The 49,097-nt window shown below is 54.0% G+C and carries 51 protein-coding genes; 22 read left to right on the plus strand and 29 right to left on the minus strand.

Features of this window, described 5'->3' with window-relative positions; genetic code table 11:
• Nucleotides 1–149: 149 nt before the first annotated feature.
• The 4 genes from cgtA to rplU all read right to left on the minus strand — a co-directional run bounded on the left by cgtA (nucleotide 150) and on the right by rplU (nucleotide 3,021).
• Complete coding sequence (gene cgtA, locus J4650_RS21560; RefSeq protein WP_000673556.1) at nucleotides 150–1,322, minus strand: Obg family GTPase CgtA; 1,173 nt, start codon at nucleotides 1,320–1,322, stop codon at nucleotides 150–152.
• Between the two features lie 15 nt (nucleotides 1,323–1,337).
• Nucleotides 1,338–2,303, minus strand: a complete 966-nt coding sequence (locus J4650_RS21565; RefSeq protein WP_000813052.1) for a DMT family transporter — start codon at nucleotides 2,301–2,303, stop codon at nucleotides 1,338–1,340.
• A 129-nt stretch (nucleotides 2,304–2,432) separates the two neighbouring features.
• On the minus strand, nucleotides 2,433–2,690 hold the full coding sequence (rpmA, locus tag J4650_RS21570; protein WP_000940593.1) for a 50S ribosomal protein L27: 258 nt from the start codon (nucleotides 2,688–2,690) through the stop codon (nucleotides 2,433–2,435).
• 19 nt (nucleotides 2,691–2,709) lie between these two features.
• A complete protein-coding gene (gene rplU, locus J4650_RS21575; protein ID WP_000271396.1) occupies nucleotides 2,710–3,021 on the minus strand; it encodes a 50S ribosomal protein L21 in 312 nt (103 codons plus the stop codon).
• Nucleotides 3,022–3,278: 257 nt separating this feature from the next.
• On the opposite strand from rplU, the gene ispB reads away from it, so the two are divergent.
• Both ispB and sfsB read left to right on the plus strand, forming a co-directional pair.
• A complete protein-coding gene (ispB, locus tag J4650_RS21580; protein ID WP_023994013.1) occupies nucleotides 3,279–4,250 on the plus strand; it encodes an octaprenyl diphosphate synthase in 972 nt (323 codons plus the stop codon).
• A 231-nt stretch (nucleotides 4,251–4,481) separates the two neighbouring features.
• Nucleotides 4,482–4,769 (plus strand): DNA-binding transcriptional regulator SfsB, encoded by a 288-nt coding sequence (sfsB, locus tag J4650_RS21585; RefSeq protein WP_000444167.1) that lies wholly within the window; start codon nucleotides 4,482–4,484, stop codon nucleotides 4,767–4,769.
• Nucleotides 4,770–4,827: 58 nt separating this feature from the next.
• Here the strand turns inward: sfsB and murA are convergent, their stop codons facing one another.
• The 7 genes from murA to mlaF form a co-directional block, all read right to left on the minus strand.
• Entirely contained in the window at nucleotides 4,828–6,087 is a 1,260-nt protein-coding gene (murA, locus tag J4650_RS21590; protein WP_000357286.1) for a UDP-N-acetylglucosamine 1-carboxyvinyltransferase, read from the minus strand.
• 53 nt (nucleotides 6,088–6,140) lie between these two features.
• Nucleotides 6,141–6,395, minus strand: coding sequence for a BolA family iron metabolism protein IbaG (ibaG, locus tag J4650_RS21595; protein WP_001518349.1), 255 nt, complete (start codon nucleotides 6,393–6,395; stop codon nucleotides 6,141–6,143).
• Between the two features lie 187 nt (nucleotides 6,396–6,582).
• Nucleotides 6,583–6,879 (minus strand): lipid asymmetry maintenance protein MlaB, encoded by a 297-nt coding sequence (mlaB, locus tag J4650_RS21600; protein WP_000188843.1) that lies wholly within the window; start codon nucleotides 6,877–6,879, stop codon nucleotides 6,583–6,585.
• On the minus strand, nucleotides 6,879–7,514 hold the full coding sequence (mlaC, locus tag J4650_RS21605) for a phospholipid-binding protein MlaC (RefSeq protein ID WP_000476475.1): 636 nt from the start codon (nucleotides 7,512–7,514) through the stop codon (nucleotides 6,879–6,881). The genes mlaB and mlaC overlap by 1 nt, the downstream gene beginning before the upstream one ends.
• 18 nt (nucleotides 7,515–7,532) lie before the next feature.
• The gene (gene mlaD, locus J4650_RS21610) at nucleotides 7,533–8,084 is read right to left on the minus strand and encodes an outer membrane lipid asymmetry maintenance protein MlaD (protein WP_001193591.1); all 552 of its coding nucleotides are present in this window, start codon (nucleotides 8,082–8,084) and stop codon (nucleotides 7,533–7,535) included.
• Nucleotides 8,085–8,088: 4 nt separating this feature from the next.
• Nucleotides 8,089–8,871: a lipid asymmetry maintenance ABC transporter permease subunit MlaE gene (mlaE, locus tag J4650_RS21615; protein WP_000925786.1), complete on the minus strand. Its 783-nt coding sequence runs from the start codon at nucleotides 8,869–8,871 to the stop codon at nucleotides 8,089–8,091.
• A 7-nt stretch (nucleotides 8,872–8,878) separates the two neighbouring features.
• Nucleotides 8,879–9,691 carry a phospholipid ABC transporter ATP-binding protein MlaF gene (gene mlaF / locus J4650_RS21620; RefSeq protein ID WP_000531566.1) on the minus strand — a complete coding sequence of 271 codons (813 nt, stop codon included), beginning with the start codon at nucleotides 9,689–9,691 and terminating at the stop codon, nucleotides 8,879–8,881.
• 212 nt (nucleotides 9,692–9,903) lie between these two features.
• On the opposite strand from mlaF, the gene J4650_RS21625 reads away from it, so the two are divergent.
• The 12 genes from J4650_RS21625 (at nucleotide 9,904) to yrbL (ending at nucleotide 18,746) form a co-directional block, all read left to right on the plus strand.
• Nucleotides 9,904–10,881 carry a calcium/sodium antiporter gene (locus J4650_RS21625; protein WP_000922736.1) on the plus strand — a complete coding sequence of 326 codons (978 nt, stop codon included), beginning with the start codon at nucleotides 9,904–9,906 and terminating at the stop codon, nucleotides 10,879–10,881.
• A 13-nt stretch (nucleotides 10,882–10,894) separates the two neighbouring features.
• Nucleotides 10,895–11,881: an arabinose-5-phosphate isomerase KdsD gene (kdsD, locus tag J4650_RS21630; RefSeq protein ID WP_000018617.1), complete on the plus strand. Its 987-nt coding sequence runs from the start codon at nucleotides 10,895–10,897 to the stop codon at nucleotides 11,879–11,881.
• A 20-nt stretch (nucleotides 11,882–11,901) separates the two neighbouring features.
• The gene (gene kdsC / locus J4650_RS21635) at nucleotides 11,902–12,468 is read left to right on the plus strand and encodes a 3-deoxy-manno-octulosonate-8-phosphatase KdsC (RefSeq protein ID WP_023994012.1); all 567 of its coding nucleotides are present in this window, start codon (nucleotides 11,902–11,904) and stop codon (nucleotides 12,466–12,468) included.
• On the plus strand, nucleotides 12,465–13,040 hold the full coding sequence (gene lptC / locus J4650_RS21640) for an LPS export ABC transporter periplasmic protein LptC (RefSeq protein WP_000047845.1): 576 nt from the start codon (nucleotides 12,465–12,467) through the stop codon (nucleotides 13,038–13,040). Before kdsC ends, lptC begins: the two co-directional genes overlap by 4 nt.
• Nucleotides 13,009–13,563, plus strand: coding sequence for a lipopolysaccharide ABC transporter substrate-binding protein LptA (gene lptA, locus J4650_RS21645; protein ID WP_000669770.1), 555 nt, complete (start codon nucleotides 13,009–13,011; stop codon nucleotides 13,561–13,563). Before lptC ends, lptA begins: the two co-directional genes overlap by 32 nt.
• Nucleotides 13,564–13,569: 6 nt before the next feature.
• Nucleotides 13,570–14,295, plus strand: coding sequence for an LPS export ABC transporter ATP-binding protein (lptB, locus tag J4650_RS21650; RefSeq protein ID WP_000224104.1), 726 nt, complete (start codon nucleotides 13,570–13,572; stop codon nucleotides 14,293–14,295).
• Between the two features lie 47 nt (nucleotides 14,296–14,342).
• Entirely contained in the window at nucleotides 14,343–15,776 is a 1,434-nt protein-coding gene (gene rpoN / locus J4650_RS21655) for an RNA polymerase factor sigma-54 (protein ID WP_000809020.1), read from the plus strand.
• Nucleotides 15,777–15,798: 22 nt separating this feature from the next.
• Nucleotides 15,799–16,086 carry a ribosome hibernation promoting factor gene (gene hpf / locus J4650_RS21660; protein ID WP_001176589.1) on the plus strand — a complete coding sequence of 96 codons (288 nt, stop codon included), beginning with the start codon at nucleotides 15,799–15,801 and terminating at the stop codon, nucleotides 16,084–16,086.
• A gap of 117 nt (nucleotides 16,087–16,203) precedes the next feature.
• A complete protein-coding gene (ptsN, locus tag J4650_RS21665; protein ID WP_000609332.1) occupies nucleotides 16,204–16,695 on the plus strand; it encodes a PTS IIA-like nitrogen regulatory protein PtsN in 492 nt (163 codons plus the stop codon).
• Nucleotides 16,696–16,740: 45 nt separating this feature from the next.
• Entirely contained in the window at nucleotides 16,741–17,595 is an 855-nt protein-coding gene (gene rapZ, locus J4650_RS21670) for an RNase adapter RapZ (protein WP_000243749.1), read from the plus strand.
• Nucleotides 17,592–17,864 (plus strand): PTS phosphocarrier protein NPr, encoded by a 273-nt coding sequence (gene npr, locus J4650_RS21675; protein WP_000216797.1) that lies wholly within the window; start codon nucleotides 17,592–17,594, stop codon nucleotides 17,862–17,864. The genes rapZ and npr overlap by 4 nt, the downstream gene beginning before the upstream one ends.
• Before the next feature lie 249 nt (nucleotides 17,865–18,113).
• Nucleotides 18,114–18,746, plus strand: a complete 633-nt coding sequence (yrbL, locus tag J4650_RS21680) for a PhoP regulatory network protein YrbL (protein WP_000602200.1) — start codon at nucleotides 18,114–18,116, stop codon at nucleotides 18,744–18,746.
• Between the two features lie 74 nt (nucleotides 18,747–18,820).
• On the opposite strand, the gene mtgA is transcribed toward yrbL, so the two are convergent.
• From mtgA to J4650_RS21700, 4 genes are all read right to left on the minus strand, one after another.
• Nucleotides 18,821–19,549 (minus strand): monofunctional biosynthetic peptidoglycan transglycosylase, encoded by a 729-nt coding sequence (gene mtgA, locus J4650_RS21685; protein WP_000044646.1) that lies wholly within the window; start codon nucleotides 19,547–19,549, stop codon nucleotides 18,821–18,823.
• On the minus strand, nucleotides 19,546–20,199 hold the full coding sequence (gene elbB, locus J4650_RS21690) for an isoprenoid biosynthesis glyoxalase ElbB (protein WP_000719822.1): 654 nt from the start codon (nucleotides 20,197–20,199) through the stop codon (nucleotides 19,546–19,548). The genes mtgA and elbB overlap by 4 nt, the downstream gene beginning before the upstream one ends.
• Before the next feature lie 226 nt (nucleotides 20,200–20,425).
• Nucleotides 20,426–22,762 carry an aerobic respiration two-component sensor histidine kinase ArcB gene (gene arcB / locus J4650_RS21695; RefSeq protein WP_000809813.1) on the minus strand — a complete coding sequence of 779 codons (2,337 nt, stop codon included), beginning with the start codon at nucleotides 22,760–22,762 and terminating at the stop codon, nucleotides 20,426–20,428.
• Between the two features lie 93 nt (nucleotides 22,763–22,855).
• A complete protein-coding gene (locus J4650_RS21700; RefSeq protein WP_023994011.1) occupies nucleotides 22,856–23,785 on the minus strand; it encodes a TIGR01212 family radical SAM protein in 930 nt (309 codons plus the stop codon).
• Nucleotides 23,786–24,456: 671 nt separating this feature from the next.
• On the opposite strand from J4650_RS21700, the gene gltB reads away from it, so the two are divergent.
• The 5 genes from gltB to J4650_RS21725 all read left to right on the plus strand — a co-directional run bounded on the left by gltB (nucleotide 24,457) and on the right by J4650_RS21725 (nucleotide 34,292).
• A complete protein-coding gene (gltB, locus tag J4650_RS21705; RefSeq protein ID WP_023165834.1) occupies nucleotides 24,457–28,917 on the plus strand; it encodes a glutamate synthase large subunit in 4,461 nt (1,486 codons plus the stop codon).
• 9 nt (nucleotides 28,918–28,926) lie between these two features.
• Nucleotides 28,927–30,345: a glutamate synthase subunit GltD gene (gene gltD / locus J4650_RS21710; RefSeq protein WP_000081637.1), complete on the plus strand. Its 1,419-nt coding sequence runs from the start codon at nucleotides 28,927–28,929 to the stop codon at nucleotides 30,343–30,345.
• 207 nt (nucleotides 30,346–30,552) lie between these two features.
• Nucleotides 30,553–31,656, plus strand: a complete 1,104-nt coding sequence (locus tag J4650_RS21715) for a PDDEXK nuclease domain-containing protein (protein WP_023994010.1) — start codon at nucleotides 30,553–30,555, stop codon at nucleotides 31,654–31,656.
• A 115-nt stretch (nucleotides 31,657–31,771) separates the two neighbouring features.
• Complete coding sequence (codB, locus tag J4650_RS21720) at nucleotides 31,772–33,025, plus strand: cytosine permease (protein WP_000076257.1); 1,254 nt, start codon at nucleotides 31,772–31,774, stop codon at nucleotides 33,023–33,025.
• A complete protein-coding gene (locus J4650_RS21725; RefSeq protein ID WP_020899291.1) occupies nucleotides 33,012–34,292 on the plus strand; it encodes a cytosine deaminase in 1,281 nt (426 codons plus the stop codon). The genes codB and J4650_RS21725 overlap by 14 nt, the downstream gene beginning before the upstream one ends.
• An 82-nt stretch (nucleotides 34,293–34,374) precedes the next feature.
• Here J4650_RS21725 and nanQ read toward each other — a convergent pair whose 3' ends face one another.
• From nanQ to zapE, 12 genes are all read right to left on the minus strand, one after another.
• Complete coding sequence (nanQ, locus tag J4650_RS21730; RefSeq protein WP_023994009.1) at nucleotides 34,375–34,842, minus strand: N-acetylneuraminate anomerase; 468 nt, start codon at nucleotides 34,840–34,842, stop codon at nucleotides 34,375–34,377.
• Nucleotides 34,839–35,714 carry an N-acetylmannosamine kinase gene (nanK, locus tag J4650_RS21735; RefSeq protein ID WP_000208970.1) on the minus strand — a complete coding sequence of 292 codons (876 nt, stop codon included), beginning with the start codon at nucleotides 35,712–35,714 and terminating at the stop codon, nucleotides 34,839–34,841. Before nanK ends, nanQ begins: the two co-directional genes overlap by 4 nt.
• On the minus strand, nucleotides 35,711–36,400 hold the full coding sequence (locus J4650_RS21740; RefSeq protein WP_000054439.1) for an N-acetylmannosamine-6-phosphate 2-epimerase: 690 nt from the start codon (nucleotides 36,398–36,400) through the stop codon (nucleotides 35,711–35,713). The genes nanK and J4650_RS21740 overlap by 4 nt, the downstream gene beginning before the upstream one ends.
• A 46-nt stretch (nucleotides 36,401–36,446) precedes the next feature.
• Nucleotides 36,447–37,937: a sialic acid transporter NanT gene (nanT, locus tag J4650_RS21745; RefSeq protein ID WP_000108071.1), complete on the minus strand. Its 1,491-nt coding sequence runs from the start codon at nucleotides 37,935–37,937 to the stop codon at nucleotides 36,447–36,449.
• 115 nt (nucleotides 37,938–38,052) lie between these two features.
• Nucleotides 38,053–38,946 carry an N-acetylneuraminate lyase gene (nanA, locus tag J4650_RS21750; protein ID WP_001029667.1) on the minus strand — a complete coding sequence of 298 codons (894 nt, stop codon included), beginning with the start codon at nucleotides 38,944–38,946 and terminating at the stop codon, nucleotides 38,053–38,055.
• Between the two features lie 134 nt (nucleotides 38,947–39,080).
• Nucleotides 39,081–39,872, minus strand: a complete 792-nt coding sequence (nanR, locus tag J4650_RS21755) for a transcriptional regulator NanR (RefSeq protein WP_000382926.1) — start codon at nucleotides 39,870–39,872, stop codon at nucleotides 39,081–39,083.
• Between the two features lie 108 nt (nucleotides 39,873–39,980).
• On the minus strand, nucleotides 39,981–40,481 hold the full coding sequence (gene sspB / locus J4650_RS21760; RefSeq protein ID WP_000366112.1) for a ClpXP protease specificity-enhancing factor: 501 nt from the start codon (nucleotides 40,479–40,481) through the stop codon (nucleotides 39,981–39,983).
• A gap of 5 nt (nucleotides 40,482–40,486) precedes the next feature.
• Nucleotides 40,487–41,125, minus strand: coding sequence for a stringent starvation protein SspA (gene sspA, locus J4650_RS21765; RefSeq protein ID WP_000257298.1), 639 nt, complete (start codon nucleotides 41,123–41,125; stop codon nucleotides 40,487–40,489).
• Nucleotides 41,126–41,387: 262 nt separating this feature from the next.
• Complete coding sequence (locus tag J4650_RS21770; protein ID WP_000950539.1) at nucleotides 41,388–42,140, minus strand: DUF695 domain-containing protein; 753 nt, start codon at nucleotides 42,138–42,140, stop codon at nucleotides 41,388–41,390.
• A 199-nt stretch (nucleotides 42,141–42,339) separates the two neighbouring features.
• Nucleotides 42,340–42,732: a 30S ribosomal protein S9 gene (gene rpsI, locus J4650_RS21775; RefSeq protein ID WP_000829815.1), complete on the minus strand. Its 393-nt coding sequence runs from the start codon at nucleotides 42,730–42,732 to the stop codon at nucleotides 42,340–42,342.
• 15 nt (nucleotides 42,733–42,747) lie between these two features.
• Nucleotides 42,748–43,176, minus strand: coding sequence for a 50S ribosomal protein L13 (gene rplM, locus J4650_RS21780; RefSeq protein ID WP_124234977.1), 429 nt, complete (start codon nucleotides 43,174–43,176; stop codon nucleotides 42,748–42,750).
• 300 nt (nucleotides 43,177–43,476) lie between these two features.
• Nucleotides 43,477–44,601: a cell division protein ZapE gene (gene zapE, locus J4650_RS21785; protein ID WP_001191223.1), complete on the minus strand. Its 1,125-nt coding sequence runs from the start codon at nucleotides 44,599–44,601 to the stop codon at nucleotides 43,477–43,479.
• Nucleotides 44,602–44,793: 192 nt separating this feature from the next.
• On the opposite strand from zapE, the gene zapG reads away from it, so the two are divergent.
• The 3 genes from zapG (at nucleotide 44,794) to degS (ending at nucleotide 47,879) form a co-directional block, all read left to right on the plus strand.
• A complete protein-coding gene (zapG, locus tag J4650_RS21790) occupies nucleotides 44,794–45,192 on the plus strand; it encodes a Z-ring associated protein ZapG (protein WP_001519074.1) in 399 nt (132 codons plus the stop codon).
• 156 nt (nucleotides 45,193–45,348) lie between these two features.
• Entirely contained in the window at nucleotides 45,349–46,716 is a 1,368-nt protein-coding gene (gene degQ / locus J4650_RS21795; RefSeq protein WP_000716690.1) for a serine endoprotease DegQ, read from the plus strand.
• A 92-nt stretch (nucleotides 46,717–46,808) separates the two neighbouring features.
• On the plus strand, nucleotides 46,809–47,879 hold the full coding sequence (gene degS / locus J4650_RS21800; RefSeq protein ID WP_000497705.1) for an outer membrane-stress sensor serine endopeptidase DegS: 1,071 nt from the start codon (nucleotides 46,809–46,811) through the stop codon (nucleotides 47,877–47,879).
• A gap of 33 nt (nucleotides 47,880–47,912) precedes the next feature.
• On the opposite strand, the gene J4650_RS21805 is transcribed toward degS, so the two are convergent.
• Together J4650_RS21805 and J4650_RS21810 are read right to left on the minus strand one after the other, a co-directional pair.
• Entirely contained in the window at nucleotides 47,913–48,644 is a 732-nt protein-coding gene (locus J4650_RS21805) for a triphosphoribosyl-dephospho-CoA synthase (protein ID WP_023994008.1), read from the minus strand.
• Nucleotides 48,645–48,663: 19 nt separating this feature from the next.
• Nucleotides 48,664–49,097 (minus strand): sodium ion-translocating decarboxylase subunit beta (locus J4650_RS21810; RefSeq protein WP_139070941.1); only part of this gene is annotated, 434 nt, incomplete at its 5' end.

The following is a 49,097-nucleotide window of genomic DNA, read 5'->3' on the forward strand; positions in this document are numbered from 1 at the left end:
AAAGGTGAAACGGGAGGCTTAAGCTACATCGGAAGCTCAGAGTCTTCAGGCCGGATACAAGCTTCTCCCGTTTCAGATAGCTGACAGCTAATCAGCTATCTGTTCAGGATACAAGGCCGGATAAGCGTAAGCGCCATCCGGCTACGAGATTAACGTTTGTAGATGAACTCGACGCCTTCTTCGTCGTCTTCATCCCAGTCGTCATCCCAGTCATCGTCTGCGTCTTCTTCCACTTCAGCCAGCTGCTGGCGATGATAATCGTCCCACATGAACTCGACTTTTTCCGGCTGTTTTGCTTCTTCAGCCTGCGCGATCGGATTCTCGATGATAAAGGTCATCACATCCCAGCAGAGATCTTTCACCCCCAGCTGACTGGCAGCGGAAATCAGATAGTATTTCCCTTCCCAGCCCAACGCTTCGGCGATCGCTTTCGCTTTCTCTTCCGCTTCGGTTTTATCCATCAGATCGATCTTGTTGAACACTAACCAGCGCGGTTTAGCCGCCAGATCCTGGCTGTATTTTTCCAGTTCGCCAATAATGATACGGGCGTTTTCCACCGGATCGGAACCGTCGATCGGATCGATATCAATGAGGTGCAGCAGTACGCGGCAACGTTCGAGGTGCTTCAGGAAGCGAATCCCCAGGCCTGCGCCTTCCGCCGCGCCTTCGATCAACCCCGGAATGTCGGCCACCACAAAACTCTTTTCGCTGTCCATACGTACCACGCCCAGGCTCGGCACCAGCGTGGTAAACGGATAGTCCGCGACTTTCGGTTTTGCTGCCGATACCGCACGAATGAACGTTGATTTACCAGCGTTTGGCATCCCCAGCATCCCGACATCCGCCAGCAGCATCAGTTCCAGCAGCAGGTCGCGCTTATCGCCCGGCGTACCATTGGTTTTCTGGCGCGGCGTACGGTTAACCGAGGATTTAAAACGGGTATTGCCTAACCCATGCCAGCCGCCCTTCGCGACCAACAGACGCTGACCGTGTTTGGTCATGTCGCCCATCGTTTCACCGGTTCCCTGGTCGATAACGCGCGTACCGACCGGCACTTTGATGGTCACGTCTTTACCGCGTTTACCGGTACAGTCGCGGCTCGCGCCATTCTGACCACGTTCAGCGCGGAACGATTTTTCAAAGCGGTAATCGATCAGCGTATTCAGGTTTTCATCGGCTTCCATCCAGACGTCGCCGCCGTCGCCGCCATCACCGCCGTCCGGGCCGCCTTTCGGGATATATTTTTCGCGGCGGAAGCTCACACAGCCATTACCGCCATCGCCTGCAACGACCAGAATCGATGCTTCATCAACAAACTTCATTTTATTCTCCGTAAATCATTCGCCTGAGCGGGGTTGCGAAACCACCGTTTCATGCTTGCGTAAACCGCCCCAAATACGATGACCAATGGCGGAATACATCGCGCCCGCAACCACGACAAACGCACCGAGATAACCTAAAAGGTTTAACATCGGTCTGGCGAAGAAATCGGGCCAGGCCATAGATAAAAGATCTGAAAACAGCAGGGTAAATAGCGGTGTAAGCGTGATTATCGCGCTCACCTGCGCCGCCTGCCAACGCGCCATCGCTTCCGCCAGGGCGCCATATCCTACCAGCGTATTTAGCCCGCAGAAAATCAAACAGGCGAGCTGCCAGTCGCTCAGTTGCGCTATCACCATCGGTTTTGCCAGCGGCAAGAGCGCTATCGTACATAAAGTGTACAGTAAAAACAGGATCTGCTGCGAGGCCAGACGTCGCAATAATACTTTTTGCGCCACGCCATAGCTCACCCACACCATCGCCGCGCCTACGCCAAAAATAACGCCCCAAGTGTAGTCGGTCAGTCGGGTAAAAATCTCGATCAGACTGGTGTTAAAAAACATCACCAGCCCGCTCAATAACATCAGCGCGCCAATCACCTGCGTACCGCGCATCTTTTCTTTCAGAATAAAGACGCTGGCGACCATCATGCCAACCGGCGAGAGCTGGCCGATAACCTGCGACGCGGTTGGGCTTAAATATTGCAGGGAAGAACTGAACAAAATGAAATTACCGAACAGTCCGCAGGTCGCTATCGCCAATAAAACTAGCCAGCGCGGCTTACGAAAAATGCGCAGCGGCGGCAGCTTTCTTTTTACTGCCAGTATCGCCCCGAGGCCAATACTGGCCATTAAGAAGCGGTAGAAGACAATGGTTGAAGGCTCCATCACCTCCAGCACTTGCTTCATTGCTATTGGCAACGCTCCCCAGCACATCGCGGTAGTGAGCGCTAAAAGAATGCCAATGCCTGCCTGCTGCTTCATGCCGTGTTCCCTGCAAAGACCCGTTAACGGCATTCGCACAGCCACACGGGTATATTTTAGTCGGCCATCGAATGTAAAAAGCCCCGCAACAGGTGCGGGGCTTTCATCCGTTACCGGACCACAAAAAACTTACTCAGCAACGATGCTGATGTATTTACGGTTTTTCGGGCCTTTAACTTCGAATTTCACTTTACCGTCTGCTTTAGCAAACAGAGTGTGGTCACGACCGCAACCAACGTTGGTGCCAGCGTGGAATTTAGTACCACGTTGACGAACGATGATGCTGCCTGCCAGAACTGCTTCACCGCCAAAGCGTTTTACGCCCAGACGTTTAGCTTCAGAATCGCGACCGTTACGAGTCGAGCCGCCAGCCTTTTTATGTGCCATTTAATCTGCTCCCCTAATCTTAAGCGCTGATGCCGGTAATTTTCACATCAGTGAACCACTGACGATGGCCCTGCTGCTTACGGTAGTGTTTACGGCGACGAAACTTAACGATTTTAACTTTCTCGCCACGACCGTGGGCAACAACTTCAGCTTTGATTACGCCGCCATCAACGAAAGGAACGCCGATTTTGACTTCTTCACCGTTTGCGATCATCAGAACTTCAGCGAACTCGATAGTTTCGCCAGTTGCGATGTCCAGCTTTTCCAGGCGAACGGTCTGACCTTCGCTTACTCGGTGTTGTTTACCACCACTTTGGAAAACCGCGTACATAAAAAACTCCGCTTCCGCGCACACCTTTCAATGATTCAGAGCGCGCTATAAATATTCACAATAGGGCGCGAATATTACGCAAATTGCACGGCTTTGACAAGTGCTACCATCAATACATGAAGAAAAAAAACACAACGCATACGGTAACGTTTATCTGCGGCGTTTTTTCAGTACAATCAGGGTATATTTCTAACCATAAACCCTACGTTACCTCATTCAGACATGGGATAATCGGGGCGATAAGCCCGGCTTTTGCGATGAATTTAGAAAAAATCAACGAGTTAACCGCGCAAGATATGGCGGGTGTCAATGCGACAATCCTTGAACAGCTTAATTCCGACGTTCAACTGATTAATCAGCTAGGATATTACATTATTAGCGGCGGCGGAAAACGCATTCGTCCGATGATTGCCGTTCTTGCCGCGCGTGCGGTGGGTTATCAGGGTAACGCGCACGTGACTATCGCCGCTCTGATCGAGTTTATCCACACGGCGACGCTGCTACATGATGATGTGGTGGATGAATCTGATATGCGTCGCGGCAAAGCGACGGCAAATGCCGCTTTCGGTAATGCCGCCAGCGTGTTGGTCGGCGACTTTATCTATACCCGCGCCTTCCAGATGATGACCAGCCTCGGCTCGTTAAAAGTGCTGGAAGTGATGTCGGAAGCGGTCAACGTGATTGCAGAAGGCGAAGTGCTGCAATTGATGAACGTGAATGACCCGGACATTACCGAAGAAAATTACATGCGGGTGATTTACAGTAAAACGGCCCGTCTGTTCGAAGCCGCCGCCCAGTGCTCCGGTATTCTTGCCGGTTGTACGCCTGAGCAAGAGAAAGGGTTGCAGGACTATGGCCGCTACCTTGGTACGGCTTTCCAGCTCATTGACGATCTGCTGGATTACAGTGCCGACGGCGAGCATCTCGGTAAAAATGTGGGTGATGACCTCAATGAGGGCAAACCCACCTTACCGTTGCTTCACGCCATGCGCCACGGTACGCCAGAACAGTCAGCGATGATCCGTACCGCTATTGAAAAAGGTAATGGCCGTCATCTTCTGGAACCGGTTCTGGAAGCGATGACCACCTGCGGCTCGCTGGAATGGACGCGTCAGCGAGCGGAAGAAGAAGCCGACAAAGCGATATCCGCGTTGCAGATATTGCCGAATACCCCATGGCGTGAGGCGCTAATCGGTCTCGCACACATCGCGGTGCAGCGCGATCGTTAATGCCGTTCTCTTATCCCGCGTACTGCGCGGGATATCCCATTAAGTTCTAATAAACTCCAGATACCCTACCGCCTGTTTTTCACATACTCATCCAGGATTTACCCTGGCATATTCTGAATATTGCCGCCACTTACATGAACTTTTTAGAACATTCCTTCACGAAGCGTTATAGTATCGAACGTCGTCGGGTTGTTAAAACCGTAAGTGATTAATCTAAGGAGTGATGGATGTATGGAAAGCAAGCTTATTGACTGGCATCCGGCCGATATCATTGCCGGACTACGTAAAAAAGGGACTTCAATGGCCGCTGAGTCACGTCGGAATGGATTGAGTTCATCCACGCTGGCCAATGCATTAACGCGCCCGTGGCCGAAAGGAGAGTTGATTATCGCGAAAGCATTGGGAACGGAACCCTGGGTTATTTGGCCATCGCGTTATCACGATCCGCGCACGCATGAGTTTATCGACAGAACGCGGCTTATGAGAGCGCGTAATAAAGACAAACAGAATGTAGAGTAAGTGCCTGTAAAACAACCCCCGCAATCGCGTTCGCGGGGGTTATTCAGCGTACAGAAGGTTATTCGCCTTTCACGCGTTCAATATTCGCGCCTAGCGCGCGCAGTTTGTCTTCGATGCGCTCATAACCGCGATCGATGTGATAAATGCGATCCACAATCGTCGTGCCTTCCGCAATACAGCCCGCCAGCACCAGGCTCGCAGATGCCCGCAGATCTGTCGCCATGACCTGGGCGCCAGAGAGCGTTTCTACGCCATGGCATATGACGGTATTGCTTTCAATTTCCGCACGCGCGCCCATGCGGCTGAGTTCAGGCACGTGCATAAAACGGTTTTCAAAGACGGTTTCAGTGATAAAGCCCGTCCCTTCCGCCACCAGGTTCAGCAACGTGAACTGCGCCTGCATATCGGTCGGGAATGCCGGGTGCGGCGCGGTACGGACATTGACCGCCTTCGGCCGTTTGCCGTGCATGTCCAGACTAATCCAGTCCTCGCCCACTTCGATATCCGCGCCAGCATCGCGCAGTTTCGCCAGTACTGCGTCCAGAGTGTCCGGTTGCGCGTTACGGCAGATGATTTTGCCGCGAGAGATCGCTGCCGCCACCAGGAAAGTCCCCGTTTCGATACGATCCGGCAGCACACGATAAACGCCGCCGCCCAGACGCTCTACGCCCTCGATCGTAATACGATCGGTGCCCTGCCCGGCGATCTTCGCCCCCAGCGTAACCAGGAAGTTAGCGGTGTCGACAATTTCCGGCTCGCGCGCGGCGTTTTCAATGATGGTCGTCCCTTCCGCCAGCGTGGCGGCGCACATAATGGTGACGGTCGCGCCGACGCTGACCTTATCCATCACGATATGCGCCCCTTTAAGACGTCCTTCGACGGAGGCCTTTACGTAGCCCTCTTCTAGCTTGATGGTCGCACCCAGTTGTTCCAGACCGGTAATATGTAGATCAACCGGACGCGCGCCGATAGTACAGCCCCCCGGCAGAGAGACTTGTCCCTGACCAAAACGGGCAACCAGCGGCCCCAGCGCCCATATCGAGGCGCGCATGGTCTTAACCAGATCATAAGGCGCGCAGAACACGTTCACCTGGCTGGCGTCAATGTGTACCGATCCATTGCGTTCCACTTTCGCGCCTAATTGGCTCAGGAGCTTCATCGACGTATCCACGTCTTTCAGTTTTGGAACATTTTGGATCTCTACCGGTTCTTCTGCCAGCAGAGCGGCGAACAGGATCGGCAGCGCGGCGTTTTTGGCGCCGGAAATTGTGACTTCGCCCTGGAGCGTCGTTGGCCCCTGTACACGAAATTTATCCATTATTGTATTCTCAGTTAAGCATTCATCTCCGCTACCGGCAGGTTACCCGTAGCTTAAAATCCGTTAAGTTTACGATCGCGCGCCCATTCCGCCGGGGTATATGCTTTGATCGATACGGCATGGATACGGTTGTCCGCAATGTACTCCATTAGCGGCCCATAGACCGTTTGCTGTTTCTTGACCCGGCTCATGCCGTCAAACATCTCGCCCACGGCAATAACCTGAAAGTGACTGCCATCGCCGGAGACGTGGACTTCCTGGAGGGAGAGGGCATTCATCAGCACACTCTGAATTTCATGATTTTCCATGGGTTCTTTATTCGTCAAATAGTGAAAACAGCCCAACATCTTAGAGCAAAGTCGCGCCGTCTTAAATAAGCAAAAGATTACGCTGATAAATCAGCGCGGTAAAAGTGCCGGATGGTGCTGCTAACGCAACTTATCCGGCCTACGGGGATCATGCGAAGTGTAGGCCGGATAAACCATCCGGCATTCATTACATACGGGGAAGTACGTCTTCGGGCAAGTTATATAATTGCGCCAGCGCGTAAACCTTGTCGTTAACGCCAGACAGCGACACGGCATTGCCCTGCTTTTTTGCCTGGTTCACAAGGTGCGCCAGCAGCGCCAGTCCCCCCGTATCCACCCTGGAGATCTGGCTCAGGTCGATACGGGTAACGCCATTCATCGCTTCTACGCGCGCGTCCCATAGCGGCGCCAACACGTCCTGATCCAGCTCTCCCGCCAGCACCAGAGTGTCCGCCTCACGCGTCCAGGTGAGTTGCGGCGTCATTACTGTTTCTCGTCCAAAGTAATTTTCTGTTGAGAGATAGATTTCAGTTGTGCGGTCAGGCCGTCGATGCCTTTAGTACGCAGCAGGTCGCTCCACTCATTTTGCTTGGTGGTGATCATGCTGACGCCTTCCGCAATCATGTCATACGCCTGCCAGTTGCCGGTCTGGGTGTTTTTGCGCCACTGGAAATCCAGGCGTACCGGCGGACGACCGTTGGGATCGATAATCGTTACACGGATAGGCACAATGGTCGCATCGCCCAGCGGTTGCTCAGGCGCTATCTGGTAAGTCTGGCCGTGGTACATCGCCAGCGCCTGACCGTAGGCCTGTTTCAGGTATTCGCGAAACGCGGCAAAATAGGCTTCACGCTGCGCCGGGGTCGCCTCTTTGTAGTAGCGGCCCAACACCAGCGCGCCGGCATATTTTACCTGCACGTACGGCAGAAGTTCCTGATCAACAACGTCTCGCAGGTAATCCGGATTGGCACGAATTTTCGGCTGTTCGTTTTTCAGGCGATCAAAAGTTTTCTGCGCCGCCTCGTTCATCAGTTTATAAGGATTGCTCTGATCCGCTGCCGTTGCTGCGCTTAATGGCGCAATGACCAGCAGGGCCACCATCATCAGTCGTTTAAACATGCCTCAATTCTCCTGAGATTATTTCGTTTCGCCCGCGGGCGTTGTGGCTTCAGTATGACCTTCCGTTGCGGCTGGCGCATCGCCAGAATTCTTATTGTCGTCGCCTTTGCTGTTATAAAGGAACTGGCCAATCATATCTTCCAGCACCATTGCAGACTTGGTGTCCTGAATCGTACTCCCATCTTTGAGGATAGACGTTCCCAGCTCAGGATCTTCAAAACCGACGTTTAATGCCAGATATTGCTCCCCCAGCAGTCCGGAAGTTCGAATACTCAACGAGCTGGTATCGGGAATATGGTTATAACGCTCTTCGATGTCGAGCGTTACGCGCGGCAGGTATGTTTTCGGATCAAGCGAGATATCTTCAACCCGCCCGACAACCACCCCGCCGATGCGTACCGGGGAACGCACTTTCAGACCGCCGATGTTATCGAAGGTCGCATAAACCTTATAGGTCGGCTCCGTGCGCATAGAGGTCACATTTGCCGCCTTCAGGCAAACAAACAGCGCCGCCAGCAACGCTACCAGCAAAAAAACGCCTACCCAAATTTCATTTTTTTTCGTTTGCATGAACTCAATTCCCAAACATCAGTGCGGTCAGCACAAAATCCAGCCCCAGAACGGCCAACGATGCGTGAACCACGGTACGCGTCGTTGCCCGGCTAATCCCGGCAGAAGTCGGTATTGCGTCATAACCGTTGAATAACGCAATCCATGTTACCGTAATGGCGAACACCACGCTCTTTATCAGACAGTTCACCAGGTCCATACGCCAGTCGACGGCATTCTGCATCGCGGACCAGAAGAACCCGGCGTCGATTCCCTTCCAGCTTACGCCGACCAGCGAGCCGCCCCAGATACCGACCGCCACAAAGATAATGGTCAGTAGCGGCAACGAAATCACGCCCGCCCAAAAGCGCGGCGAAATCACCCGGCGCAATGGATCGACCGCCATCATCTCCATACTGGAGAGCTGCTCCGTCGCCCGCATCAGGCCGATTTCCGCCGTCAACGCCGACCCGGCCCGCCCGGCAAACAGCAACGCCGCGACCACCGGCCCCAGCTCGCGCAGCAGCGAAAGCGCCACTAACATGCCAAGACTGGTCTCCGCGCTGTAAGTGGTCAGAACCAGATAGCCTTGCAGCCCCAGCACCATACCGATGAATACGCCGGAGACAATAATGATAAGCATCGACAAGACGCCCACATTATAAAGCTGGCGCACCAGCAGCGGCGCATGTTTGCGAAACTCCGGCTTACCGATAATCGCATTGAATAACATTAACCCGGCGCGCCCGAACGTCCTGACGGTTTTGATCCCGCTGTGTCCGAGTGCTGCCAGCGCATTTAACAGCATGAGTGGCTTAACTCCCTGTTTCGAGTAAATCAAGGTGATAGTCGCCCGCCGGATAGCGGAACGGAACCGGCCCGTCGGCAATACCGTCAAGGAACTGACGCACGCGCGGGTCCGTATTCTCCTGCAACGCCTGAGCGCTACCGTGAGCGACGATTTTTTTGTCCGCCATGATCCAGGCGTGATCCGCAATACTGAGCACCTCTGGCACATCATGCGAGACCACCACGCAGGTCACGCCCAGCGCGCTGTTCAATTCTGAAATCAGCTTCACCAGAACGCCCATGGTAATCGGATCCTGGCCGACAAACGGCTCATCGAACATGATGAGATCCGGTTCCAGAGCGATGGCGCGCGCCAACGCGGCGCGGCGCGCCATCCCACCGGAGAGCTCGGAAGGCATCAGTTTTGCCGCGCCGCGCAGCCCGACAGCTTCCAGTTTCATCATCACGACGCTTTTTAGCAGCGGCGCGGGTAAATTGGTGTGCTCCCGTAGCGGATAGGCCACATTGTCAAACACGTTCATGTCGGTAAACAGTGCTCCCGACTGAAACAGCATACTCATACGTTTGCGGACGGTGTAGAGCCGCGAACGGGACATGGCCGGCACATTCTCGCCATCAAATAAGATCTCGCCCTTATCCGGCGGGATCTGTCCGCCAATCAGGCGCAACAGCGTGGTTTTACCGATGCCCGACGGCCCCATGATCGCCGTGATCTTCCCGCGCGGCACCGTCAGGGAAATATTATCGAAAATGCAGCGTTCGCCACGGGAAAAGCTGACGTCGCGCATATCGACTAAATTGGCCGCAGACTGACCCATTGATTCATCCTTCGTATTGCCTTGTTGAGGTAACCATGGCGCTGAATTTAACCATGGGTTCGACATAATTACAGAATATTAACTGACAGGGTTAGCGAAAGCTGGCATTCGTTTTACTTTTTAGCCGCATAAAGTCAAAATTAGGACTTCGTTACGGCTTCCAGATATCCCTTCCAGGGGACCGGCGAGTATACCTGAAGAAAGGACTTTAGATGCTTTTAGCGATGGCGCTACTCATAATTGGTTTGCTTCTGGTGGCCTACGGCGCCGATCGTCTGGTGTTTGCGGCCTCTATTTTATGCCGTACATTCGGTATTCCCCCGCTGATCATCGGGATGACGGTCGTGAGTATCGGCACCTCGCTGCCGGAAATTATTGTGTCGGCCGCCGCATCGCTACACGGTCAGCTCGATTTGGCCGTCGGCGCGGCGCTCGGTTCTAACATCACCAATATTTTGCTGATCTTAGGGCTGGCGGCGCTGGTTCGTCCATTTACCGTGCATTCCGATGTTCTACGTCGCGAATTGCCATTAATGTTATTTGTTAGCGTGGTAGCCGGTTCCGTACTGCATGACGGACAGTTAAGTCGCAGTGATGGTATCTTTCTCCTGCTTCTGGCTGTGCTATGGCTGTTATTCATTGTTAAAATCGCGCGTCTGGCCGAACGCCAGGGGAATGACAGCCTCACCCGCGAACAACTGGCGGAGCTGCCGCGCGAAGGCGGGCTCCCCGTCGCGTTCTTATGGCTGGGCATTGCGCTGGTCATCATGCCGATGGCGACGCGCATGGTAATCGATAACGCTACGGTGCTGGCGAACTATTTCGCCATGAGTGAATTAACGCTCGGTCTGACAGTCATCGCCGTCGGCACCAGTCTGCCAGAACTGGCGACGGCGATTGCCGGCGTGCGAAAAGGCGAAAATGATATTGCCGTTGGTAATCTCATTGGCGCCAATATTTTTAATCTCGCCATCGTGCTGGGACTGCCTGCGCTGATCGCGCCGGGGGAGATCAACCCGCTGGCGTTTGGGCGTGATTATAGCGTGATGTTGCTGGTTAGCGTGGTTTTCGCTTTACTTTGCTGGCGGCATCCGCGCCAGATTGGCCGGGGCGCAGGTATACTGCTGACCGGCGGGTTTATCGTATGGCTGGCGATGCTCTATTGGCTATCGCCACTTCTTGTTGGATAACTGGAAACGGATTATGTCGCATTTAGCGTTGCAACCGGGGTTTGACTTTCAGCAGGCAGGCAAAGAGGTCCTGGAAATTGAACGTGAAGGCCTGGCGGAGCTTGATCAATATATCAACCAGCATTTCACGCTGGCCTGTGAAAAAATGTTCAACTGCACCGGAAAAGTGGTGGTCATGGGGATGGGGAAATCCGGCCATATCGGACGGAAAATGGCCGCCACGTTCGCCAGTACCGGCACCTCTTCCTTTTTTGTACATCCAGGCGAAGCCGCGCACGGCGATTTAGGGATGGTTACGCCGCAGGATGTGGTTATCGCTATCTCCAACTCCGGCGAATCCAGCGAGATCGCGGCGCTAATACCGGTGCTTAAACGGCTGCACGTACCGTTAATTTGCATTACCGGGCGACCGGAAAGCAGCATGGCGCGTGCGGCAGATGTGCATCTGTGTGTTAAAGTGCCCAAAGAAGCGTGTCCGTTAGGCCTGGCGCCTACCAGTAGTACCACCGCAACGCTGGTGATGGGCGACGCGCTCGCCGTGGCGTTGTTAAAAGCGCGCGGCTTTACCGCCGAGGATTTCGCTCTGTCGCATCCTGGCGGCGCGCTGGGACGTAAGCTACTGCTGCGCGTAAGCGATATTATGCATACTGGCGATGAGATCCCGCATGTTAATAAACATGCCACCCTGCGTGATGCGCTGTTAGAAATTACGCGTAAAAATCTCGGTATGACCGTCATTTGCGATGAATCCATGAAGATCGACGGTATCTTCACCGACGGCGATTTACGTCGCGTGTTCGATATGGGCGGCGATATGCGCCAGTTGGGGATCGCCGAGGTGATGACGCCAGGGGGCATTCGCGTGCGTCCCGGTATTCTCGCTGTCGATGCGCTGAATTTAATGCAGTCCCGCCATATCACCTCCGTACTGGTTGCTGATGGCGACCAGTTACTCGGTGTGTTACATATGCATGATCTCCTGCGTGCAGGCGTCGTGTAGAAACTCAAGGATAATTAACGATGAGTAAAGCAGGTGCGTCGCTTGCGACCTGTTATGGCCCCGTCAGCACCCATGTCATGACCAAAGCGGAGAATATCCGCCTGCTCATCCTGGACGTGGATGGCGTATTGTCTGACGGCCTGATTTATATGGGCAATAACGGCGAAGAGCTGAAGGCTTTCAACGTTCGTGACGGCTATGGTATTCGCTGTGCTTTGACCTCCAATATCGAGGTTGCCATTATTACCGGACGAAAGGCTAAACTTGTAGAAGATCGCTGCGCCACGCTGGGGATTGTCCATCTTTATCAGGGACAGTCGAATAAGCAGATCGCCTTTAGCGATCTGCTGGAAAAACTGGCCATTGCGCCGGAAAATGTTGCCTATGTCGGCGATGATCTGATTGACTGGCCAGTGATGGAAAAAGTGGGGTTAAGCGTTGCCGTTGCGGATGCGCATCCGCTGCTGATCCCCCGCGCTGACTATGTGACGCACATTGCCGGCGGGCGCGGCGCGGTACGTGAGGTGTGCGATTTGCTGCTGCTGGCGCAGGGCAAGCTGGATGAGGCCAAAGGGCAATCGATATGAGTAAAACCAGACGTTGGGTTATCATTCTACTGTCGCTGGCCATTCTGGTACTGATTGGTATCAATCTGGCGGATAAAGACGATCCTGCTGCCGTGATGGTCAACAGCAACGATCCCACGTATAAAAGCGAGCATACGGATACCGTCGTGTACAGTCCGGAAGGCGCGTTGAGCTATCGTCTGATCGCGCAGCACGTTGAATATTTTTCCGATCAGGCGGTCTCATGGTTTACGCAACCGGTATTAACCACCTTTGATAAGGATAAAGTGCCGACATGGTCGATCAAGGCCGATAAAGCCAAATTGACTAACGATCGGATGCTCTATCTGTATGGCCATGTTGAAGTCAACGCCCTGGTGCCTGACGCTCAATTACGCAGAATTACCACCGATAACGCGCAGATTAATCTGGTGACGCAGGATGTTACCTCGAACGATCTGGTGACGTTATACGGCACAACATTTAACTCCAGCGGACTGAAAATGCGCGGTAACTTACGCAGCAAGAACGCCGAGCTGATTGAAAAGGTTAGAACCTCTTATGAAATTCAAAACAAACAAACTCAGCCTTAATCTTATGCTTGCCGGCTCGCTGCTGGCCGCCAGCATTCCGGCTTTCGCCGTCACGGGCGATACCGAACAGCCTATTCATATTGACTCGGATCAACAGTCGCTGGATATGCAAGGCAACGTCGTGACCTTTACGGGCAACGTGGTAATGACCCAGGGCACGATTAAGATCAACGCCGATAAAGTCGTGGTTACCCGCCCTGGCGGCGAACAGGGGAAAGAGGTGATCGACGGTTACGGCAATCCGGCCACCTTCTACCAGATGCAGGACAACGGTAAGCCGGTGAAAGGCCACGCTTCCCATATGCATTACGAGCTGGCGAAAGATTTTGTGGTGCTAACCGGCAACGCTTATCTGGAGCAGCTTGACAGCAACATTACCGGCGACAAAATCACCTACCTGGTGAAAGAGCAGAAAATGCAGGCCTTCAGCGAGAAAGGCAAGCGCGTCACTACCGTTCTGGTGCCGTCGCAGTTGCAAGACAAAAACAAAGGCCAGACTCCGGCGCAAAAGAAGAGTAACTAATTCGTTATGGCAACATTAACTGCAAAGAATCTGGCGAAGGCCTATAAAGGCCGTCGCGTAGTGGAAGATGTCAGTCTGACCGTTAACTCCGGGGAGATTGTCGGGCTGCTCGGTCCAAACGGCGCGGGTAAAACCACCACCTTTTATATGGTCGTCGGTATCGTGCCGCGTGACGCGGGCAATATCATCATTGATGATGAAGATATCAGTCTGCTGCCGCTGCACGCGCGCGCGCGCCGCGGTATCGGCTATTTGCCGCAGGAAGCCTCTATTTTCCGCCGTCTCAGCGTATTTGATAACCTGATGGCGGTACTGCAAATTCGTGACGATTTGACCGCAGAACAGCGAGAAGACCGCGCCAACGAGCTGATGGAAGAGTTTCATATCGAGCATCTGCGCGACAGCATGGGACAGGCGCTGTCCGGTGGTGAACGCCGTCGTGTAGAAATAGCCCGCGCGTTGGCCGCTAATCCCAAATTTATCCTGCTGGATGAACCCTTTGCCGGCGTTGACCCTATTTCCGTTATCGACATCAAACGCATTATCGAGCATCTGCGCGATAGTGGGCTCGGCGTGCTGATCACCGACCATAACGTCCGTGAGACGCTGGCAGTCTGTGAACGTGCCTATATCGTGAGCCAGGGCCACCTTATTGCCCACGGTACGCCGACAGAAATCCTGCAAGACGAACACGTTAAGCGTGTATATCTTGGGGAAGACTTCAGACTCTGATAGGGTAGAGGGCTATGCTGCTCTAGCGGGAGAAAACGACTCTGAATATGAAGCAAGGTTTGCAACTCAGGCTTAGCCAACAACTGGCGATGACGCCTCAGCTACAACAGGCCATCCGTCTGTTGCAGTTGTCTACGCTGGAACTTCAGCAGGAACTCCAGCAAGCGCTGGAAAATAACCCGCTGCTTGAGCAAACCGATCTTCATGACGAAATCGACACTCAGCAACCTCAGGATAACGATCCTCTCGATACCGCCGACGCGCTCGAACAAAAAGAGATGCCGGAAGAGCTGCCGCTTGACGCCAGTTGGGATGAAATTTATACCGCCGGGACGCCGTCCGGCCCCAGCGGCGATTATATCGACGATGAGCTGCCCGTCTATCAGGGCGAAACGACGCAGTCGTTGCAGGATTATCTGATGTGGCAGGTTGAGCTAACGCCCTTCTCGGATACCGATCGCGCTATTGCGACATCCATTGTCGATGCGGTAGATGATACCGGTTATCTCACCGTATCCCTGGACGAAATTCGCGAAAGCATGGGCGATGTAGAGGTGGATCTCGATGAGGTCGAAGCCGTTCTGAAGCGCATTCAGCGTTTTGATCCGGTAGGCGTCGCGGCAAAAGATCTTCGCGACTGTCTGCTGATCCAGCTTTCACAATTCGACAAATCCACGCCGTGGCTGGAAGAGGCGCGGCTTATTATCTGCGATCACCTTGATCTGCTGGCCAACCACGATTTCCGCACGTTGATGCGCGTTACCCGACTAAAAGAAGAGGTGCTGAAAGAGGCGGTAAACCTGATTCAGTCGCTCGATCCCAGACCCGGTCAATCGATCCAGACCGGCGAGCCGGAGTACGTTATCCCGGATGTGCTGGTACGCAAGCATAACGGTCGCTGGACGGTGGAGCTTAATAGCGACAGTATTCCCCGTTTACAGATTAACCAGCACTATGCCGCCATGTGCAATAGCGCGCGCAACGATGCCGACAGCCAGTTCATCCGCAGTAATTTACAGGATGCGAAATGGCTGATAAAAAGCCTTGAAAGCCGTAACGACACGCTGCTGCGCGTCAGTCGCTGCATCGTCGAGCAACAGCAAGCCTTTTTTGAACAGGGCGAAGAATATATGAAACCGATGGTACTGGCGGATATCGCCCAGGCCGTCGAGATGCACGAATCCACTATATCCCGCGTGACCACGCAGAAGTATTTGCACAGCCCGCGCGGTATTTTTGAACTCAAATATTTCTTTTCCAGCCACGTCAATACCGAAGGCGGAGGCGAAGCCTCTTCCACCGCGATTCGCGCGCTGGTGAAGAAGTTAATTGCGGCGGAAAACCCCGCGAAACCACTGAGCGACAGCAAGTTAACCTCTCTGCTGTCAGAACAAGGTATCATGGTGGCGCGCCGCACTGTTGCGAAGTACCGAGAGTCTTTATCCATTCCGCCGTCAAACCAACGCAAACAGCTGGTTTGACCCAACCGATAAGGAAGACACTATGCAGCTCAATATCACCGGACATAATGTCGAAATTACTGAAGCCCTGCGTGAATTTGTGACGACAAAATTCGCCAAACTTGAACAGTATTTTGAGCGGATTAATCAGGTATACGTGGTGTTGAAAGTGGAGAAGGTCACGCACATCTCGGATGCGACGCTACACGTTAACGGCGGCGAAATTCACGCCAGCGCGGAAGGCCAGGATATGTATGCCGCCATTGACGGCTTGATTGATAAACTGGCAAGGCAGTTAACCAGGCATAAAGATAAACTGAAACAACACTAATTGTCCGGGCAGTTAGCCAGTGCAGGGCGGCCTGTTGTGTGACACAACGGGCCATTTGTACAGTTAGCGCTCCGAACCTGGCCATCAACCTGACAGGACAGGTTCTTAGGTGAAATTATGATAAATAACGATACGACTCTACAACTGAGCAGTGTACTTAACCAGGAGTGTACGCGTAGCGGCGTTCATTGTCAGAGTAAGAAACGCGCGCTGGAAATCATCAGCGAACTGGCGGCAAAACAGCTCAGTTTACCTCCTCAGGTCGTGTTTGAAGCCATTCTGACACGCGAAAAAATGGGCAGTACCGGTATTGGTAATGGTATCGCCATCCCGCACGGGAAACTGGAAGAAGATACCTTACGCGCCGTCGGTGTGTTCGTTCAGCTCGAAACGCCGATCGCGTTCGACGCCATCGATAACCAGCCGGTCGATCTCCTCTTCGCCCTGCTGGTGCCCGCCGATCAAACTAAAACGCATCTGCACACGCTGTCGCTGGTGGCGAAACGTCTGGCGGATAAAACGATCTGCCGCCGCCTGCGCGCGGCGCTGAATGATGAAGAGCTGTATCAAATCATTACTGACACCGAAGGTGAGCAGAATGAGGCATAACAACTCAATGGCATTTATTTCTGTCGTTGTGAGGAGAAACGGTACATGGTACTGATGATCGTCAGCGGGCGTTCCGGATCAGGTAAATCTGTCGCTCTGCGCGCGCTGGAAGATATGGGATTTTACTGCGTGGATAACCTCCCCGTCGTGCTGTTGCCCGATCTGGCGCGAACGCTGGCCGATCGCCAGATTTCCGCCGCCGTCAGCATTGATGTGCGCAATATGCCTGAATCACCTGAGATTTTTGAACAGGCGATGAATAATCTGCCTGGCGCTTTCTCGCCGCAATTGCTGTTTCTTGACGCCGACCGCAATACCTTGATTCGCCGCTACAGCGACACGCGCCGTTTGCATCCGCTTTCCAGCAAAAATCTTTCTTTAGAGAGTGCGATCGATAAAGAGAGTGACTTGCTGGAGCCGTTACGCTCACGTGCGGATCTGATCGTCGACACTTCAGAAATGTCCGTCCATGAGCTGGCGGAGATGCTGCGTACCCGGCTGTTGGGCAAACGCGAGCGTGAACTGACGATGGTATTTGAGTCCTTCGGCTTTAAACATGGTATCCCGATTGATGCGGACTATGTGTTTGATGTCCGCTTTCTGCCCAACCCGCACTGGGATCCAAAACTGCGCCCCATGACCGGGCTTGATAAGCCGGTAGCCGCGTTTCTTGACCGACACACAGAAGTTCACAATTTTATCTATCAGACTCGCAGCTATCTTGAGCTATGGTTACCGATGCTGGAGACCAACAACCGCAGCTACCTTACCGTCGCTATCGGTTGTACCGGCGGGAAACACCGTTCGGTGTATATTGCAGAACAGCTGGCAGACTACTTCCGCTCGCGCGGTAAAAATGTCCAGTCTCGCCATCGCACGCTGGAAAAACGCAAAACATGACCGTAAAGCAAACTGTTGAAGTCACCAATAAGCTGGGCATGCATGCCCGGCCTGCCATGAAGCTTTTCGAACTGATGCAGGGTTTTGACGCCGAGGTGCTATTACGCAATGACGAAGGCACCGAAGCGGAAGCAAATAGCGTCATCGCTCTGTTAATGCTCGACTCCGCCAAAGGGCGTCAGATCGAAATTGAAGCCACCGGCCCGCAAGAAGTTGAAGCGCTGGCGGCGGTTATCGCGCTGTTCAATTCCGGCTTTGACGAAGACTAAACCTCCCCCTCTATACCCTATTTTCCCCCAACGCCGTCCCGGTATTTGATGACAGTCACCCCAAAACCGGGCGTGTTACGCCTGCCTGCCACTTGTCCCGCAGCCCCACCCTTTCGTAAGATTTGTACATTTCGTGCGCTTTACCTATGCATAAAAACATTAAGAAAACCTTAAAAAATTTCGTTTAGGTTTTGTTTAAGTTCTTTGTCCATACTAAATTTATGTGAATAAATTTTTCCAGGACTTGCCATGATCCTCTTATCCAAACAGACTCCGCTGGGCGCTGGTCGACATCGTAAATGCTATACGCATCCGGATAATGCCCGGCGTTGCATAAAAGTTATTTACAACCGTGACCACGGCGGTGATAAAGAGATTCGGCGTGAACTGAGCTACTATGCGCATCTGTCCCGCTACCTGACGGACTGGAGCGCTATCCCCCGTTATTACGGCACGGTAGAAACCGATTGCGGCACCGGCTATGTCTACGACATGATTACCGATTTCAACGGCGCGCCCTCTATTACCCTGACCGAGTTCGCCGCGCAATGTCGTTATGAAGAGGATGTCGCTGTCCTGCGGCGGCTACTGAAAAAACTGAAACGTTACCTGCTGGATAACCATATTGTGACGATGTCGCTGAAGCCGCAAAATATCCTGTGCCAGCGTATCAGCGAGTCAGAAGTGGTTCCGGTGGTTTGCGACAATCTGGGGGAAAGTACCGTTATCCCGCTGGCAACCTGGTCAACATGGTGCTGTGAACGCAAACTGGAGAGAGTGTGGCAGCGGTTTATCGCCCAGCCTGCGCTGGCCGTTGCCCTGGAGAGGGACGCGCAGCCAAAAGACAAGAAACGGCTGGCGCTTACTTCTCACGAAGCTTAATGGCCTGTGCTTATCAGGCCCGGACGACACAGATCGCAGGCCGGATAAGGCGTTCGCGCCGCCATTCGACAAAATTAATTAAGCTGGTTGCGCGTCATAAAAGATTCCCCGCCCAGTTGGCGCATCTGGCGCATAATCCACGCCTGCCGGCTACGCACATAGCCGGAAGGCGCATTCGCCTTATAGCGTAACGGATTTGGCAATACCGCCGCCAGCAACGCGGCTTCAGACATACTCAAGCGACTGGCAGGTTTATGAAAATACCGTTGTGCCGCAGCCTCCACGCCAAAAATACCATCGCCAAACTCCGCGATATTCAGATAAACCGTGAGGATGCGCTTTTTGCTCCAGACAGTTTCAATGCCCAGCGTTAGCCCAGCCTCCAGACCTTTGCGCAGCCAACTGCGTCCATCCCATAAAAAGAGATTTTTCGCCGTTTGCTGCGAAAGCGTAGAGGCGCCGCGAATACGGCTCTCATTCCGCTCATTATGCGCCAGCGCTTTTTCAATCGCCGGAACATCAAAGCCCCAGTGCTCAGGGAACTTCTGGTCTTCCGCCGCAATTACCGCCAGCCCCATCCACGGCGAGATATCCGCCATACTGACCCAGTCAGAATGCGCCACATAACCGAACTCTCCGCCGAGCCAGGCGCTAATCTGCCGTTCCGCCATCACCGCCGAAAAAGGCACCGGAACCACGCTAAACAGCGCAATGCCGCCGCCCCAAAAGACGGCGAGCGCAGCAAGGATACGTAAAAGTAGACGGCGCAAAAACGTTAACGGCGCGATGCGTCGTTTGCTCATTCCGCCAGAACCAGCACGCGCGACACTAATTTATCAATGCCGCTTGCCGCCTGGGCGATATCCTGCGCCAGCATATAGGCAGGGGTGGTCACGACCTTGTTATCCTCGTCCACAACGATATCATCAACCGGGCAAGGTACGTGTTCGGCGCCCATCTCTTCAAGTACTTCAGCGGTATCAATATCCGTCCCTATTGTCAGACGTAGCGGGAAGTCAAAGATTTTCGGCAACATTGCGGGCGCGATACAGATGAATCCCAGCGGCTTGCCGGACTGGTGCATGGCCTTCGCCAGCGCGACGACATCGCTATCCACCCGGCATTCGCTCCCCTGGCTGGCGAAATTACTCAGGTTCTTCGCCGCGCCGAAACCACCAGGCACAATGAGCGCATCCAGTTCCTCTGGTTGAGCCTGGGACAGGGGACGAATATCGCCCCGCGTAATACGCGCCGCCTCAATCAGGACGTTACGCGTTTCCGCCATCGCTTCGCCGGTCAGGTGATTAATAACATCCGCTTGTGGTTTATCCGGCGCGAAGCAGACAGCCTGCGCGCCGCTGCGGGCAATGGCCAACAGCGTCAGAACGGCCTCATGAATTTCGGTGCCGTCATAGACGCCGCATCCGCTGAGCACTACGCCAATTTTTTTCATGGTGAACATCCTCCTGCAACCGACTCAAGCCCATTAATAATTTTGATTAAAATGCTACGCTTCACACATTTAAATGATTCATGTAACAAATCATTTAGGATTTGCTATCTTAACTGCGTGCGGCCTGAAAACAGGACTGCGCCTTTGACATCATCATAATAAGCACGGCGCAGCCACGATTTCCCTGGTGTTGGCGCAGTATTCGCGCACCCCGGTCAAACCGGGGTCATTTTTTTTCCGCGTTTGCCACCCAGGCTTTCAGCACCGCGACATCGTGCTGCCACTCCTGCTTCATCTCTTCAATCCATTCCGCGACGTTATCTTCCCAGGCGGGAAGATCCGGCGACTGGATTTGCTGGCCAAGCTGTTGCAGATGACGCAGCCCTACCGAACCGGCGGCGCCTTTAATCTTATGCCCTTCCTCAACGACGCCTTTTTTGTCACGCGCCGTCAGATTGGACTCCAGCACGCTTAAATAGCCAGGCATCATTTTTTCAAACACCGCGAGACCGTCGGTGATCAATTTAGGCCCAACCAACTCGATGTATTGTTCCAGCATCGGGATATCCAGCAGCGCTTGCGCTTTATCGCTCTCTTCAGGCGTCACGGTACTCTCCTCTTTATCGGTGGCATCCCAGAATTTTTTAATCATCGCGGTTAAGGCCGGCACCGACAGCGGCTTACTCAGCACATCGTCCATACCAGCGTCCAGATACTCTTTTTTATCTTTCAGAACGTTAGCCGTAAGCGCTACCAGCGGCGGTAAATCTTCCCGCGTGTGGCGACGGGTCAGTTCTCTGGCGATATCCAGACCCGTCATATCCGGTAGCTGAATATCCAGTAAGACCAGGTCGTATTCTCCCGGCGCGAACATCTCCAGCGCCGCCTTGCCGGTCATCGCGACATCCACGCTGTTCCCCAGTTTTTCCAGTACTGAACGCGCCACAATCACGTTCAGTTCAATATCTTCGACCAGCAGAACATGCAGCGCGGGCAGCGGCATGTCGTCTTCATCAAAGGCGTCCTCCACCTCTTCCGCCACCGCTGGCGCATGAACCGTTAGCGTAAAGGTCGATCCTTTGCCCGGCAGACTGGAAACGGTAATATCGCCGCCCATATTTTTCGCCAGCCGACGGGAGACCGCCAGCCCGATACCGGTACCCGTTGCCGGTTTGCCGCCGTTACTGTCTTTCACCTGATAATACATGGCGAAAATTTTATCCTGCTCATCCTGCGGAATGCCGATCCCGGAATCTTCCACTTCAAAGTGCAGCATGTCGCCTTCATCATAGCGCGCCCGCACCGTCACCTGGCCCTGCTGAGTAAACTTCACCGCATTGCTGATCAAATTCCATAAAATCTGGCGCAGACGCGTTCCGTCGGTAATGACTTTGTGCGGCAACGGCAGCGTCGGCTCAAGCACAAAACGTAGCCCTTTTTGCTGCGCCTGCAAACCGGAAAGGTTTTCCAGATCGGCCATAAAGCTGGTGAAATCAATGGGTTGGTTATCAAGCTGAACCTTACGCCGCTCCATCTTATCCATATCAATGATATCATTGAAAATATTGCCTAACGTCACGGCGGAGACATGGATTGTCTTAAGGTATTTTTCCTGTTCGGCGGTGAGATCGGTATCCAGCAGGATGCGGCTTAAACCGACGATGCCGTTAAGCGGGGTGCGCAGCTCATGACTGATGGTAGAGATAAACGTGGTCTTGTCGCGGCTGGCGCGCTCCAGCGCGTCCTGATAACGCTTACGTTCGGTAATATCACGACCAAATCCCATCAGGCCATGACGTTTACCGACACGGTCGTAATAAGGCACTTTACGAATTTCAAAGCAGGCCTTTCGTCCGTCCGGGTAATCCAGCCACTGTTCGTAGGTCAGGGAGACGTTATGGCGGAATACTTTTTCGTCGGTTTCAATGACTTTCTCCGCCGCTTCGGGAGAGTACACATCTTCCGGCTTCAAATGCACCAGCTGTTTTTCGCTCTTGCCGGTTAGCAATTCCATTGCGCGGTTACAGCCGGAAAATTCTTTATCCTCATTACGATAAAAAACCAAATCCGGCGAGGCGTCCAGAAAGGAGCGCAGAAAAGAGGATTGCTGTTCTAGCTGGATTTGCGCTTCTTCACGCTCTTTAATTTCTACTTTTAGCTGTTCAAATGTCTCTTGCAGCTCCGCTTCCGCTTTTTCGCGATCGGCAATTTCCTGATTAAGCTGGGCAATATTGTCCTTCAACTGTACGTTAAGCTTGAGATCGCGCTCGCGCATCTCCTCCAGCTTTTGCACCAGACGCGACAGTCGCTGCCTTGACTCTTCCAGTTGTTCAACAACAACGGATAAGAAATAGACCGCCCAGGGCGTAATTAACAGGCCAAAAAAGATGGAACGAATAACGTCGATACTTTCAACCTGACCATGCAGCACCATGGTCACCGCCATCTGCACGACAATCGCCAGCACCACCAATGCCAACGCTAGGAGCATGGAAAAGCGCACCAGACCCAATTTCATCATCAGGTCGACATAGTATTGCGCCAGCATACGAATTTGCTTCATAGAGGATTCCTTCACCACAACTTCGCACATAATACCCAATTATGGGAACCGCGTTGAATATTGTGCGAAATATGCGTAGCGCCCCTCATCACGCTACGCTACAGGTGGTATCCAGGGACGGGCCAGCGCAGAGCCCTGTACGCCATGCTCATTCAGGTATTTGTCCAGCTCAACCATCCCCGTCCAGCGATTCTCGCACCACAGCGGGGCAAGCAGCGTCGGACGGCGAGCGCTGGCTGAAATTCGGTGATAAATCACCTCCGGCGGCGTATGACGAATCATCTCACCTGCCGTTAGCGTGTAGTCGTCCAGTTCGATGCCGTTCAGCCGCCCCGCTTCCCAGGCTTTGGCCATCGTACTGCCTTTCACAATATGCAGCGGATGCAGTTTAATACCGTCAACGCCCGTCTCCACCACACGCTCCATGGTTTGCAGGCATTCTGCCTGCCCTTCGCCCGGCAGCCCCACAATCAGATGCGCGCACACTTTCAGCCCGCGCTCCCGGGCAATCCGGGTGGTACGCTGATAGCAGGCGAAGTCATGCCCGCGGTTAATTCGGCGCAGGGTTTTATCGTGCGCGGTTTGCAATCCCAGTTCCAGCCACACCTCGTAGCCTTGATCTTTATATTCACACAGTAAATCTACTACTGCCTGCGGGACACAATCCGGACGCGTACCGACGCATAACCCGACGATACTGGCCTGGCTGACCGCCTGTTGATACATGGAACGCAGCACCTGCACTTCTGCAAAGGTGCTGGTGTAGGCCTGGAAATAGGCCAGATAGCGTTTAGCGCGGTTCACCAGATACGCCTGATGCGCAAGCTGCTCGGCAATCGAATGATGCTGCTGCGCCTCATCGGCAAAAGAGGCGACATTACAGAAGGCGCAACCGCCACGCCCGATGGTGCCGTCGCGGTTAGGGCAGCTAAAACCGCCATGAAGCGTCAGCTTATGAACCTTTTGCCCATACCGACGTAAAAGATCCCCACCAAACATATTGACTAATTTCTGTAACTGCATAATCTGATAGACCGCCTCTTAAAAAGAGGCCAAAGCCTGCCATTTTTAGTCTCCTTTGGCGATGACCTGGATCAATCGTCCCGGAAGGCTTTTATCCATTGCATAATAAAGCAAAATAAACGATATTTCATTCATAATCCCGCTGATGATTTTTCCTGATATTCCCCTCTTTTTTCAGCGTTTGCTGGGTCATCGATAAAAACAGTAGCATTCAATACTTCTCACGCTTAAAACAGCATAAAATGCCAATATTTTTGAAAAAGCAAGGTCAGATAATGCCTGGCGAGCGGCTCTTATAGTGAGACAGATCACAGGCTTTCTGCCGCTCCGTATTAGCAGCCCTTCTATAAAAAACCTTTTAATTTCAACAGATTCAAAAAGTTATCTGTGCTACAGCACACTTTTGCATAAATCAGTTTGCCATTTGACCTGGGTGTGGATTCCCGATAAGTTGGGGATCCGCTGGAAGCTTTCTGGATGAGCCGTCTGCTCATCATATTTATGCAGTAATTGAGATTCCCTCTTAACCGTATTTACCAATGCGCAAAGGACACAAAGAGGGCGAATGCGAGGTAAGCGTATGATGCGCCAGCCCCGTCGCCATGCTCTTGCTGTGCCCGCGCGCCGTCGGTTGGGAGAGCGTCCCGTAGAGCCTGGGGAGGTTCACTGATATGTTGTACGATAAATCCCTTGAGAAGGATAACTGTGGTTTCGGCCTGATCGCCCACATAGAAGGCGAACCTAGCCACAAGGTAGTGCGTACCGCCATACACGCGCTGGCCCGGATGCAGCACCGTGGCGCGATCCTTGCCGACGGTAAAACCGGCGACGGTTGCGGCTTGCTGTTACAAAAACCTGACCGTTTCTTTCGCATCGTGGCCGAAGAGCGCGGCTGGCGCTTAGCCAAAAACTACGCCGTCGGGATGATCTTTTTGAATAAAGATCCTGAACTGGCCGCCGCGTCACGCCATATTGTCGAAGAAGAATTACAGCAGGAAACCCTGTCGATTGTCGGCTGGCGCGATGTGCCAACCAATGAAGGCGTGCTCGGTGAAATCGCCCTCTCCTCCCTGCCGCGTATTGAGCAGATTTTTGTCAACGCTCCGGCGGGCTGGCGTCCGCGCGATATGGAGCGCCGTCTGTTTATCGCCCGCCGACGCATTGAAAAACGCCTGCAGAACGACAAAGATTTCTACGTATGCAGCCTGTCGAACCTGGTCAACATTTATAAAGGTCTGTGTATGCCGGCGGATCTGCCGCGCTTCTACCTGGATCTTGCGGATCTGCGTCTGGAATCGGCCATCTGTCTGTTCCACCAGCGCTTTTCCACTAACACCGTGCCGCGTTGGCCGCTGGCGCAGCCGTTCCGCTACCTGGCGCATAACGGCGAGATTAACACCATCACCGGCAACCGCCAGTGGGCGCGCGCCCGTACCTATAAATTCCAGACGCCGCTGATCCCGGATTTACAGTCCGCTGCGCCGTTTGTTAACGAAACCGGTTCGGATTCCAGCTCGCTGGACAACATGCTGGAACTGCTGCTGGCAGGCGGGATGGACATTATCCGCGCCATGCGCCTGTTGGTGCCGCCCGCCTGGCAGAACAACCCCGATATGGACCAGGATCTGCGCGCCTTCTTTGACTTTAACTCCATGCATATGGAGCCGTGGGACGGGCCGGCAGGCATCGTGATGTCCGACGGGCGCTTCGCCGCCTGTAACCTTGACCGTAACGGCCTGCGCCCGGCACGCTATGTCATTACCAAAGATAAGCTGATTACCTGCGCCTCCGAAGTCGGTATCTGGGACTATCAGCCGGATGAAGTGGTCGAAAAAGGCCGCGTTGGCCCAGGCGAGCTGATGGTGATCGACACCCGCGGCGGACGTATTCTGCATTCCGCGGAAACCGATGACGATCTGAAAAGCCGCCATCCGTATAAAGCGTGGATGGAAAAGAATGTTCGCCGTCTGGTGCCGTTTGAAGAGCTGCCTGATGAAGAAGTCGGTAGCCGCGAACTGGACGATGACCTGCTCGCCAGCTATCAAAAACAGTTTAACTACAGCGCCGAAGAGCTGGACTCGGTTATCCGCGTGTTGGGCGAAAACGGCCAGGAAGCCGTCGGTTCAATGGGCGACGATACCCCCTTTGCCGTGCTCTCCAGCCAGCCGCGTATTATTTACGACTACTTCCGCCAGCAGTTCGCGCAGGTCACTAACCCGCCTATCGACCCGCTGCGTGAAGCGCACGTCATGTCGCTCGCCACCAGCATCGGTCGCGAAATGAACGTCTTCTGCGAAGCGGAAGGTCAGGCCCATCGCCTGAGTTTTAAATCGCCAATTCTGCTGTACTCCGATTTCAAACAGCTCACCACCATGAGCGAGCATCACTACCGCGCCGACTGGCTTGATATTACCTTTGATGTCACCGAAACCACACTGGACGCGACGGTTAAAGCGCTGTGCGATAAAGCGGAACAGATGGTGCGTAACGGCACCGTGCTGCTGGTCCTCTCGGATCGCAATATCGGTAAGAATCGCCTGCCGGTCCCCGCGCCGATGGCGGTGGGCGCGGTACAGACTCGTCTGGTAGAACAAAGCCTGCGCTGCGACGCCAACATCATCGTAGAAACCGGAAGCGCCCGCGATCCGCATCACTTTGCGGTACTGCTCGGCTTTGGCGCAACGGCCATCTATCCGTACCTGGCCTACGAAACGCTGGGGCGTCTGATTGATACCCAGGCCATCGCCAAAAACTACCGTACCGTGATGCAGAACTACCGTAACGGCATCAACAAGGGGCTGTACAAGATTATGTCCAAAATGGGCATTTCGACCATTGCCTCTTACCGCTGCTCCAAACTGTTTGAAGCGGTCGGACTGCACGATGATGTGGTAAACCTGTGCTTCCAGGGCGTGGTCAGCCGTATCGGCGGCGCAAGCTTTGATGACTTCCAGCAGGATCTGCTGAATCTCTCCAAACGCGCCTGGCTGGCGCGCAAACCCATTAGCCCGGGCGGCCTGCTGAAGTACGTCCACGGCGGCGAATATCACGCCTATAACCCGGATGTCGTGCGTACCCTGCAACAGGCGGTACAGAGCGGCGAATACAGCGATTATCAGGAATACGCCAAACTGGTCAATGAGCGTCCGGCGGCAACGCTGCGCGATCTGCTGGCGATACATCCAGACGGCGAGGCGGTGACTATCGACGAGGTTGAGCCTGCCAGTGAGCTGTTTAAACGCTTTGATACCGCAGCCATGTCTATCGGCGCATTAAGTCCGGAAGCGCACGAAGCGCTGGCGGAAGCGATGAACAGCCTCGGCGGCAACTCCAACTCCGGCGAAGGCGGCGAAGACCCGGCGCGCTACGGCACCAATAAAGTGTCGCGTATCAAGCAGGTGGCTTCCGGCCGTTTTGGCGTGACGCCAGCGTACCTGGTCAATGCCGATGTGATTCAGATTAAAGTCGCGCAGGGCGCGAAACCGGGCGAAGGCGGTCAGTTGCCGGGGGATAAAGTCACTCCGTATATCGCTAAACTGCGTTATTCAGTGCCGGGCGTGACGCTGATCTCCCCGCCGCCGCACCACGATATTTACTCTATCGAGGACTTAGCGCAGCTCATTTTCGACCTCAAACAGGTCAACCCGAAGGCGATGATCTCCGTGAAGCTGGTGTCCGAACCGGGCGTCGGCACCATCGCGACCGGCGTGGCGAAAGCCTATGCGGATCTGATTACTATCGCCGGTTACGACGGCGGTACCGGCGCCAGCCCGCTCTCTTCGGTGAAATATGCGGGCTGTCCGTGGGAACTCGGACTTGTTGAAACCCAGCAGGCGCTGGTCGCCAACGGTCTGCGTCACAAGATTCGTTTGCAGGTGGACGGCGGTCTGAAAACCGGCGTCGACATCATTAAAGCGGCGATTCTCGGTGCGGAAAGTTTCGGCTTCGGCACCGGCCCGATGGTGGCGCTGGGCTGTAAATACCTGCGCATTTGCCATCTGAACAACTGCGCAACCGGCGTGGCGACGCAGGATGAAAAACTGCGTAAGAACCACTATCACGGCCTGCCGTTCAAAGTGACCAACTACTTTGAATTTATCGCCCGCGAAGTGCGCGAGCTGATGGCTTCGCTTGGCGTGACCCGCCTGGTGGATTTGATTGGCCGCACCGACCTGCTGAAAGAGCTGGAGGGCTTCACCGCTAAACAGCAGAAGCTGGCGCTGTCTCGTCTACTGGAAACCGCTGAACCTCATCCGGGTAAAGCGCTGTACTGCACCGAGAATAACCCGCCGTTTGATAACGGCGTGCTGAATGCGCAACTGTTGCAGCAGGCGAAGCCGTTTGTCGATGCGCGCCAGAGCAAAACCTTCTGGTTCGACATCCGCAACACCGATCGTTCCGTCGGCGCGTCGCTTTCCGGCTACATCGCACAGACCCACGGCGATCAGGGGCTGGCTTCCGATCCGATTAAAGCGCACTTCAGCGGTACCGCAGGCCAGAGCTTTGGCGTGTGGAACGCGGGCGGCGTGGAGTTATATCTGACTGGCGATGCCAACGACTATGTCGGTAAAGGTATGGCAGGTGGTTTGATCGCCATCAGACCACCGGTAGGTTCCGCCTTCCTCAGCCATAAAGCCAGCATTATCGGCAACACCTGCCTGTATGGAGCGACCGGTGGCCGTCTGTACGCGGCGGGCCGCGCGGGCGAACGTTTCGGCGTGCGTAACTCCGGGGCGATTACCGTAGTAGAGGGCATCGGCGACAACGGCTGTGAATACATGACCGGCGGCATCGTCTGCGTGTTGGGTAAAACCGGCGTTAACTTCGGCGCGGGGATGACCGGCGGCTTCGCCTATGTGCTGGACGAAGATGGCGAATTCCGTAAACGCGTGAACCCGGAACTGGTAGAAGTACTGGACGTTGATTCGCTGGCTATCCACGAAGAGCATCTGCGCGGCCTGATCACCGAGCACGTGCAACATACTGGTTCGCAACGCGGCGAAGAGATCCTGTCCAGGTGGTCAAGCTTCTCAACCCAATTCGCGTTAGTTAAGCCCAAGTCCAGCGATGTCAAAGCCCTGTTGGGCCACCGTAGTCGTAGTGCGGCAGAATTGCGCGTGCAGGCGCAGTAAGGAATTGAAATGAGCCAGAATGTTTATCAATTTATCGACCTGCAGCGCGTTGATCCGCCGAAGAAACCGCTGAAGATCCGTAAGATCGAGTTTGTTGAAATCTACGAACCGTTTTCTGAAGGTCAGGCTAAAGCCCAGGCGGATCGCTGTTTGTCCTGCGGGAACCCCTACTGCGAGTGGAAATGTCCGGTACATAACTACATCCCGAACTGGCTGAAACTGGCTAACGAAGGGCGTATTTTTGAGGCGGCTGAGCTATCGCACCAGACCAACACCCTGCCGGAAGTGTGTGGCCGCGTCTGCCCGCAGGACCGCCTGTGCGAAGGCTCCTGTACGCTGCACGATGAGTTCGGCGCAGTGACCATCGGTAACATTGAGCGCTATATCAACGATAAAGCGTTCGAAATGGGCTGGCGCCCGGATATGACCGGCGTGCGCCAGACGGACAAACGGGTAGCGATTATCGGCGCAGGTCCGGCAGGGCTGGCGTGCGCCGACGTGCTGACCCGCAACGGCGTGAAGGCGGTGGTCTTTGATCGCCATCCGGAAATCGGTGGTCTGCTGACCTTCGGTATCCCGGCCTTCAAGCTGGAGAAAGAAGTCATGACCCGCCGCCGTGAGATCTTCACCGGCATGGGTATTGAGTTCAAACTTAATACCGAAGTGGGTCGTGATGTACAGCTTGAAGATCTGCTGAAAGATTACGATGCGGTATTCCTTGGCGTCGGCACCTATCAGTCGATGCGCGGCGGGCTGGAAAATGAAGATGCGGACGGGGTTTTCGACGCTCTGCCGTTCCTGATCGCCAATACGAAGCAGATCATGGGGTTTGGCGAAACCAGCGACGAACCATATGTCAGCATGGAAGGAAAGCGCGTGGTGGTGCTGGGCGGCGGCGATACCGCAATGGACTGCGTACGTACCTCCATTCGTCAGGGTGCAACGCACGTAACCTGTGCTTATCGTCGTGATGAAGAGAACATGCCGGGCTCCAGACGCGAAGTGAAGAACGCGCGCGAGGAAGGTGTCGAGTTTCAGTTTAACGTTCAACCGCTGGGCATTGAAGTCAATGCCAACGGCAAAGTGAGCGGCGTAAAAATGGTGCGCACTGAAATGGGCGAACCGGATGCCCAAGGCCGTCGACGGGCGGAGATCGTCGCCGGTTCCGAGCATGTGGTTCCGGCTGATGCGGTGGTGATGGCGTTTGGTTTTCGTCCACACAGCATGGAATGGCTGGCGAAACACAGCGTGGAACTGGACTCGCAGGGACGAATTATCGCGCCGGAACGCAGCGATAATGCTTTCCAGACCAGCAACCCGAAAATCTTCGCCGGTGGCGACATCGTGCGCGGTTCCGATCTGGTGGTGACGGCGATTGCCGAAGGCCGTAAAGCGGCTGACGGGATTATGAACTACCTCGAAGTGTAACCCTTTCGGCTCCCCGGTTGATGCCTTGTGCTGATGGCTGGGGAGCCGATATGCCTCTCCTCAATATCTCTCCTGCCGATTCTGGAAACCCGCTCGTAAATCGAGATGTAATGCCATGTAAAATCCGTTCATGGATTGATCCGTTTACGCCTGAAGCGTATTGATAGCGTTCTAATTTCACAATGAAACTATCACGTAAGGGATGACATGACGAATCCAACTTTAGCGCCACAGTCTGATGAATATCAGCAAATCCATGACGGTATTATTCGTCTGGTCGATACGGCACGTACCGAGACCGTGCGCAGCATCAATGCCATTATGACTGCCACCTACTGGGAAATTGGCCGACGCATTGTCGAATTTGAACAGGGAGGAGAAGCGCGAGCGGCCTATGGTACTCAGCTTATCGAACGATTATCGGTAGATTTAAGTCAGCGCTATAAGCGCGGTTTTTCCACCAGAAACCTATGGCAAATTCGTACATTTTATCTTTGTTTTCAACATATTGAAACTCCGCAGACACTGTCTGCGGAATCTTCAAATCTCATACCGCTCGCCAAAACATTCCCTCTTCCCTGGTCGGCGTATGTCCGCCTCTTGTCGGTAAAAAATCCCGATGCCCGCACTTTTTACGAGAAAGAGACGCTACGTAACGGCTGGTCCGTACGGCAGCTCGACAGGCAAATCGCCACTCAATTTTACGAACGAACGCTACTGTCCCACGACAAATCCGCCATGTTGCAGCAGCCTGCACCCGCCGAGCCAAACGTTTTGCCGGAGCAAGCCATACGCGACCCGTTCATTCTGGAATTTCTTAACCTGAAGGACGAGTATTCCGAATCAGATCTCGAAGACGCGCTGCTCAGCCACCTGATGGACTTTATGCTGGAGCTCGGTGACGATTTTGCTTTTGTTGGCCGCCAACGCCGACTACGCATAGACGATAGCTGGTTCCGCGTCGATCTGCTGTTCTTCCATCGTCGCTTGCGCTGCCTGTTGCTCGTTGACCTGAAGGTAGGCAAATTCGGTTATGCGGATGCCGGGCAGATGAATATGTACCTGAACTATGCCAAAGAGCACTGGACAATGCCCGGAGAAAACCCGCCAGTCGGCCTGGTTTTGTGCGCAGGGAAAGGCGCGGGGGAAGCGCATTACGCGCTGACTGGCCTGCCAAACACCATCATGGCGAGCGAATACAAAGTGCAGTTGCCCGACGAAAAATTACTCACAGACGAACTTATTCGTTCGCAAACCATGCTGGAAACTCAACTCACACGCGGTGGTTCACTGACAACGGAGAAAAACTAGCGAACCATTAATTCCATGAATAATTATCAAAAAAATATCATACGAAAACGTTTGCTTTATTCTGAGAACTGTATATTATGCGGCGGATTTTTTGGGCAAAATTCATGGAGGCGTTGTGTCGCAGGACAACAATTATAGCCAGGGCCCCGTCCCTCTGGCGGCGCGGAAGGGCGTGATTCCACTGACGTTTGTCATGTTGGGTTTAACGTTTTTTTCCGCCAGTATGTGGACCGGAGGGACACTCGGCACCGGTCTTTCTTATAATGATTTCTTCCTCGCAGTTTTCTTCGGTAATCTCCTCCTCGGTATCTACACTGCATTTCTTGGCTACATCGGCGCAAAAACCGGACTCTCCACCCACCTCCTTGCACGTTACTCCTTTGGCGTTAAAGGCTCATGGCTTCCCTCCTTGCTGCTTGGCGGCACACAGGTAGGCTGGTTTGGCGTTGGCGTAGCGATGTTCGCTATTCCGGTCAGTAAAGCGACGGGCATTGATGCCAATATCCTGATTGCCGTTTCGGGTCTGCTGATGACCCTGACCATTTTTTTCGGCATCTCGGCGTTGACCATTTTGTCTATCATTGCCGTACCCGCGATCGTTATTCTGGGCAGCTACTCCGTCTGGCTGGCGGTCAGCGGCGTGGGTGGGCTGGAGCATTTAAAAACGATAGTGCCGCAGACGCCGCTGGATTTTTCCAGCGCGCTGGCGCTGGTGGTGGGCTCGTTTGTCAGCGCCGGTACATTGACCGCCGACTTCGTCCGCTTCGGGCGTCATGCCAAAAGCGCCGTATTGATTGCGATGGTCGCTTTTTTCCTCGGCAACTCGCTGATGTTTATCTTTGGCGCGGCAGGCGCTGCCGCCGTCGGTCAGGCGGATATCTCTGACGTGATGATAGCGCAGGGGCTGCTGCTGCCCGCGATTGTGGTGCTTGGCCTGAATATCTGGACCACCAACGATAACGCGCTGTACGCATCGGGTCTGGGCTTCGCCAATATTACCGGTCTTTCCAGCCGTACGCTGTCGGTGGTGAACGGGATTATCGGTACCGTGTGCGCGCTGTGGCTTTACAATAATTTTGTCGGCTGGCTGACGTTCCTGTCATCTGCCATCCCACCGATTGGCGGAGTGATTATTGCCGACTATCTGTTGAACCGTCGCCGCTATGCCGACTTCAACACCGTGCGCTTTATTCCCGTTAACTGGATTGCTATTCTTTCCGTCGCGCTGGGCATCGCCGCCGGACATTATGTTCCTGGTATTGTGCCCGTCAACGCCGTACTCGGCGGCGTCTTCAGCTATATCCTGCTGAATCCACTTTTCAACCGCAGCCTTGCTAAATCACCAGAGGTCAGCCATGCAGAACAATAACATCACCATTCGTCAGGCGCGTCTGCAGGGACACGAAGGATTATGGCAGATTACGATTGAAAACGGGCGCTTTAGCCGGATTGAGCCTCAGGAAGCCGCATCGTTACCGCAGGGCGAAGTGCTTGATGCCGAAGGCGGTCTGGCTATTCCACCATTTGTTGAGCCACATATCCACCTGGATACCACGCAAACGGCGGGTGAACCGAGCTGGAACCAGTCCGGCACACTGTTTGAAGGGATTGAGCGCTGGGCAGAACGTAAAGCAATGCTCACGCATGAAGATGTGAAAGCGCGCGCGATGCAGACCCTGAAATGGCAGATGGCTAACGGCATCCAGTACGTTCGTACTCACGTTGACGTTTCAGATCCTACGCTCACCGCGCTGAAAGCCATGCTGGAAGTGAAGCAAGAGGTTGCGCCGTGGGTAGACCTACAAATCGTCGCCTTTCCGCAAGAAGGTATTCTGTCTTATCCCAACGGTGAAGCGCTGTTAGAGGAAGCCGTGCGTTTGGGCGCTGACGTTATTGGCGCCATTCCGCACTTTGAGTTCACGCGCGAATATGGCGTTGAATCGCTGCACAAAATCTTCGCCCTGGCGCAGAAATACGATCGCTTGATCGATGTGCACTGCGACGAAATTGATGACGAGCAGTCTCGCTTTGTCGAAACGGTCGCGGCGCTGGCGCATCGTGATGGCATGGGGGCGCGCGTGACCGCCAGCCACACCACGGCTATGCACTCGTACAACGGCGCGTATGCGTCACGCCTGTTCCGCCTGTTGAAAATGTCGGGGATTAACTTCGTCGCCAACCCGCTGGTGAATATTCATCTGCAAGGGCGGTTTGACACTTACCCGAAACGTCGTGGCGTCACGCGGGTGAAAGAGATGCTGGAAGCGGGGATCAACGTCTGCTTTGGCCATGATGACGTCTTCGATCCGTGGTATCCATTAGGCACCGCCAATATGCTGCAGGTGCTGCATATGGGGTTACACGTTTGCCAGTTGATGGGGTATGGGCAAATCAACGACGGGTTAAATCTGATCACTACCTACAGCGCAAAAACCCTGCATTTACAGGACTACGGTCTGAGTGTCGGCCATGCCGCGAATCTGGTTATCTTACCCGCTGAGAATGGATTCGATGCGGTACGTCGCCAGACGCCTGCCCGTTACTCGATTCGCCACGGGCGGGTGATTGCCGAGACGGTGCCGAGCCAGACGACGCTGCACCTGACCCAGCCGGAAGCCGTGACGTTTAAGCGTTAACCCGTCATACCCGCGCTCTCCGGCACATTCACCACGCAGCCCCGTAAGGGGCTGCGTTCGGAAGACTGCTCCGGCAAGAGATTCAGGCCGCCAGCAGGCTGGCGCGTACTTTCACTACCACTTTTTTGATGTCATCTGGCTCACCCACTGCACATCCCGGTTTATGCGGTTCTCCCGGCATAAACACAGCAAACATCCCCGCTTGCAGCGTAATAGTCTGCTCGTCGGCAATTTGACTACAAAGCTGGTAATCCTCTTCAACATGCATCTCCTCGCACTGGCGAGCGGCACCGGACATCCCAAACGCAATACGCTCGATGCCGGTTAGTAGTAGCTGAATATCAATGTATTGTTCATGCAATTCCGCTTTCTTCTCGGCCGGCATTTGCGTCGTTAACTGCATTACATTCATAAAGATATTGTCGCCCTGCAATTCATAGCGCCCCGGTGCTTTCTCCTGCGGCCTTGCCGCCAGCGCGAGAGTCAAGGCATCCAGCAGTCGCGGATGCAACCCGCAAGAAGGCAACGACTGTACTTCCCCCATCATCATAATGTGTCTCCTTGAGCTAACAACGCAGCGCCTAATAATCCTGCGTCATGCCGATAGCGAGCGGCGCTCAGCGCCACGTGATAAGGCGCAGGCTCTTGCATCAAAAACGCGCGAACCTGCTCCAGGTATCCCTCAGCTAACCCTACGCTGCCGCCAATGACCACACACTGGCAGTCGGTAGTCGCTTTCACATCGGCGATCATTCGCGCTATTACCTGCGCGGATTGGCTTACCAGATGTCGCGCCTGCTGATGACCTTCGCCAGCGCGAATAAATAGGGTTTTGGCGTCGCATCCCGCCAGATCGTCCCGCGCCGCCGCGGCCATCCCTCGTCCAGAGGCGATGGCCTCTACGCAGCCAACGCGTCCACAGCCGCATACGGGCCCGTGTGGGTCCGCCAGGGTGTGTCCCAGGTGCCCGGCCAGACCGCCTTTTCCGGTAAGGAGCTTGCCGTCGCAGACAACGCCGCCGCCAACGCCGGTTGAAACGGTGATAAATACCATATCGCGGATATCATCAGGGAGCGCGTGATACTCCGCCCAGGCCGCCGCCTGCGCGTCGTTCACCGCCAGCGTCGGCAGGCCAGCGATCGTTTCCAGTGTTTGTACTAACGGAAAGTGTAGCAAGCCGCCCAGATTATGGGGGTTTAGCGCCAGCAGCATCCCTTCCTGAATGATCCCGGTAGAAGCTATCGCTACCTGACGCGCCTCTGCCCGTAGTGGTTCAACCAGCGCCTTTAATGCTTCACGTAACGCATCCGGCGTTTTGCTCGCGGGGGTCGGTAGCTCGCGACGCTGGCTAATGCGCAAGTTTTTGTCGATGAGCGCGGCGGCAAGTTTAGTCCCGCCAATATCAATTGCTAACGTAGTCATGACGCCGCCTTTTTTAATGCGTCGTTATACCATCCACAGATATGTTCCAGACGGGTAATGGCGGACCCCACCGTCACCGCCCATGCGCCATAGCGGATCGCCTCCGCCGCCAGTGCTGGCGAGTTATAGCGCCCTTCGGCTATTACCCGGCATCCGGCGTCATGCAACGCTTTGACTAAGGGCAGATCGGGTTCCTCCGGCGTATCGGGGGTGGTGTAGCCGGACATTGTCGTGCCGATAATGTCCGCGCCCAACCGTTGACAGGCGAGACCATCGTCCACGGATGAGCAGTCGGCCATCGCCAGTAGATGGTGGTGATGAATGCGCGCCAACAACGCCTCAACGGCTACCGGCCGTTGCCGAGCGGTTCCATCAACGGCGATAATAGCTGCGCCGGCCTGCGCCAGCGCATCTACATCGTCGAGAAAAGGGGTAATGCGCACTGGAGAGTCGTCCAGATCGCGTTTGATAATGCCGATAATGGGTACCGAAACGAGCGAGCGGGTCATACGCAGGTTGTCTATGCCTTCAATACGCACCGCAACCGCGCCCGCCTGTTCCGCCGCCAACGCCATTGCCGCTACAATCTCCGGCTTATCCAGCGGACTGCCCGGAACGGGCTGGCAGGAGACAATCAGGCCGCCAGAAGCGGCAATATTTTTATCCAGTTGTTCAAGTAACGACATACTACTCCCTTACAAATATTGCCCGGTTGAAAACCGGGCAAGCGGATTAACTTTTCGTTTTTACAAAGGCACCTTTACCACTGCCAAGCGGTACGGCTCCGCTGAACGGTTTGTCGTCAATAGCATCGTGGGTGCGTAACGCTTCCGGACGTAGCCAACGCTGTACGCGAGACGGCATATCAAGCCCAATAAGCAGGATCACGACAAACGTCAGGCTGAAAGAGAGCGATGCCAGCGCAGTGCCCAAATCCAGACGTTGAGCGATCAGCGCTCCCAGGATCGGCGCCAGCGCGCCGCCGAGCGCGCCGACGTTATAAGTAAAGCCCAGCCCCGCCGCGCGCTGATCGGTATCGAAGTAACCGCCGATCAGTTTCGGTAGAATCCCGGCAATCCCCTGCCCCAACATCTGTTGGAAAAACAGTAGCAGACCCAGAACCCAGACGTTTGTGCCGCCAATCGCAAAGACCGGAATAATGAGGATTTGCGAGGCCAGCAGGCTACAGACATATGCTTTACGCGTTCCCAGCCAGTCGCCAAGAAAACCGCCTACGCAGCAACCAACCGCCGCGCCAAATCCGCTAAAGAACAGGACATTCGCCACCGTATGCGGATCGTAGGCCAGCTCGGTTTTCAGATAAGTGGGTAATAGCGCCTGAATCGGCCAGGAATAGAGGAAAGCAAACAGTACCACCAGCATCAGCATGACGCCAGTGGGCCAGCGTTTACCGCTGCTCTGCACCATAAAGCTGATAAAGATAACCGCGCACAGTAGTCCCAGCCCCGCCACAATCGCAGCATTTTGTAGGTTACCGGCAAAACAGAACCACAGCGCAGCGGCGGCGGCGAAAGTCATTAAAATGTTGATGATGCGATGTTCGCCCCGATAAAGAATGTCGACCATCGTACGTACCGGCGCTTTACCCGCGTGTTTCTCTTTCCAGTCTTCCGCTTCCGGAATGTTTTTTCGCAGCCAGAGAGCGAAGATAATTGGCAAAATGCCAATGAAAAACAGCGCGCGCCAGCCCCAGACAGGCACCACCAGGCTGTACACCTGCGCGGCAACGACCGCGCCGACGGAGAAGCCGGAAATCAGAAAACCGCTGGCTTTATTGCGTAAATGTTTTGGCCAGCTTTCAATCACATAGGTCGCGCTGGAACCATATTCGCCCGCCATGCCCATACCAATCACCAGTCGGGCGATGAACATGGTGGTGTAACCGGGCGCAAACCCGCAGGCCAGGGTTCCCACCGAAAACAGAATGATGCTGCTGACCATCGCCAGACGACGCCCATAGCGATCGCCCATCGCGCCCAGTAATAACCCGCCGAACCAGCGAGAGATAAAAGCCGCAGAAATCAGGCTTGCCGCCTGTACCGTCGTCAGCCCAAATTCGCTTTGTACCTCAGTCAGTACAAGAGCAATCAACACAAAATCAAAACCATCAAGCAGATATCCCAGCCAGGCAGCGGAAAATGCCCGCCACTGCGCCCGGTTGAGATGGCGATACCACGGGATGTTTTGGGTAGAAGTACTCATTTTACTCTCCCGACGATTTTTGTTGTCGTTATGCCGAATGGCGGCTCCGCCTTATCCGGCCTACCGCTCACACTGTTGTAGGCCGGGCAAGCGTAGCGCCCCCGGCATTATGCTGTTACGCCTTTTCTTCCATCAGTTGTTGAGCCAGCGCCTTGAGCGCCGGCAGGTATTTTTCATCAACAGGCGCGAACGGTTTACGACACAGCGGCACCGATACCACGTCCATATAATGCAGGACCGTTTTCAGGCCGCGGAATACGCCGGTTTTAATCAGTAAATCAATAACCTTATTGCACTCGGTTTGCAGACGCTGCGCTTTCGCCACATCGCCCTCACGTAATGCCTGAACAATCCCCTGATAACGCCAGCCCATAATGTTGTATGTGCTGCCGATACCGCCGTCCGCGCCCGCCAGCAGGCCGGAAGCGAAGATTTCGTCATAACCGTTGTACAGCACCAGATCCGGATGCGCGCGGCGGATCTGCTCCATCTGGAAGAGATCGCCAGAGGTTTGCTTCAGCGCGCTCACGCCCGGTAAGGTCACCAGCGTATTGATCTGATCGAGGGTAAGTTTTACACCGCTTAACGCCGGAATGTTGTATACCACCATCGGCAATCCATCTGCGGAATCAATGATTGCCCGATAATGGTCACAGTGCTCTTCAAAACTGAAAGGGTAATAAAAAGGCGTCACCGCAGAGACCGCATCAAAACCGTAACGCTTTGCGGCGCTGGCAAGCTGCTGGCTTTCTGCGGTGCTTACTGTCCCGACATGGGCGATCAACGTGATTTTTCCCTTCGCCTCTTCGGCGACAATCTCCAGTACCTGCTCTCTTTCAGCAAGGCTCTGTACAAATGCTTCCCCGGTGGAACCGCCAACGTACAGCCCGTCGATACCCTGCCCGATGTTAAAACGCACCAGACGGCGCAGGCTTTCGCTATCCAGTTGCTGCTGATGATCAAATGGGGTCAACAACGCCGCCATTACGCCTTGCAATGCTTTTGCCATACCTACCTCTACGGATGATGAATATATTAACTACCTACCTTTATACCTGTTATACCAGATCAAATAAGCAGCAAATAATACAGAACGCTTATAGTGCGATCTGCTTCACTAAACCGGGATCGGAGGTGCGATCGCTACCGCATTTTTTGACTTTTTTTACCGAGTGCGTGCCAGGTAGCGGAAACGCTATTGAGGTGGGTTTGCAGAGCGCGATCCGCTTTATCGGGATCTCGCTGGCGAATGGCATCAACAATCACAATATGCTGTTGATAACTCACGTTATTATGTTCATGCAGCTCACGATCGGGAACGCTTGGGCGAGCGGCGATTAGCCAGTCCAGCAGAGCAACATGAATAGCCATAAAGATCGGATTGCCGGGAATTTCAGCCAACACCCGGTGAAACTCGACATCCGAACGAATAAACAGCGCGTTGTCATCCAGCGACTGGCTATTAATTTCCAGCGCTTTCGTTAACAACGCGATCTGCTCGTCGGTGGCATGTTCCGCCGCATAGCGTACCAGGCTGGATTCAAAGAAAAGCCGTAGCTGTTCAAAGTGAGCGATGCCGCCAGGATGAGTAAGAAAATCTTTCGCCATACCCGACAGTTCGCTGATGATGGTATCAGCAGAGGGGCGCGAGACGCGGGCGCGTTCGCCGTTATTGATTTGCACCAGACCTTTACGCTTCAGCGCAGCTAACGCTTCACGCACGGAGGGACGTCCCACATTGAAGAAGGCCATTAATTCACGTTCAGACGGTAGCTGTTCTCCCTCGCCAAACTCATGACGGCGGATCATCTGCTCCAGCTCTTCCTCAACCATTTCAGACAGTTTTTTACGCGCCAGCGGGCGGCGGCGCAAACTACGCCCGAGGGATGTCGGTGAATCTTCTGCTTGCGAATCAAATGCGTTCATAACGTCCATTCATGAGTGGTCGGTGGCAAATAATAGCAAGCTTATCGTAACACAGCTTCAAAAGCAGGGTGAACCCGCGAGGAGGCCAAACAAAACAGGCCCTTCAGGGCCTGTTGATTATTTTACTACGCGCAGTGCCGGACGTCCGCCACGCGGCGGAGGCGGCTCGTCATCAGGACTACTGTCGTCATCGTGGTCGGGCTTATCGCCATCAATGACGGACATCACGGTCTCGCTTTCCGCGCCTGCGGTATTGTCATCATCATTTAAGCTGACAACGTCTTCATCATAGGCGGCTTCAGGCTCAAACATGGTGCCTGCGCCGTTTTCACGGGCGTAAATCGCCAGCACCGCAGCCAAAGGCACAGAAACCTGACGGGGAACGCCGCCGAAGCGCGCATTAAAACGCACTTCATCATTAGACAGCTCCAGATTACCTACCGCCCGCGGCGCAATATTGAGGACGATTTGCCCATCGCGCGCATATTCCATAGGGACATGCACGCCAGGCAGCATCACATCCACCACCAGATGCGGAGTCAACTGGTTATCCAGCAACCACTCGTAGAAAGCACGCAACAGATAGGGACGACGCGGCGTCAACTGTGACAAATCCATACAGGTTAACCCCGACCGAGGCGCATTTCACGTTCAGCTTCGGTTAAAGAAGCCAGGAAAGAATCACGTTCAAAGACGCGGGTCATATAGCCTTTCAGCTCTTTCGCCCCTGCGCCGCTGAATTCAATACCCAACTGCGGTAAACGCCACAAGAGAGGCGCCAGGTAGCAATCAACCAGGCTGAATTCGTCGCTCAGGAAATACGGTTTCTGACCAAATACCGGCGCAATCGCCAGCAGCTCTTCACGCAGTTGTTTACGCGCAGAGTCGGCCTCGGAAGCAGACCCGTTTACGATGACGTTCATCAGCGTATACCAGTCTTTTTCAATACGGTGCATGTACAGACGGCTTTCACCGCGCGCGACCGGATAAACCGGCATCAGCGGCGGATGAGGGAAACGCTCATCCAGATATTCCATAATGATGCGAGATTCCCACAGGGTCAGCTCACGATCCACCAGTGTCGGAACGCTTTGATTCGGGTTGAGGTCAATCAGATCCTGAGGTGGATTGTCCTTTTCCACATGTTCGATCTCAAAACTAACACCCTTTTCAGCCAACACAATGCGGACCTGATGGCTATAGATGTCAGTAGGACCAGAAAACAGCGTCATTACCGAACGTTTGTTGGCAGCGACAGCCATGAAAACCTCCAGGTATATTCAGAATTTTTACTGCTACCAGTCACAATGTGACCAGCCAGATGTTATGTCACCCAGGGCGAAAAAAGCCATCATTGCTCAGAAACGAGACAAAAAATGAACATTCCCCGCTATTTGGGCAGAAAATTGGATGATAGTTTACCAGATTTTGTGACCTTTGTGGTGAGTCGATTCTGGAAATGAGGAAAAAGAGATATTCCTGGTCTGAAATGCTCGCCCCACCTGAGATATTGTCTTTCGCCTGTTATGCCTGTACTACCGGTGCGCCCCAGCCATCAAAACTGCCGCCATGTTTTTCAGCCAGATCGGTAAGCTGGCAAGTGATTTCTGTCATATGCCATTGTTGCGGAGCATCGGTGCTGATAAAAGACGCCATAAACCCCTGTTGCGGGTCATTCATTCGAATACTGACCAGCGTTATGCCATACGGTAATGCAGCAATATCTTGCGCCAGGTCGCGCGCGGCGACCTCTGTAGGCAATGTCGCATAATAATCAATAGCGCGCGGAAGCGTCAGATCATCACCTTGTTCCTGTAATCCCCGGCACACACGGGAATCGTGTATCCAGTTCCAGTCGTATCGGGTTGGATACAAGAACTGGCGGTAAAAGTTTCCTTTATCATTGTGACTCTCTCTATAACTAAAAGAGATTTCCGGGCCACCAGCGAGCAATTTATCCAGCGTCTTTTCCCAGTTAAGATCCTCTTCCGACATGAACACAAAATCGCGCCAGCCTTGTTGGGTAACCACACCCACCAGCCAGATCGGAAACGTCTTCCCCTTTTCATCAAGCCAGTCCTCTATACGATTTAAACGCTGTGTTTCATCGGGCTGCGGCAAACCATTTTCATAACAGTTGGTGTAATGAACACGTAAGAACCCGGTATGGATAAGGCGATCAAATTTTTCATCCTGAATGGCGCCGATATCCACACGTATCCCCGTAACATGGTCATCCACCGTTGTTATAAAGAATTCCCATTTATTCGACAGCATTAACGACTCTTTCTTAGTAAACAATGCGTTAAAAAATCCCACTGTGACTTCCTTTTCTCTGAGCGTGCATGAAAGATGAATAAGATGAGAATAATGCTAAAGATAGGGAGGAAAAGAGACTGGATTCGGACTTTAGCCATAAAAAAACCCGCCGAAGCGGGTTTTTTCGCTAACAGTTGTCTGCCGAAGCAGAAAACAATTAACGTTTGGAGAACTGCGGACGACGACGTGCTTTACGCAGGCCGACTTTCTTACGTTCAACCTGACGAGCGTCACGAGTAACGAAGCCAGCTTTACGCAGTTCGCCACGCAGGGACTCGTCGTACTCCATCAGAGCGCGGGTGATACCGTGACGGATCGCACCAGCCTGACCAGAGATACCACCACCTTTAACAGTGATGTACAGATCCAGTTTCTCAACCATGTCGACCAGTTCCAGCGGCTGACGAACTACCATGCGGGCAGTTTCACGACCGAAGTACTGTTCCAGAGAACGTTGGTTGATAACGATTTTACCGTTGCCCGGTTTGATGAAAACGCGAGCTGCGGAACTTTTGCGGCGACCAGTGCCGTAGTATTGATTTTCAGCCATTGCCTATAATCCCGATTAGATGTCAAGAACTTGCGGTTGCTGTGCCGCGTGGTTGTGCTCGTTGCCCGCGTAAACTTTCAGTTTACGGAACATAGCACGACCCAGCGGGCCTTTTGGCAGCATGCCTTTAACCGCGATTTCAATCACACGCTCAGGACGGCGGGCAATCATCTCTTCAAAGGTCGCTTGTTTGATACCACCGATGTGGCCGGTGTGGTGATAGTACACTTTGTCAGTACGCTTGTTGCCGGTTACAGTAACTTTGTCAGCGTTCAGAACGATGATGTAATCACCGGTATCTACGTGCGGAGTGTATTCCGCTTTGTGCTTACCGCGCAGGCGACGAGCCAGTTCAGTAGCCAGACGGCCCAGAGTTTTACCGGTCGCGTCAACAACATACCAGTCGCGTTTTACGGTTTCTGGTTTAGCTGTAAAAGTTTTCATTAAAAGCTTACCCAAATAAATAAGTTACACGTTGGTGAACACCCAAACGTTTAAATAGTTGAGGTTCACACGACAAAGTCCGGTAAACCTACCCCCTCGGATATGTTTGGCCGGCACAGAGAAAGTTTGGGAAAAAACTCTCTTGTAACGTGGGGTCGCAGGATTATAGAGAAGTCCAGGTCAAAGATCGACCCCTTTTTGCGATTTGCCGCGGGTTTTGTTCAGGCCTGGTTCACCCTCGGTCGGGGAGGTTGCACAGATATAATACCGCATAATGCCGGGGCGCTGCGCTTGTCCGGCTTACGGCATATGCTCCCGCTTGAGGTACTCCGCACTCTGCATCTCTTGCAGGCGCGACAGACAGCGCTGAAATTCAAACTTGAGCCGCTCCCCCTGATAAATTTCATATAACGGCGCGGCGGCGCTGACCACCAGCTTAACGTGGCGCTCGTAAAACTCATCCACCAGCGCAATAAAGCGGCGCGCTTCGTTCTCCATCAGCGGCGTCATGACCGGCACGTCAAACAGCAAAACCGTGTGAAATAACCTTGAGAGCGCAATGTAATCATGCTGGCTGCGGGCCTCGACGCACAGCGTAGCGAAAGAGACCGCTAACGTTTGGTTTTCAACGCCCAGGGTGGATAAAGGGCGATGATTGATTTCCAGCGTCGGAGCGTGTTCTCGTGCGGCCCCCGCTAACGCCAGCCACAGTTTATCCATTTGCCGCCGGGTTTCATTATTAAGCGGCGTTAGCCATAAATGGGCCTGCGTCAGCGTCCGCAGCCGGTAATCGACGCCGGCGTCCACATTCATAATGTCGCAGTGCTGTTTAATGGCATCGATAGCCGGCAGGAAGCGGGCGCGTTGCAAACCGTTGCGGTAGAGTTCATCCGGCGGAATATTGGAGGTCGCGACCAGCGTGATGCCGCGTGCAAACAGCGCTTTCATTAAACCGCCCAGCAGCATGGCGTCGGTAATATCGGTGACGAAAAACTCATCGAAACACAGTACGTCCGTCTCGGTTTTAAACCGATCGGCAATAATGTCTAACGGATCGATCTGTCCCTGTAGCGCGGTAAGTTCTTCATGCACGCGCAGCATAAACCGATGAAAATGCAGTCGTAGTTTTCGCTCGCCCGGCAGGCTGTGGTAGAAGAGATCCATGAGCCAGGTTTTGCCGCGCCCCACGCCCCCCCACATATACAGCCCGCGAACCGGTATTTGCGCGTCCGGTTCGTTTTTGCCTAATAATTTCCCCAGTCGCGCTATCAGTCCGCCGGGTGGCGTAGCCGACGATTTTTTCGCGGTGAGCGCCTGATAAAGGGTTTCCAGACGGTCGACCGCCTCTTTCTGTACGTCGTCAGGCTGATGGGTGCCTTCGTTGAGTGCCTGGAGATAACGCGATGTAGGGGAAAGGCTTTGCATAATGTTATTGTTATTCCTTGAAAATCGATGTGCCGTCGTTCACGGCTGACGAAAAAAAGGCCGTTCTACACTACGCGATATGCTGTCGGGATTCCACTTCTACGGAATTAGCGGTTATAGTGGCATAATCAGGCGCGGGCATGGAGCCTGGAGCCAACACCCTACGGAAACATAAGACAACGGGAGATGTTCATGACCTGGGAATATGCGCTAATTGGATTAGTCGTCGGTATCATCATTGGTGCCGTGGCCATGCGTTTTGGTAATCGTAAGTTACGTCAACAGCAGGCATTGCAGTACGAACTGGAAAAAAACAAAGCTGAGCTGGAAGAGTACCGTGAAGAGCTGGTTAGCCACTTTGCCCGCAGCGCGGAACTGCTGGATACCATGGCGCATGATTACCGCCAGCTGTATCAGCATATGGCGAAAAGCTCCAGCAGCCTGCTGCCGGAAATGTCTGCGGAGTCGAATCCGTTCCGTAACCGTCTGGCGGAGTCTGAGGCGAGCAACGATCAGGCGCCAGTACAAATGCCACGTGATTATTCTGAAGGCGCGTCTGGCCTGTTACGTAGCGGCGCAAAGCGCGATTAATCGCACGCCGTTAAGAAATTTATCGGGCGCATCGCTTGCGCCCTCTCTCTATCTTTCCTGTCCCAGCTATTATCATTGTTACCAGGCTGAAAATTCAATAACATCAATCTGTTTTGAATTGTCTATCCGTTCATTCAAGGTACGAGAGCAGCATCCATGAAAAAACACACCCAGCTGTTAAGTGCATTAGCGTTAAGTGTCGGGTTAACTCTTTCGGCGCCGTTTCCAGCCCTTGCATCGATACCAGGCCAGGTGCCAGGCCAGGCGACGCTGCCAAGCCTTGCCCCTATGCTGGAGAAAGTGCTGCCTGCTGTCGTCAGCGTAAAAGTCGAGGGAACCGCCGCCCAGAGCCAAAAAGTGCCGGAGGAGTTTAAAAAATTCTTTGGCGAGGATCTGCCAGACCAGCCGTCCCAGCCGTTTGAAGGACTCGGTTCGGGGGTGATTATCGATGCCGCGAAAGGCTATGTATTAACCAATAATCATGTGATTAATCAGGCACAGAAGATCAGCATTCAACTGAATGACGGACGCGAATTCGACGCGAAGCTGATCGGCGGCGACGACCAGAGCGATATCGCTCTGTTACAAATTCAGAATCCCAGCAAGTTAACGCAAATTGCCATCGCCGATTCCGACAAACTCCGCGTCGGCGATTTCGCCGTGGCAGTCGGTAATCCGTTTGGCCTTGGGCAAACCGCCACCTCCGGGATTATTTCAGCGCTGGGACGCAGCGGGCTTAATCTGGAAGGGCTTGAGAACTTTATTCAAACCGATGCCTCTATTAACCGCGGCAACTCCGGCGGCGCGCTGCTTAACCTGAACGGCGAGCTGATCGGGATTAATACCGCGATCCTCGCGCCAGGGGGCGGGAGCATCGGCATTGGCTTTGCTATTCCTTCCAATATGGCGCAGACGCTGGCGCAGCAGTTGATTCAGTTCGGCGAAATCAAACGCGGATTGCTGGGAATTAAAGGCACTGAAATGACCGCTGATATCGCTAAGGCATTCAAACTGAACGTTCAGCGTGGCGCTTTTGTCAGCGAGGTTTTACCCAATTCAGGTTCGGCGAAGGCCGGGGTGAAATCCGGAGACGTGATTATCAGTCTTAACGGTAAGCCGCTGAATAGCTTTGCCGAACTGCGTTCACGTATCGCCACCACCGAACCGGGTACGAAAGTGAAGCTGGGCCTGCTGCGCGATGGTAAGCCGCTGGAGGTGGAAGTCACGCTGGATTCCAATACCTCTTCTTCCGCCAGCGCCGAAATGATCGCCCCGGCGTTGCAAGGCGCGACGTTGAGCGACGGCCAGCTGAAAGACGGGACGAAAGGCGTTAAGGTTGATAGCGTCGAAAAAAGCAGTCCTGCCGCGCAGGCCGGTTTGCAAAAAGATGATGTTATCATCGGCGTTAATCGCGATCGCATCAGTTCTATCGCCGAAATGCGCAAAGTGATGGCGGCAAAACCGTCCATCATTGCTCTTCAGGTAGTACGCGGCAACGAGAACATTTATCTATTGCTGCGCTAATCCTGTCTTAAATCGGGCATCAGCCTGCGATGTGATGTCCGGTTAACTCATGGTATGCTGCTGCCGTTCCCTTTTTTAACGACGCCTCCATCATGTTTGTGAAGCTCTTACGTTCGGTCGCAATAGGTTTAATTGTCGGCGCTATTCTGTTGGCCGTCATGCCTTCTTTGCGCAAAATTAATCCTATCGCCGTCCCGCAATTCGACAGTACCGATGAGACGCCAGCCAGTTATAATTTTGCGGTTCGCCGCGCCGCGCCTGCCGTCGTCAACGTCTATAACCGCAGTATGAACAGTACCGCGCATAATCAACTGGAGATCCGCACGCTGGGTTCCGGCGTGATCATGGATCAACGCGGTTATATTATTACCAACAAGCACGTGATTAACGATGCCGATCAGATTATCGTCGCGCTACAGGATGGCCGCGTCTTTGAAGCGCTACTGGTGGGCTCCGATTCGCTTACCGATCTGGCGGTGCTGAAGATCAACGCCACTGGCGGGCTGCCTACCATCCCGATTAATACAAAGCGTACACCGCATATTGGCGACGTCGTACTGGCTATCGGCAACCCATATAATCTGGGACAGACCATCACCCAGGGAATCATCAGCGCAACGGGTCGTATCGGCCTGAACCCAACAGGGCGACAGAATTTTCTCCAGACCGACGCCTCGATTAACCACGGTAATTCCGGCGGCGCGCTGGTCAACTCGTTAGGCGAACTGATGGGGATCAACACCCTCTCTTTTGATAAGAGTAACGATGGCGAAACACCGGAAGGCCTTGGTTTTGCGATTCCCTTCCAGCTAGCCACGAAAATTATGGATAAGCTTATCCGCGACGGTCGCGTGATTCGCGGCTATATCGGTATTGGCGGACGAGAAATCGCGCCGCTGCACGCGCAGCAGGGTAGCGGCATGGACCCGATTCAGGGCATTGTCGTTAATGAAGTGACGCCAAACGGCCCCGCCGCGCTTGCCGGTATTCAGGTTAATGATTTGATTATTTCGGTCAATAATAAACCCGCTGTGTCCGCGCTGGAGACGATGGATCAGGTGGCGGAAATCCGCCCGGGCTCCGTCATTCCGGTCGTGGTAATGCGGGATGATAAGCAGCTCACGTTCCAGGTGACGGTGCAGGAATACCCGGCGTCGAACTAAAACGACGCGGCTTTTGCCCGCGTCGTTCGACGACTAGTCAATAAAGACTGGCCCTGCCGGAAAATGCGCCAGGAAACTCGTGAAGATCAGCAGAGCGGGGAGACTTTTCTCCCCGACGGCTTCTTCACGCAGCGCCTTATCGAGTGCCAATAAGCCAGACTCGCCCCCTTCCCCCAGAATGCCGCCCATCCAGAGCAGTCGTTGCGCCTGTTGACGCGCATACTGCGATGCGCTTTTCCAGGCAACCAGATGCAGCAACGTTTGTAACAGCAGGATCCGAGACGCGTGACCATCGCGTTGTAATCGCCTGAATACGGGTAATGCAATACTACGTACCGTCGAGAAACCGCTCGCCGCCTCCCCCTCAATCGGCGATAAACCAACAGCCGCCTGTTTGACGAAATCGCATAACTGATTGTGTGTTAATGGCCGCTCGCCTGCGCTCATATACCCTGCGGCAAAACAGAGTAACCCGATACCCTGAGCCCAATCGGTTGATGGCAGAATCCCCTGCGGAACATTCGGTGCCGACGTCTGTGCGGCACAAAGCCCCTCGTCGTAACACTGTGCAAAACGTTGCTCATATATTGCTGAGTTGACGCCAGACCACGGCAGTAAATGCAGCGCTGGCTCAAGCTCAGTTATCTGACTCACCGTCTCAACAACATAATGCAAGATGGTTTCTCTGGATGGCATGGATGTACCTTGCCGAAACGCAACCATTTCACTCATTACTGTGTCCTCATTTTGCGGGAACAGAATCACTGCTCCCGATTAGATTGGATTACATTGCCAGCACGTACTTCAGCATCACCCCGGCGGCTATCGCCGAGCCAATCACCCCGGCCACGTTCGGGCCCATCGCGTGCATCAGCAGGAAGTTCTGCGGGTCTGATTCCAGGCCCACTTTGTTCGATACGCGTGCCGCCATCGGCACTGCCGACACGCCGGCGGAGCCAATCAGCGGGTTAATTTTGTTCTTACTGCACAGGTTCATCAGCTTCGCCATCAGCACCCCGGCCGCCGTCCCAATCCCGAACGCAATCACACCCAGCAGCAGAATGCCCAGCGTCTGCGGCTGCAGGAACTTATCCGCGACCAGCTTCGCGCCCACCGACAGCCCGAGGAAAATGGTCACGATATTAATCAGCCCGTTCTGTACCGTGTCGCTCAGACGCTCCACCACGCCGCTTTCGCGCATCAGATTGCCAAAGCAGA

Origin of the sequence: Salmonella sp. 32120201201600049SM (assembly GCF_017572835.1) — a bacterium.
Taxonomy (GTDB): domain Bacteria; phylum Pseudomonadota; class Gammaproteobacteria; order Enterobacterales; family Enterobacteriaceae; genus Salmonella; species Salmonella enterica.

What these genes read in the sequence shown, in the direction of transcription:
- cgtA (WP_000673556.1), bottom strand. Translation starts at nt 1,322, where the DNA reads ATGAAGTTTGTTGATGAAGCATCGATTCTGGTCGTTGCAGGCGATGGC.
- J4650_RS21565 (WP_000813052.1), bottom strand. Translation starts at nt 2,303, where the DNA reads ATGAAGCAGCAGGCAGGCATTGGCATTCTTTTAGCGCTCACTACCGCG.
- rpmA (WP_000940593.1), bottom strand. Translation starts at nt 2,690, where the DNA reads ATGGCACATAAAAAGGCTGGCGGCTCGACTCGTAACGGTCGCGATTCT.
- rplU (WP_000271396.1), bottom strand. Translation starts at nt 3,021, where the DNA reads ATGTACGCGGTTTTCCAAAGTGGTGGTAAACAACACCGAGTAAGCGAA.
- ispB (WP_023994013.1), top strand. Translation starts at nt 3,279, where the DNA reads ATGAATTTAGAAAAAATCAACGAGTTAACCGCGCAAGATATGGCGGGT.
- sfsB (WP_000444167.1), top strand. Translation starts at nt 4,482, where the DNA reads ATGGAAAGCAAGCTTATTGACTGGCATCCGGCCGATATCATTGCCGGA.
- murA (WP_000357286.1), bottom strand. Translation starts at nt 6,087, where the DNA reads ATGGATAAATTTCGTGTACAGGGGCCAACGACGCTCCAGGGCGAAGTC.
- ibaG (WP_001518349.1), bottom strand. Translation starts at nt 6,395, where the DNA reads ATGGAAAATCATGAAATTCAGAGTGTGCTGATGAATGCCCTCTCCCTC.
- mlaB (WP_000188843.1), bottom strand. Translation starts at nt 6,879, where the DNA reads ATGACGCCGCAACTCACCTGGACGCGTGAGGCGGACACTCTGGTGCTG.
- mlaC (WP_000476475.1), bottom strand. Translation starts at nt 7,514, where the DNA reads ATGTTTAAACGACTGATGATGGTGGCCCTGCTGGTCATTGCGCCATTA.
- mlaD (WP_001193591.1), bottom strand. Translation starts at nt 8,084, where the DNA reads ATGCAAACGAAAAAAAATGAAATTTGGGTAGGCGTTTTTTTGCTGGTA.
- mlaE (WP_000925786.1), bottom strand. Translation starts at nt 8,871, where the DNA reads ATGCTGTTAAATGCGCTGGCAGCACTCGGACACAGCGGGATCAAAACC.
- mlaF (WP_000531566.1), bottom strand. Translation starts at nt 9,691, where the DNA reads ATGGGTCAGTCTGCGGCCAATTTAGTCGATATGCGCGACGTCAGCTTT.
- J4650_RS21625 (WP_000922736.1), top strand. Translation starts at nt 9,904, where the DNA reads ATGCTTTTAGCGATGGCGCTACTCATAATTGGTTTGCTTCTGGTGGCC.
- kdsD (WP_000018617.1), top strand. Translation starts at nt 10,895, where the DNA reads ATGTCGCATTTAGCGTTGCAACCGGGGTTTGACTTTCAGCAGGCAGGC.
- kdsC (WP_023994012.1), top strand. Translation starts at nt 11,902, where the DNA reads ATGAGTAAAGCAGGTGCGTCGCTTGCGACCTGTTATGGCCCCGTCAGC.
- lptC (WP_000047845.1), top strand. Translation starts at nt 12,465, where the DNA reads ATGAGTAAAACCAGACGTTGGGTTATCATTCTACTGTCGCTGGCCATT.
- lptA (WP_000669770.1), top strand. Translation starts at nt 13,009, where the DNA reads ATGAAATTCAAAACAAACAAACTCAGCCTTAATCTTATGCTTGCCGGC.
- lptB (WP_000224104.1), top strand. Translation starts at nt 13,570, where the DNA reads ATGGCAACATTAACTGCAAAGAATCTGGCGAAGGCCTATAAAGGCCGT.
- rpoN (WP_000809020.1), top strand. Translation starts at nt 14,343, where the DNA reads ATGAAGCAAGGTTTGCAACTCAGGCTTAGCCAACAACTGGCGATGACG.
- hpf (WP_001176589.1), top strand. Translation starts at nt 15,799, where the DNA reads ATGCAGCTCAATATCACCGGACATAATGTCGAAATTACTGAAGCCCTG.
- ptsN (WP_000609332.1), top strand. Translation starts at nt 16,204, where the DNA reads ATGATAAATAACGATACGACTCTACAACTGAGCAGTGTACTTAACCAG.
- rapZ (WP_000243749.1), top strand. Translation starts at nt 16,741, where the DNA reads ATGGTACTGATGATCGTCAGCGGGCGTTCCGGATCAGGTAAATCTGTC.
- npr (WP_000216797.1), top strand. Translation starts at nt 17,592, where the DNA reads ATGACCGTAAAGCAAACTGTTGAAGTCACCAATAAGCTGGGCATGCAT.
- yrbL (WP_000602200.1), top strand. Translation starts at nt 18,114, where the DNA reads ATGATCCTCTTATCCAAACAGACTCCGCTGGGCGCTGGTCGACATCGT.
- mtgA (WP_000044646.1), bottom strand. Translation starts at nt 19,549, where the DNA reads ATGAGCAAACGACGCATCGCGCCGTTAACGTTTTTGCGCCGTCTACTT.
- elbB (WP_000719822.1), bottom strand. Translation starts at nt 20,199, where the DNA reads ATGAAAAAAATTGGCGTAGTGCTCAGCGGATGCGGCGTCTATGACGGC.
- arcB (WP_000809813.1), bottom strand. Translation starts at nt 22,762, where the DNA reads ATGAAGCAAATTCGTATGCTGGCGCAATACTATGTCGACCTGATGATG.
- J4650_RS21700 (WP_023994011.1), bottom strand. Translation starts at nt 23,785, where the DNA reads ATGCAGTTACAGAAATTAGTCAATATGTTTGGTGGGGATCTTTTACGT.
- gltB (WP_023165834.1), top strand. Translation starts at nt 24,457, where the DNA reads ATGTTGTACGATAAATCCCTTGAGAAGGATAACTGTGGTTTCGGCCTG.
- gltD (WP_000081637.1), top strand. Translation starts at nt 28,927, where the DNA reads ATGAGCCAGAATGTTTATCAATTTATCGACCTGCAGCGCGTTGATCCG.
- J4650_RS21715 (WP_023994010.1), top strand. Translation starts at nt 30,553, where the DNA reads ATGACGAATCCAACTTTAGCGCCACAGTCTGATGAATATCAGCAAATC.
- J4650_RS21725 (WP_020899291.1), top strand. Translation starts at nt 33,012, where the DNA reads ATGCAGAACAATAACATCACCATTCGTCAGGCGCGTCTGCAGGGACAC.
- nanQ (WP_023994009.1), bottom strand. Translation starts at nt 34,842, where the DNA reads ATGATGATGGGGGAAGTACAGTCGTTGCCTTCTTGCGGGTTGCATCCG.
- nanK (WP_000208970.1), bottom strand. Translation starts at nt 35,714, where the DNA reads ATGACTACGTTAGCAATTGATATTGGCGGGACTAAACTTGCCGCCGCG.
- J4650_RS21740 (WP_000054439.1), bottom strand. Translation starts at nt 36,400, where the DNA reads ATGTCGTTACTTGAACAACTGGATAAAAATATTGCCGCTTCTGGCGGC.
- nanT (WP_000108071.1), bottom strand. Translation starts at nt 37,937, where the DNA reads ATGAGTACTTCTACCCAAAACATCCCGTGGTATCGCCATCTCAACCGG.
- nanA (WP_001029667.1), bottom strand. Translation starts at nt 38,946, where the DNA reads ATGGCAAAAGCATTGCAAGGCGTAATGGCGGCGTTGTTGACCCCATTT.
- nanR (WP_000382926.1), bottom strand. Translation starts at nt 39,872, where the DNA reads ATGGACGTTATGAACGCATTTGATTCGCAAGCAGAAGATTCACCGACA.
- sspB (WP_000366112.1), bottom strand. Translation starts at nt 40,481, where the DNA reads ATGGATTTGTCACAGTTGACGCCGCGTCGTCCCTATCTGTTGCGTGCT.
- sspA (WP_000257298.1), bottom strand. Translation starts at nt 41,125, where the DNA reads ATGGCTGTCGCTGCCAACAAACGTTCGGTAATGACGCTGTTTTCTGGT.
- J4650_RS21770 (WP_000950539.1), bottom strand. Translation starts at nt 42,140, where the DNA reads ATGCTGTCGAATAAATGGGAATTCTTTATAACAACGGTGGATGACCAT.
- rpsI (WP_000829815.1), bottom strand. Translation starts at nt 42,732, where the DNA reads ATGGCTGAAAATCAATACTACGGCACTGGTCGCCGCAAAAGTTCCGCA.
- rplM (WP_124234977.1), bottom strand. Translation starts at nt 43,176, where the DNA reads ATGAAAACTTTTACAGCTAAACCAGAAACCGTAAAACGCGACTGGTAT.
- zapE (WP_001191223.1), bottom strand. Translation starts at nt 44,601, where the DNA reads ATGCAAAGCCTTTCCCCTACATCGCGTTATCTCCAGGCACTCAACGAA.
- zapG (WP_001519074.1), top strand. Translation starts at nt 44,794, where the DNA reads ATGACCTGGGAATATGCGCTAATTGGATTAGTCGTCGGTATCATCATT.
- degQ (WP_000716690.1), top strand. Translation starts at nt 45,349, where the DNA reads ATGAAAAAACACACCCAGCTGTTAAGTGCATTAGCGTTAAGTGTCGGG.
- degS (WP_000497705.1), top strand. Translation starts at nt 46,809, where the DNA reads ATGTTTGTGAAGCTCTTACGTTCGGTCGCAATAGGTTTAATTGTCGGC.